The sequence below is a fragment of the Streptomyces sp. SDr-06 genome (assembly GCF_003324565.1).
In the GTDB taxonomy this organism is placed as follows: domain Bacteria; phylum Actinomycetota; class Actinomycetes; order Streptomycetales; family Streptomycetaceae; genus Streptomyces.
In genome coordinates, this window is record NZ_QOLA01000010.1 from 1 (window position 1) to 57112 (window position 57112).

Annotated in this window: 52 protein-coding genes and 4 pseudogenes; 22 read left to right on the forward strand and 34 right to left on the reverse strand. The window is 69.1% G+C overall.

Annotated features, from left to right (window positions below; all coding sequences use genetic code 11):
- Positions 1 to 187 precede the first annotated feature (187 nt).
- Positions 188 to 1111, forward strand: a complete 924-nt coding sequence (locus tag DT019_RS20720; RefSeq protein ID WP_114038374.1) for an ArsR/SmtB family transcription factor — start codon at positions 188 to 190, stop codon at positions 1109 to 1111.
- 215 nt (positions 1112 to 1326) lie between these two features.
- Here the strand turns inward: DT019_RS20720 and DT019_RS20725 are convergent, their stop codons facing one another.
- The gene (locus DT019_RS20725) at positions 1327 to 1587 is read right to left on the reverse strand and encodes a hypothetical protein (RefSeq protein ID WP_147267332.1); all 261 of its coding nucleotides are present in this window, start codon (positions 1585 to 1587) and stop codon (positions 1327 to 1329) included.
- 294 nt (positions 1588 to 1881) lie between these two features.
- Here DT019_RS20725 and DT019_RS40290 point away from each other — a divergent pair, with 294 nt between their 5' ends.
- Positions 1882 to 2145 (forward strand): hypothetical protein, encoded by a 264-nt coding sequence (locus DT019_RS40290; RefSeq protein ID WP_411292720.1) that lies wholly within the window; start codon positions 1882 to 1884, stop codon positions 2143 to 2145.
- Positions 2146 to 2342: 197 nt separating this feature from the next.
- Here the strand turns inward: DT019_RS40290 and DT019_RS20735 are convergent, their stop codons facing one another.
- From DT019_RS20735 to DT019_RS20750, 4 genes are all read right to left on the reverse strand, one after another.
- Entirely contained in the window at positions 2343 to 2627 is a 285-nt protein-coding gene (locus DT019_RS20735) for a hypothetical protein (RefSeq protein WP_114038376.1), read from the reverse strand.
- Between the two features lie 449 nt (positions 2628 to 3076).
- On the reverse strand, positions 3077 to 3604 hold the full coding sequence (locus tag DT019_RS20740) for a GNAT family N-acetyltransferase (RefSeq protein WP_114038377.1): 528 nt from the start codon (positions 3602 to 3604) through the stop codon (positions 3077 to 3079).
- A gap of 260 nt (positions 3605 to 3864) precedes the next feature.
- The gene (locus tag DT019_RS20745) at positions 3865 to 4137 is read right to left on the reverse strand and encodes a hypothetical protein (protein WP_114038378.1); all 273 of its coding nucleotides are present in this window, start codon (positions 4135 to 4137) and stop codon (positions 3865 to 3867) included.
- Positions 4138 to 4234: 97 nt separating this feature from the next.
- Entirely contained in the window at positions 4235 to 5437 is a 1203-nt protein-coding gene (locus tag DT019_RS20750) for an IS110 family transposase (RefSeq protein WP_114038574.1), read from the reverse strand.
- Between the two features lie 269 nt (positions 5438 to 5706).
- On the opposite strand from DT019_RS20750, the gene DT019_RS20755 reads away from it, so the two are divergent.
- Together DT019_RS20755 and DT019_RS20765 are read left to right on the forward strand one after the other, a co-directional pair.
- Positions 5707 to 6117, forward strand: a complete 411-nt coding sequence (locus DT019_RS20755) for a terpene synthase family protein (RefSeq protein ID WP_223279702.1) — start codon at positions 5707 to 5709, stop codon at positions 6115 to 6117.
- A 461-nt stretch (positions 6118 to 6578) separates the two neighbouring features.
- On the forward strand, positions 6579 to 6788 hold the full coding sequence (locus tag DT019_RS20765; RefSeq protein ID WP_114038381.1) for a hypothetical protein: 210 nt from the start codon (positions 6579 to 6581) through the stop codon (positions 6786 to 6788).
- 134 nt (positions 6789 to 6922) lie between these two features.
- Here the strand turns inward: DT019_RS20765 and DT019_RS20770 are convergent, their stop codons facing one another.
- From DT019_RS20770 to DT019_RS20780, 3 genes are all read right to left on the reverse strand, one after another.
- A complete protein-coding gene (locus DT019_RS20770; RefSeq protein WP_114038382.1) occupies positions 6923 to 7477 on the reverse strand; it encodes a hypothetical protein in 555 nt (184 codons plus the stop codon).
- A gap of 602 nt (positions 7478 to 8079) precedes the next feature.
- Entirely contained in the window at positions 8080 to 8496 is a 417-nt protein-coding gene (locus DT019_RS20775) for a nuclear transport factor 2 family protein (protein ID WP_114038383.1), read from the reverse strand.
- 413 nt (positions 8497 to 8909) lie between these two features.
- Positions 8910 to 9341, reverse strand: a complete 432-nt coding sequence (locus tag DT019_RS20780; protein WP_189389774.1) for an ANTAR domain-containing protein — start codon at positions 9339 to 9341, stop codon at positions 8910 to 8912.
- Positions 9342 to 9576: 235 nt separating this feature from the next.
- Between DT019_RS20780 and DT019_RS20785 the strand changes: the two genes are divergently transcribed.
- From DT019_RS20785 to DT019_RS20800, 4 genes and pseudogenes are all read left to right on the forward strand, one after another.
- Positions 9577 to 10530, forward strand: a complete 954-nt coding sequence (locus DT019_RS20785; RefSeq protein ID WP_114038385.1) for a helix-turn-helix transcriptional regulator — start codon at positions 9577 to 9579, stop codon at positions 10528 to 10530.
- Between the two features lie 48 nt (positions 10531 to 10578).
- Positions 10579 to 10815: pseudogene (locus tag DT019_RS40295) on the forward strand (hypothetical protein); the annotation flags it as partial.
- A 189-nt stretch (positions 10816 to 11004) separates the two neighbouring features.
- The gene (locus tag DT019_RS20795; RefSeq protein WP_223279675.1) at positions 11005 to 12234 is read left to right on the forward strand and encodes an FAD-dependent oxidoreductase; all 1230 of its coding nucleotides are present in this window, start codon (positions 11005 to 11007) and stop codon (positions 12232 to 12234) included.
- Between the two features lie 267 nt (positions 12235 to 12501).
- The gene (locus DT019_RS20800; RefSeq protein ID WP_223279676.1) at positions 12502 to 13236 is read left to right on the forward strand and encodes an IS5 family transposase; all 735 of its coding nucleotides are present in this window, start codon (positions 12502 to 12504) and stop codon (positions 13234 to 13236) included.
- Here the strand turns inward: DT019_RS20800 and DT019_RS41095 are convergent.
- From DT019_RS41095 to DT019_RS20820, 4 genes are all read right to left on the reverse strand, one after another.
- On the reverse strand, positions 13233 to 14111 hold the full coding sequence (locus DT019_RS41095) for a GNAT family N-acetyltransferase (protein ID WP_114038387.1): 879 nt from the start codon (positions 14109 to 14111) through the stop codon (positions 13233 to 13235). The genes DT019_RS20800 and DT019_RS41095 overlap by 4 nt on opposite strands.
- Positions 14112 to 14879: 768 nt before the next feature.
- Positions 14880 to 15458: a sugar O-acetyltransferase gene (locus DT019_RS20810; RefSeq protein ID WP_114038388.1), complete on the reverse strand. Its 579-nt coding sequence runs from the start codon at positions 15456 to 15458 to the stop codon at positions 14880 to 14882.
- 207 nt (positions 15459 to 15665) lie between these two features.
- Positions 15666 to 16412 (reverse strand): SDR family NAD(P)-dependent oxidoreductase, encoded by a 747-nt coding sequence (locus DT019_RS20815; protein ID WP_114038389.1) that lies wholly within the window; start codon positions 16410 to 16412, stop codon positions 15666 to 15668.
- 80 nt (positions 16413 to 16492) lie between these two features.
- A complete protein-coding gene (locus tag DT019_RS20820) occupies positions 16493 to 16924 on the reverse strand; it encodes an Rrf2 family transcriptional regulator (protein ID WP_114038390.1) in 432 nt (143 codons plus the stop codon).
- An 844-nt stretch (positions 16925 to 17768) separates the two neighbouring features.
- On the opposite strand from DT019_RS20820, the gene DT019_RS20825 reads away from it, so the two are divergent.
- Complete coding sequence (locus DT019_RS20825; RefSeq protein WP_114038391.1) at positions 17769 to 18248, forward strand: molybdopterin-dependent oxidoreductase; 480 nt, start codon at positions 17769 to 17771, stop codon at positions 18246 to 18248.
- 364 nt (positions 18249 to 18612) lie between these two features.
- Here the strand turns inward: DT019_RS20825 and DT019_RS20830 are convergent, their stop codons facing one another.
- A complete protein-coding gene (locus DT019_RS20830) occupies positions 18613 to 19752 on the reverse strand; it encodes a PucR family transcriptional regulator (RefSeq protein ID WP_114038392.1) in 1140 nt (379 codons plus the stop codon).
- 87 nt (positions 19753 to 19839) lie between these two features.
- Between DT019_RS20830 and DT019_RS20835 the strand changes: the two genes are divergently transcribed.
- Both DT019_RS20835 and DT019_RS20840 read left to right on the forward strand, forming a co-directional pair.
- Positions 19840 to 20895, forward strand: a complete 1056-nt coding sequence (locus DT019_RS20835; RefSeq protein WP_114038393.1) for a ferredoxin reductase — start codon at positions 19840 to 19842, stop codon at positions 20893 to 20895.
- Positions 20896 to 20902: 7 nt separating this feature from the next.
- The gene (locus DT019_RS20840) at positions 20903 to 22021 is read left to right on the forward strand and encodes a fatty acid desaturase family protein (RefSeq protein WP_114038394.1); all 1119 of its coding nucleotides are present in this window, start codon (positions 20903 to 20905) and stop codon (positions 22019 to 22021) included.
- A 150-nt stretch (positions 22022 to 22171) separates the two neighbouring features.
- Here the strand turns inward: DT019_RS20840 and DT019_RS20845 are convergent, their stop codons facing one another.
- From DT019_RS20845 to DT019_RS20875, 7 genes are all read right to left on the reverse strand, one after another.
- On the reverse strand, positions 22172 to 22768 hold the full coding sequence (locus DT019_RS20845; protein ID WP_223279677.1) for a hypothetical protein: 597 nt from the start codon (positions 22766 to 22768) through the stop codon (positions 22172 to 22174).
- Between the two features lie 44 nt (positions 22769 to 22812).
- The gene (locus DT019_RS20850) at positions 22813 to 24276 is read right to left on the reverse strand and encodes a sensor histidine kinase (RefSeq protein WP_114038395.1); all 1464 of its coding nucleotides are present in this window, start codon (positions 24274 to 24276) and stop codon (positions 22813 to 22815) included.
- Complete coding sequence (locus DT019_RS20855; RefSeq protein WP_114038396.1) at positions 24273 to 24968, reverse strand: response regulator transcription factor; 696 nt, start codon at positions 24966 to 24968, stop codon at positions 24273 to 24275. The genes DT019_RS20850 and DT019_RS20855 overlap by 4 nt, the downstream gene beginning before the upstream one ends.
- Before the next feature lie 573 nt (positions 24969 to 25541).
- The gene (locus DT019_RS40300) at positions 25542 to 25898 is read right to left on the reverse strand and encodes a hypothetical protein (protein ID WP_223279678.1); all 357 of its coding nucleotides are present in this window, start codon (positions 25896 to 25898) and stop codon (positions 25542 to 25544) included.
- A 767-nt stretch (positions 25899 to 26665) separates the two neighbouring features.
- Positions 26666 to 28006: a Dyp-type peroxidase gene (locus DT019_RS20865; protein ID WP_114038397.1), complete on the reverse strand. Its 1341-nt coding sequence runs from the start codon at positions 28004 to 28006 to the stop codon at positions 26666 to 26668.
- A 267-nt stretch (positions 28007 to 28273) separates the two neighbouring features.
- Positions 28274 to 28627: a hypothetical protein gene (locus DT019_RS40305; RefSeq protein WP_223279679.1), complete on the reverse strand. Its 354-nt coding sequence runs from the start codon at positions 28625 to 28627 to the stop codon at positions 28274 to 28276.
- 365 nt (positions 28628 to 28992) lie between these two features.
- Positions 28993 to 29628, reverse strand: coding sequence for a TetR/AcrR family transcriptional regulator (locus DT019_RS20875; RefSeq protein ID WP_189389777.1), 636 nt, complete (start codon positions 29626 to 29628; stop codon positions 28993 to 28995).
- Positions 29629 to 29763: 135 nt separating this feature from the next.
- Here DT019_RS20875 and DT019_RS20880 point away from each other — a divergent pair, with 135 nt between their 5' ends.
- From DT019_RS20880 to DT019_RS20905, 6 genes and pseudogenes are all read left to right on the forward strand, one after another.
- Positions 29764 to 30912, forward strand: coding sequence for a VOC family protein (locus DT019_RS20880; RefSeq protein WP_114038399.1), 1149 nt, complete (start codon positions 29764 to 29766; stop codon positions 30910 to 30912).
- Positions 30913 to 30957: 45 nt separating this feature from the next.
- On the forward strand, positions 30958 to 31896 hold the full coding sequence (locus DT019_RS20885) for a fumarylacetoacetate hydrolase family protein (protein ID WP_114038400.1): 939 nt from the start codon (positions 30958 to 30960) through the stop codon (positions 31894 to 31896).
- 31 nt (positions 31897 to 31927) lie between these two features.
- A complete protein-coding gene (locus DT019_RS20890) occupies positions 31928 to 33535 on the forward strand; it encodes a bifunctional 3-(3-hydroxy-phenyl)propionate/3-hydroxycinnamic acid hydroxylase (RefSeq protein ID WP_114038401.1) in 1608 nt (535 codons plus the stop codon).
- Positions 33532 to 35428, forward strand: a pseudogene (locus DT019_RS20895) (acetoacetate--CoA ligase). Before DT019_RS20890 ends, DT019_RS20895 begins: the two are co-directional and overlap by 4 nt.
- Positions 35429 to 35755: 327 nt before the next feature.
- Positions 35756 to 36775 carry a YdcF family protein gene (locus tag DT019_RS20900; RefSeq protein ID WP_114038402.1) on the forward strand — a complete coding sequence of 340 codons (1020 nt, stop codon included), beginning with the start codon at positions 35756 to 35758 and terminating at the stop codon, positions 36773 to 36775.
- Between the two features lie 86 nt (positions 36776 to 36861).
- Positions 36862 to 37054 (forward strand): annotated as a pseudogene (locus DT019_RS20905) (enoyl-CoA hydratase); the annotation flags it as partial.
- Positions 37055 to 37154: 100 nt separating this feature from the next.
- On the opposite strand, the gene DT019_RS20910 reads toward DT019_RS20905, so the two are convergent.
- From DT019_RS20910 to aceA, 3 genes are all read right to left on the reverse strand, one after another.
- Positions 37155 to 38024, reverse strand: a complete 870-nt coding sequence (locus DT019_RS20910; protein ID WP_114038403.1) for a 3-hydroxybutyryl-CoA dehydrogenase — start codon at positions 38022 to 38024, stop codon at positions 37155 to 37157.
- Positions 38021 to 39616, reverse strand: coding sequence for a malate synthase A (gene aceB / locus DT019_RS20915; RefSeq protein ID WP_114038404.1), 1596 nt, complete (start codon positions 39614 to 39616; stop codon positions 38021 to 38023). The genes DT019_RS20910 and aceB overlap by 4 nt, the downstream gene beginning before the upstream one ends.
- Before the next feature lie 105 nt (positions 39617 to 39721).
- Positions 39722 to 41005 carry an isocitrate lyase gene (gene aceA, locus DT019_RS20920; protein WP_114038405.1) on the reverse strand — a complete coding sequence of 428 codons (1284 nt, stop codon included), beginning with the start codon at positions 41003 to 41005 and terminating at the stop codon, positions 39722 to 39724.
- 399 nt (positions 41006 to 41404) lie between these two features.
- On the opposite strand from aceA, the gene DT019_RS20925 reads away from it, so the two are divergent.
- Positions 41405 to 42814, forward strand: coding sequence for a short-chain fatty acyl-CoA regulator family protein (locus DT019_RS20925; RefSeq protein ID WP_114038406.1), 1410 nt, complete (start codon positions 41405 to 41407; stop codon positions 42812 to 42814).
- A gap of 152 nt (positions 42815 to 42966) precedes the next feature.
- Here the strand turns inward: DT019_RS20925 and DT019_RS41100 are convergent, their stop codons facing one another.
- Positions 42967 to 43122: a PxKF domain-containing protein gene (locus DT019_RS41100; protein WP_223279703.1), complete on the reverse strand. Its 156-nt coding sequence runs from the start codon at positions 43120 to 43122 to the stop codon at positions 42967 to 42969.
- A gap of 78 nt (positions 43123 to 43200) precedes the next feature.
- Between DT019_RS41100 and DT019_RS20935 the strand changes: the two genes are divergently transcribed.
- Both DT019_RS20935 and DT019_RS39660 read left to right on the forward strand, forming a co-directional pair.
- Positions 43201 to 44412: a cation:proton antiporter gene (locus DT019_RS20935; protein ID WP_114038408.1), complete on the forward strand. Its 1212-nt coding sequence runs from the start codon at positions 43201 to 43203 to the stop codon at positions 44410 to 44412.
- 265 nt (positions 44413 to 44677) lie between these two features.
- A complete protein-coding gene (locus DT019_RS39660; RefSeq protein ID WP_189389782.1) occupies positions 44678 to 44857 on the forward strand; it encodes a hypothetical protein in 180 nt (59 codons plus the stop codon).
- Between the two features lie 456 nt (positions 44858 to 45313).
- On the opposite strand, the gene DT019_RS20950 is transcribed toward DT019_RS39660, so the two are convergent.
- Positions 45314 to 45832: a MarR family winged helix-turn-helix transcriptional regulator gene (locus DT019_RS20950; protein ID WP_114038410.1), complete on the reverse strand. Its 519-nt coding sequence runs from the start codon at positions 45830 to 45832 to the stop codon at positions 45314 to 45316.
- A gap of 113 nt (positions 45833 to 45945) precedes the next feature.
- Here DT019_RS20950 and DT019_RS20955 point away from each other — a divergent pair, with 113 nt between their 5' ends.
- Together DT019_RS20955 and DT019_RS40755 are read left to right on the forward strand one after the other, a co-directional pair.
- A complete protein-coding gene (locus DT019_RS20955; protein ID WP_114038411.1) occupies positions 45946 to 46467 on the forward strand; it encodes a phenolic acid decarboxylase in 522 nt (173 codons plus the stop codon).
- Positions 46468 to 46805: 338 nt separating this feature from the next.
- A pseudogene (locus tag DT019_RS40755) lies at positions 46806 to 47678 on the forward strand (IS5 family transposase).
- An 87-nt stretch (positions 47679 to 47765) separates the two neighbouring features.
- Here DT019_RS40755 and DT019_RS20965 read toward each other — a convergent pair.
- From DT019_RS20965 to lanL, 9 genes are all read right to left on the reverse strand, one after another.
- On the reverse strand, positions 47766 to 48212 hold the full coding sequence (locus tag DT019_RS20965) for a MarR family winged helix-turn-helix transcriptional regulator (RefSeq protein WP_189389784.1): 447 nt from the start codon (positions 48210 to 48212) through the stop codon (positions 47766 to 47768).
- Positions 48213 to 48840: 628 nt separating this feature from the next.
- A complete protein-coding gene (locus DT019_RS20975; protein ID WP_114038414.1) occupies positions 48841 to 49230 on the reverse strand; it encodes a hypothetical protein in 390 nt (129 codons plus the stop codon).
- 14 nt (positions 49231 to 49244) lie between these two features.
- Entirely contained in the window at positions 49245 to 49517 is a 273-nt protein-coding gene (locus DT019_RS20980) for a hypothetical protein (protein WP_114038415.1), read from the reverse strand.
- A 92-nt stretch (positions 49518 to 49609) separates the two neighbouring features.
- Positions 49610 to 50053, reverse strand: coding sequence for a hypothetical protein (locus tag DT019_RS20985; RefSeq protein WP_147267334.1), 444 nt, complete (start codon positions 50051 to 50053; stop codon positions 49610 to 49612).
- Positions 50054 to 50493: 440 nt separating this feature from the next.
- A complete protein-coding gene (gene lspA, locus DT019_RS20990) occupies positions 50494 to 51081 on the reverse strand; it encodes a signal peptidase II (RefSeq protein WP_114038417.1) in 588 nt (195 codons plus the stop codon).
- Between the two features lie 60 nt (positions 51082 to 51141).
- Positions 51142 to 52029 (reverse strand): ABC transporter permease, encoded by an 888-nt coding sequence (locus DT019_RS20995; protein ID WP_114038418.1) that lies wholly within the window; start codon positions 52027 to 52029, stop codon positions 51142 to 51144.
- Positions 52026 to 53054, reverse strand: coding sequence for an ATP-binding cassette domain-containing protein (locus DT019_RS21000; RefSeq protein WP_114038575.1), 1029 nt, complete (start codon positions 53052 to 53054; stop codon positions 52026 to 52028). Before DT019_RS21000 ends, DT019_RS20995 begins: the two co-directional genes overlap by 4 nt.
- Positions 53055 to 53182: 128 nt before the next feature.
- A complete protein-coding gene (locus DT019_RS39665) occupies positions 53183 to 53338 on the reverse strand; it encodes a VenA family class IV lanthipeptide (RefSeq protein WP_189389786.1) in 156 nt (51 codons plus the stop codon).
- A gap of 58 nt (positions 53339 to 53396) precedes the next feature.
- Positions 53397 to 56120, reverse strand: a complete 2724-nt coding sequence (gene lanL, locus DT019_RS21005) for a class IV lanthionine synthetase LanL (protein WP_114038419.1) — start codon at positions 56118 to 56120, stop codon at positions 53397 to 53399.
- Positions 56121 to 57112 lie beyond the last annotated feature (992 nt).

Sequence of the window (57112 nt, forward strand, 5' to 3'; positions counted from 1 at the left end):
CGACGAGCGCGATCGCGTCCCGCTTGAACTCCTCGGTGTACCGCTTCGTGTACTTGCTTCCCACCTGGCGCTACTTCCTCTGGAACCTCAGGTCCCAGTCTCCAGGTGTCCACGATCAAGGGGAAGGTTCACATCGGCGGGGACTGACGTGTTGCGAGTCCACTGCACAACTGAGGATCTGCTCAGGGTGACCGTCGCCGACCGGCCGACGCCGCTGGTCGAACTCGGCCTGGCCTTCGAGATGTTGCAGCGCCGCGATGCGCACCCGGTCTTCAGCGCGTGGCGACGGCGCGTGGCCCGAACCCTGCCGCGCCCGGCGCGGCCCCTCTTACAACTGGTCTTTCCGCTGGGCGCCGGGCCGCTGTTCCTGGACCCGCCCAGCCACGACCTTGAAGAAGGCGTGGACCAGATCCTGTCAACACCCAAGTCCCAGGCCCGCACAGAGCTGCGCCGGATGTGCTCCATCGATCGCCCGCTGACACCCTGGGTGCGTGATCTCGCCGACCGTGACCGGGAAGCCTGGCAGATCCTCGGGCAGGCTGTCCGCGCCGCCCACGCCGATCTCATCGCCGAGGCTTGGCCGCGTATCCGGGCGGGCTTCCGCGCCGAAACGGCCTGGCGGTCCCGCGTCCTCGCCCAGCAGGGCTTGCATGTTGCCCTGACCGGTCTGGCTCCGAACATCCGCTGGCGCGGCACGATCCTGGAGGCGCCCTTCCCCCGCGACCTCGACCTCACCCTGCGCGGACAGGGCATCGTCCTGCATCCTTCCCTGTTCTGGTCCGACCACCTTCTGGCAGCGCCCCATCCCGACGGACGGCTGCTGCTGATCTACCCGGCCGTCACTCCCCTGCCACTCGACGACACCTCCACATCCGACGACCCGCTCACCGCGATCGTCGGCACCACCCGAGCACAGGCCCTGCGCCTCCTCGTCCATCAGCACACCACCACCGGCCTCGCCCGCGAACTCGCCGTCAGCCCGGCTGCCGCCTCCATGCAGGCCAAGACCCTGCGCGAGGCGGGACTGATCGTCTCCCAGCGGGACGGCAAAGTCGTGTGGCACTGGTGCACACCCTTGGGCCTGGACCTCCTCGTCCACGGCAGCACATGAACGGGACCCGGGTGCGGCTGGAGGGAGGCGTGCTCCAAGCCTGCCTCGCGTGCCAGGCTCTCGGCCTATGACCCGGTAGGTTCCGCGTGGCCACCCAGCCCCAGCCCGACGGCGCGGGCACGGAGGGCTGTTGGAATGACCGGGAGGTGGCCGAGGTCGGTCAGGGAAATGGTTCGGCCGCGATTTCGTGAAAGCACAGATCTGGTCGGCCCCGGTCACGGTGTCCAACGAGCCACCGCCTGGTCTGCCACCGAGAAGTCGGTCCGGCAGTCCGGGCAGGCGGCACGGCCGAAGAGGTACGGAATGCCGTGCGCCAGGCTCTCCTGCCCGTCCACCATGGCCCGCGTGAACAACCTCCGCACCGGCTGCAGGGGCGACCTCTCCACCTCGCTCACGTCGAGTCGGCCGTGGTCCAGCGCGCCGTACGGGCTGCTGTGTCCGACACGGGAATGGGCGGATGCCGACCTGCCTGCCATGGTGGGGCTGTTCGACGAGCCCGAGATCGCCCGACGCTCGCCGCCGGCCTCCCCGTTCGGCCTGAACGCGGCCACCGCTTACCTGACAATGATCCGCCGCACCCGCGCTGCGGGAGAACGCCTGCACCTGGCCATCTCCATCGACGGCGGCACGCCGCTCGGCGAGGTCCGGCGGGAAGGTGGGATGTCCAGCTCCTCGTGGTCCCGTGTCCGCCACCGGGGAAATCCCTGGGTCCACCCACGCCGGCCCCACGGGTGGGTTCCTGGCGTGTCGGGCCGCGGAGTCGCAGGAGGGTGGATACTCCCGGCACGGCCCTCATCGGGACCGCCGCGAACAGCACGGTCGTGGAGATCGCGGTGGACGGCGAGGCGGAGTCGGTACCGCTGAAGCTGGGCGTGTGGCTCTCGAACACCAAGGCCAGGCGCGACAAGCTCACCGTAGAACAGCCAGACGCGCTGCGGACGCTGGGCATGGCGTGGGCGTGGCACAGTCCGCGGCCGGTCGTTGCACCTGACGGTCAAGCGAGGTGCACCAAGACCCCGGGAGGTCATGGCTGATTCCCGAGGTCCCATGCGTGGGGACAACATCCTGGTGCAACAGCGATCCTCAGTAGTCACCCCGGGTCAGGCGCGCAACACGGCTCGGTGTTGCCGGGTGCCCGCAGGGGCCGGCTACCAGCGGTACGGGATGGTGACCCGGGCCCCCGGCCTCGACCAGGCGCTGCGCCGGTGCCTGTGGCCGGGACGTGGGGCGTTCAGCTGAGGTAGTGCACCCGCCCTGGTACGGACGGGTCGTAGCTGGCGATCGACTCAAGAACCAGGGCGGCGAACGCCACCCACTCCTCCTGCGGGGACCACGCCTCCCCGTCATCGGCCTGAACGTAGAACGGACTGGGTGCCCAGGCCAACAGAAGGTGATCCTCCGTCACCTCATGGATCCAGCCGAGGAACTCCCTGCCGTCAACGAGGGCGAAGCCCACCTTGTCAGCCCGTTCAGAGCAGCCGCACAAGTAGTCGTAGAGCGACTGATCTTCGAGCATTTGACGAGCGTAGCGGTGCTGATCCGGGAGCCCCTGCGCGCAGTCCGTCCGTGCGGCCCTGCAACCAGTCCGGCACACAAGTCACGGCGGACAAGTAGGGCGCGAAGCCGTCCTGCTACCGGGGATGTGAGGGACTCCCGCCGCTGTTGGAGGCGGCCCCCGCCGCGCAAGACCCCGCCCCCCCATGGTCTGTCCACGGCTGTGCCCCGACCTGCCCCCCTAGGCTGTTATGTCGGCGCACCGGTCCACCAAGCGGGCCTCAATGCCCGCAAGACCGTGCCTTCCCTTCACGATTGCGGCCGGTGCCACGAGACCGGAGGCGCACAACTCGAATGCACGGCACGGCACGCCCACCGATCAACAGACAGGTCGAGAGATCTGCTGACCGCCGAGGTGGTGGGCTCAAGCCGAGAGCGTGCACAGCGTCGTACGGATCGACGAAGGGGGCGTCAGAGCTGCCGCATGGCAAACAGTGTGGTCCCGTACACCGGGTCCACTTCCTCCCGCTCGGTCTCGGTGAACCCGACCTTGGCCAGCACACGGCGAGAGGCGGTGTTCCAGTCCCAGACGGTGGCCCACACACGTGTGTACCCACACGATCTCGCCCAGTCCAGAACCGCCAACGAGGCCTCGGTCGCATACCCCTGACACCAGACACGACGGAGCAGCTCGAAGGCCAGTTCCGGTTCCCCTGCCGCCCCTCGCTCGCTGTCGACCAGCCCGCAGTAGCCAATGACATCGCCAAAGGCCTTCCGCTCGACCGCCAGCAACCCGCGCGACCGGTGGGTGCGAATCGAATCCTCGAGCTCGGCCACCGTGGGATGTCCGTCCGCGTCGATCCGGCGGTGCAGCGGCACCCGCGGATCACGCTCGGTCCACAGCTCACGCTGGACAGCAGCCTCGGCCACCCGCCATGGCCTTAGCACCAGACGACTCGTCTCCAGTACGACCTCACTGCCCCGCGCGCCATCTGCCATGCAAGCAACCGTCTCACGGACCGAGTACCGTCCACGCGGCAGGTCAACACGGTGGTGACGCACGCTCAACGAGAGCGCACGGTCCCAGCCGGTCCCGGCCACAGCAGCCACAAGGCCCCTCAGCCGTCGGCCACACCACCTGACCTGCGTGCTTAACCATCGCTGAGACGAAATGCGGCCCATCAGGAGCGGGTGAAAGTCACTCACCTTCGGCGCGACGGAACAGAACGATAGGTGGCCTGGACGGACAACTCCGATGCTCAGCTTTCCCTCTCGATACCGAGGGCTGGCTCCGGAGGGCCAGGATGCGACATGTGGACGGCGCGGTCCGGCTGGTGCGCTTTCTGCCACTTGCAGGTGATTACCCCGAAGTTGATAAGAGCCTCCGAGGAGACGGGGCGAACCGCCGCATTCACGTCTCCGCGTTGCCCGCGCGGGCTCGGGGGTTCGCCCTCGACGACGAGTTCGACGAGGGCGGTCACGATGTCCGCGCTGCCAGGACCGCTGTCGGCGGCCTCGACGCGGTCCTGCACGGCGGACCAACGCGTACGGCTCTGGAAAAGGCCTTCGCAGAGCTTCTGGCACGGTCTTGCCCCGGCCGCTCGGCGGGGGGTGCCTCTATGTCTTTCGTCAAGCGAGGCGGGATGTTCGGTGTTCGTAGAAGGTGCCGTCGCGGAGCATCGCGAAGAGCACGCTGATGCGGTGCCGGGCGAGGCGGAGAAGGGCCTGTGTGTGGGTCTTTCCTCTGGCTCGGCACTTGTCGTAGTAGGTGCGGGAGGCGGGATCGTGCAGGGCCGCGAACGCGGACAGGAACATGGCTCTCTTGAGCTGCCGGTTGCCTCCTCGTGGTGCGTGTTCGCCGTGGATCGAGGTTCCCGAGGACTTCGTCGTCGGGGCGAGGCCGGCGTAGGAGGCGAGGTGGGCTGCGCTGGGGAAGCTGGTGCCGTCGCCGACGGTGACCAGCAGGATTGCCGCGGTCCTGACCGCGACCCCAGGAATCGAGGTCAGGACCGGCGAAAGAGGGTGCTCCTCCAGCAGCTCGTTGATCTGGGCTTCCAGGGCCCGCCATTGGTCGTGGACGGCTCCCAGCGAGCGGGCCAGCGAGGGGACGACGATGTCCAGCGTGCCGGTGCCCGGGACGACGACGGTCTGCTCGTCGAGTGCGTCGAAGACCTCGTCGATGAGCCGCTTCGCCATCCGGGGTGCCCTGGGCCGGATCACTTCCACGAGTCTGTGGCGGCCCGCTTTCCGCAGGGCGGCCGGGGATCCGTAACGTTCCAGCAGCCAGGTGACGGCCGGGTGGTCGAGGCGGGGGCCCAGAACGCGCTCCAGGCTGGGGTGGAACTGCGTGAGCAGGCCGCGTATGCGGTTGCTGGTGCGGGTGGCCTCGGCGGCGAGGTCCTGGTCGAAGCCGACCAGGACGGTCAGCTCGGCGGTGATCTCGTCCGAGAGTTCCAGCGAGCGCAGGGTGTGGGGCATGGTGCGGGCGGCGTCCGCGATGACCGCGGCGTCTTTTGCGTCGGTCTTCGCCTCGCCGGGATAGAGATCGGCGATGCGTCGCATGGCGAGTCCGGGCAGGTAGGCGACTTTGCAGCCCGCGTCGCGGGCGACGGTCAGCGGGAGGGCGCCGATCGAGGCGGGCTGGTCCACGATCAGCAGGACGGTGCCGAACTTCGCGGTGAGCTTGTCGAATACCGCTCTGAGCTTCGGTTCGCTGTTGGGCAGCGGCTTGTCGAAGACCTTCTTGCCGGCCGGGGTCAGTCCGTGGCCGTGGTGAGCGGTCTTGCCGACGTCCAGGGCCAAGAAGACGTCCACGTCGCTGGTGTCGAACATCGTGCTGTCAACTCCCTTGGTGCGGCTGGCCTGGGCGTCGGTGTCGTACTCGCGCATCCACGTTATGCAGACCTGCCGCCCGTGAAACTGCCCGGCCTTGCGCCGGGACCAGGCGGTGGCCGGACCTCTGATCAGCGTCTCCGACAACACCTCTCGGGCCCGGTGAACACCACCCCCCAGGTCATCGGCTTCGACAGGGGGCAACAGCCATGCCGGGCCCGGAGGCCAGCAGTCCTCTTGCAGGACCGCGAAGAAGATAACGGGGATCCATCAGTTCCGGTACGGGCTGCGCCGGTACGCGTGGACCCTGTACTCACAGACCGCGTGCGGACCGTGACGCCGGCCGGGTGCCGACCGTCGCGGAGTTCGTCGACCTGCGCCGCGACGCGATCGCGATGAACCTCTACTTCGACCTGTACGAGATCGACGCCGGCATCGACATCCCCCAGCCGGACCGACACCTGTCGGCCTACCGGGAACTGCGCAATGCGGCGAGTGACTGCATCTGGTTCCACAACGACATCGGTTCACTGGAGAAGGAGGTGGCCGTCGGGGACCTCCACAACGCCGTCTACATCCTGCACATCCGCGAGGACAAACCACTGCAGGAAGCAGTCGACGCCTCCAACGTCCTGCTGGGCGAACACGTGAACCGGATCCTGGTCGCGAGGACGAACTGACCCGCCTGAGCGACAACCCGCCGCACGCCGGACAGGCCCGCATCGCGTTGCAGCGGTGCGCACGCGACTACCGTCGCATCGTCCGCGGTGACTTCGACTACCACGGCCAGGTCCGCCGCTACACCGGCGCCGGGTCCTGACCCGCCCTGCCTCAGACGGCCGACGAAGCGTCACCCGCCGCTACCGGGTGCTCGCGGACCTCAAGACCGTGACGCCCCTGGCCACGCTCCTCGGACTCAACCAGTCCCAGATCGACGAATACAACCGGAACGCCCCCGACCAAGCCCACCGGCCCTTCCGGTCCTCGCAGCATGCCATGGGATGGGGCCTGCTGGTGATCGTGGGCTGCTTCGCCGCCAGCCTGTACGTCGCCAACGGCCAGACCAAGGGCTTCGTCGCCGCCATCGCGGGCGTCGCTGCGGCGCTCTCCGCCTTCCTCAACCGCACCCACCCGCACATGTATGGGCAGACCGAGCCGGCTCAACCGCTACTTCGAGCAGCCGGTCCTGACTGGCTACTACCCGACCGCGGAGCGCCTGGCCCAAGACCCGGGCGAGGATCCCGAGAGCGAGAGGCGCCGTCGCATCATCGACCAGGTCCTGGAAGCCAGTGCGCGGATGAACAACGGTGCCTCCGGAGAAGAGCAGCCGTCACCGTCCAAGCCGAAGTAGAAGAAGAAGCGCACCGGGCGGAGTGAACGTGACTGTGAGGGTGCCGTCCGTTAGGTCATGGGTTCGCAGTACGGCCCACTGGCCTTCGTGGACCGCACCAGCGATATTCACCCGGATTCGCTCAACCGGGCTGCTCAGCTTCTGCGGTCGCGCAGGCTGTACCCGCCGTTGACGATCTTGGCGTCGGCTGCGGGTGCCATGCACTGGGTGAGCAGTGGCTCGCCTTTTTTGGTAGCCCCGGAGAGCCCGATACGGGCCTCTCCCTTCTTCGGGACGTAGAAACTCACGCCCATGCGGGTGTGGGGTTCCAGCATGGTGAGCCAGGGGTGGCCGGGGCTGGTGCGCACCAGGCGGCCGGTGACGGTGGCGGTGGGGCCGCCGGTGGTGAGGCAGTCGACCGTGAACTCGCCCCAGTACAGCTTGCCGTCCTGGGCGTGTGAGATGCGGAAGGTGCCCCAGGAGCGCTGGGGCATGCCGCCCGCGGTGTACGCGGAGTGCGCGTCGACGGAGACCCGTACCTCCTGGTCCGGGACCGGGTAGTCCATGCGCCCGTCACCCTTGAGCGAGGAGACCATGACGGTCCCCTGCGCAGGCGGCGGGGCCGGGGCGGGCGCCGCGACTGCAGCGGGCGCCGCGACGGCAACCACCACGGCCAAAAGGGCGGTGGCGCGCAGGGTCCTGTTGAACATGCCGAACTCCGATCGGAAAGCACTGGGACACCCCCGATCATCATCAACACCGCCACCCGCGGGCATCGTTCGCCGGTAGCGTCCGTCTCCACCCCACGGCGGAGCCAGAGCCGCGCGTCGTCAAGCTCAGGCCCCTCCGCACCGCGGCGCAAGGACGCCTGCCCTGGGGCTTCCCCGACACAGCCGCCGCCGCGACCGGGCCATCCCCGTGCCGTCGGCGGAGGGCGCACGGCGGGCCCCGGCGCACCCTCGTCTCGGCGGAAGGACGCCCCGGCCGCAGGCGTGGGCCCCCAACCCCTGCGCCCCCGGCCCGGAACCCGACAGATGGCCCAGCCCCAGGACGGGACTCTTTTCCACTGGTGCCGCTGGTAATGCTCAGCCGTCCGGCAGATGGATCCGGCGCGGCCGCTCCATGACCCTTCACATGACCGCCGACGCGACGCCTGATCGCCCTTTCACGTGCTGCTCAGTTCACGCTCTACACGCCCGAGATCCTGCGCGGCTGCCGCATCCAAGGCGACGGTGTCCACCACTCCATGCTCGGCCTCGCCCAGCTGCACCATGTCGTCCGCGCCGGTGAGGACCAGGAGGGAGGTGCCTGGTCAGCCAGGCTTTGTCAGCCCACCCAGGGGAGTTCGGCGTGGCGAGAGTCTGCGACAGCTGATCCGCCAGCCGTCAGGGGTGCGCACGACGGTGTCGTCGTAGGAGACGGAACCGCAGGAGCCGTCCGCTTTGATACCCAGCCCCTTGGAACGGACCTGCACCCGGCCGTCCGCCCATGCGGTTACGACGACGTTGGTGACGTGGTGCGCGACCGGGTTGGCCGCTCCCAGCGCCCATGCCGCTTCCCGGATGGCTGCCACCCCGGACAGTGGCTCCTGGCCGAAGTCGGTGAGGTCGTAGACCACATCAGCGGTGAACAACTCCTCCAACCGATCAAGGCTTCCGTCGTCAACAAGATGACCATGCAACGAGACCAGTTCGATGATGACCAAGCGATCTTCAAGAGCGAGCGACACACGTGTCCTCTCCGGCCCGGCGTGGAAAACGCCAAGCCGAGCATCGATGCAATGTCGGCACGACGCCACACCGCTCAACGCGCTCGGGCGCGTCCGGCAACAGCAGGGCCGTGAACGTCGTGATCGTCCCTTACCGGCGCTCAGCCTGCCACAGACTTCTCCCCTTGCGCCCTGCCACCGTCAGCTGAAGCACGGCTTACCGGACAGCCCTGGAGCTACCGAGCCCACACGCACTCAGAACGTCGGGGCGCCTCATTCTTCCGGTGCTCCACTTCGGGCGCTGGGCTGGGATGCCGGGACGGTCCCGTGATGGGTCCGTGGACGTATCAGGGTGCTGGTCACAGCGTTGGGACGTCCCGGGGCACGGGGAGGGGCGCGGGACGGTTGAGCAGTCTGGCCGCGGCGGGTCAGTCTCAATGAGCGCTTAGGGTGCGGCTAGAGCCGGGCTGCGTGGCGGTACCTACGCCAGCCGGATCGAGTGCCCTTCGCCGCGTCCCCGGGCCACCTACGTGCGGGGGGAGTTTGGAGCGGTGGAGGAGAGGGCCGGGCCGGGCAGGAACGGTGGCGGACACTGCCTTGTGCAGCGCGGAAGCGATGGTGTCTGGTAGCTGCCCGGACTCGGCCCATCGCACAATGGCCGTCGCCACCTTGCGCAGCTTGATGTTGGTGTGCTGGGAGACCTGTTGAAGCACGACCCAGCTCTCCTGACCGCCCAGGCCATGCACCGCGCGGAGCACGCCGATGGCCTGATCCACGACCGCGTGCGAGACCAGGGCACGGCGCAGTTGCTCGACTTCCCGCTGGAGGGCGGTGATCTTGTCCAGCATGTCCTTCTGGTCCGTCATGGACAGCTGCTTCGCCTTCCCGTGCCCGCCCGGTGGGGTCAGCGTTCGGCGGGCACTCATGCCTTCCATCCTCCGCGGCCGGGGCGGCCCTCACCAGCCACGGAACGAACCACTGGATGGGCGGCCGGCCGGAAAACGAAAGGACCCGATGGCGCCCGTACCCGGATGTGGGCTACCGGAACCGGAGCGGCGTAACCTGCCGACTAAGGATCGGCCGTGACGAGCGGGTGGGGGCGTGGAGACACTCAGCTTCGACAGCGACGACTTGGGGCGCACCGAGGAGTTCCTCAGTCGCGCCTACGCGAGGATGCGCATCGGCAACGGCAGTCCCGCGACCAGCCGGGCCCGTATTGAGCGCAGTGCCATCGACTCGGTCAGTGTCGACGAGCTCGATCTGGACTTCGACATGAGCTATACGGTCACGCCCCTGGGCCGGATCTGCCTGTGCGTGGTGCACGAGGGCACCATCGAGGACCATGCGTTCCACGGCGTGCGGGATTCCTTCGGACCTGGCGACGTGGTGTCCTTCGTGCCTCCAGAACTGCCGTACACGGGACGGGTCTGCGGTGCCCGCTACAACATCACCATGCTTGACCCCGCGTTGTTGACACAGGTCGCCGGAGGGGCGAGCGGATCCGGCGCCGTCCGCCTGACCGGGCACCGACCGCACTCGCGCCAGGCCGCGGACCGGCTCCGGCAGAGCATCATCTACCTGCGCGACCATGTCCTGTCCGTGCCCGTCGTCGCCGACCAGCCGCTGGTCGCCTCCACAGCCGCACAGCACCTCGCCGCGAGCGTCCTGGCCACCTTTCCGAACACCGCGCTGATCGAGCCGATCAGTACCGACCGCCGGGACGCCCACCCGGCCGCCCTGCGCCGGGCGCTGGCCCACATCGACGACCACGCCGACCAGCCTGTCACCGTCGCCGAAATCGCAGCCGCAGCCCATGTGACCGTCCGCGCGCTGCAATATGCCTTCCGCCGGCACCTCGACACAACGCCACTCGCCCATCTGCGCCGGGTGCGACTGTCCCACGCCCATCAGGCCCTGCTCGACGCCGACCCGGGCAAGGGCCACACGGTCACCGAGATCGCCGCCCGCTGGGGCTTCTACCACCCGGGCCGCTTCGCCACCATCTACCGCGACTGCTACGGCCGCTCCCCCCACCACACCCTGCACCGCTCCTGACACCCCGAACCCTCTTCACACGAAAGGCCGTTAGCAGCCGTCAGATGAGGTGGCACTCGCCTGACGACCACCTGGCACCCGGGTGGAAACGGTCCAGAAGGCTTCTGTCTGGGGCTCGGGTTCGGGCCGACCGGAGAGACAAGCGGGGATCAGCGAGTCGGCGAACTACCTGACTCAGGCCGGATCACGAGAGCGGCCGGACAGGCACCCTCACACTCCGCCACGGCAGGACCGTGCCGCCCATCTTTCCGCGCAACCATCCGAACCCCCGGAGGCCGTTTTTGAGATGTGGTCAGGTTGCTTGGCACGCTGCGGGCCTGGAAATTCGGGCGCCGGGTTTGTTAACCTCAGGATCGAGGACACGCGAAGACACGGCCCGGTACGGGTTAGTCCGGGCAGCGCTGCAAAGCGCCGAACACCTCACTTCGCCGGCAGCCTCCGTGTACGGGACTGCCACGGCCAGGTGTGACCTGCGTGTCCCTTTCTCTGTCGTTGCGTGAGGAAGGGACGTCTGGCATGCCGTATCCACATGTGATCGTAATTGGCGCGGGGCTTGGCGGCTTATGCCTGGCACAAGGCCTGCGTCAAAGAAACATCAGCTTCTCGGTGTACGAACGTGATGTTGCCCTCGTGTCCCGTCAACAGGGATATCGCATCCACATCGACACCCGCGGGGATTGCTCCCTGACAGACACGTTGCCGACGGAGCTGTATCGGCTGTTCCGGGCCACGGCCGGGGTGCCACTGCCGTGCACCCCCGTATTCGACAGCCAGCTGAGGCAGTTGGCCGTTCTGAACAGAGACGGAGGTACTCATCTCGCGGTCGACCGGCTGACGCTGCGCCGGATACTGCTGACCGGATTGGAGGATGCCGTCTCGTTCGGCAAGAGGTTCACCCACTACCGCGCCGGGTCGGACGGCCGGGTCATAGCCCACTTCGGCGACGGGACCGAGGCGAGCGGTGACGTGCTCGTGGCCGCGGACGGAGTGAACTCCCCGGTACGCCGTCAGCATCTGCCGCACGCACGGGTGGTGGACACGGGGCTGCGCCAGCTGTACGGGAAGGTACCCCTCACAAAGGCGACCAGGTCCCTCTTCCGGGATGAGATGTTTGCCGTGTTCACGCCGGTCATCGGACCGGGAAAGCAGTTCGTCGGCGTCGCCCCGGTCGAATTTCCTGAACCGCCGGGCCGGGCAGCCGGCCGACTCGCGCCGACGGCGGCCCTGGAGGACAGCGCGGACTACATGACGGTCTCCTTCGGCTCCCGCCGCGAGCATCTCCCCTACGACGACGCCCAGTTGAAGACCATGAACGGAGCCGAACTGCAGGGGGCGACCCTCCAGCTGATCGAGGAGTGGCACCCCCAAGTCCGCCGGATCATTGAACACTGGCTTCCCGAAAGCATCTTCCCACTCACCCTGCGCACCAGCGTGCCCATTCCCGCATGGCACCCAAGCCGCATCACGCTGCTCGGGGATGCCATCCACGCGATGAGCCCAGCAGGCGGGATCGGCGCGAACACCGCCCTGCGCGACGCCAGCCTGCTCGCCGCAGCTCTGGGTAAGGCAGCCCACGGCCAGCCGATCACCGACGCGCTCACCGATTACGAATCCGCGATGACCGGATATGGATTCGACGCGGTACGCGCCTCAGCCGACAACGGGCAGCGCATGCTCGGCCAGGACCCATTGCCGACGTTCTGACAGCATCCGAGCCCACGAAAGCCGCCAGGTGCAGGAAACCGGGCTGATAGCCCTGAGCAACGCCCCTGCCTGCCCAGGGCCACTGAACCGGCCAACGCCACTACCGCATCCTGGCCGACCTCGTCGACGGCGACGCCACCGGACGATGGTTCCGACAACAGAAACAACGGAGCACCAGGGCGCAGTTGTCGGTCGAGCAGCAGGAACGAATGACCGCGCCAGGCCGTGCATAGAAAGTGGATCTTAACCTGTGAATGATCACGGTGCATGGGCCGGGGAGATCTCACGGACGAGCAGCGGGCGGCGCTGGAACCGCTGTTGCCGAAGGGTGCCAAGGCGGGGCGGCCACCCGTCTGGCCTCGGCGGCAGCTGATCGACGGCATACGGTTCCGGGTCCGGACCGGGGTTCCGTGGCGGGACATCCCCGCCGAGTACGGGCCGTGGAGCTGCCGGGCCTACGACCTGTTCGGCCGATGGCAGCGGAACGTCACCCGGCAGCGGATCCTCACCCGACTCCAGTCCCTGGCCGACGCGAAGGGGGCGATCGTGTGGGACCTGAACGTCGACTCCATGGTCCGCCGTGCCCACCAGCACACGGCCAGCACCCGAAGCCATGGTGACCTGCAGAAGGAACCGCCGGGCGGTGTCCATGAAGAGCCTGGAGATCACGGACTGGGACGTTCGCGCGGCGGGTTCACCACCAATCCGCACCTGGCCGTCGAGCAGGGCCAGAAGCCCATGGCGATCGTGGTGACCGCCGGGCAGCGCGGGGACTCTCCGCAGTTCGAGCCGGTGCTGAAGAAGGTCCGCGTGCCCCGTATCGGGCCGGGCCAGCCACGCCTCCGCCCCAACCGGGTCCGCTCTGCTAGGCATACGGATCCGACCTGGCCGAAGCCGTCCGCAACCTCCGAAAAACGCCCCGCACCGTGGAGGGCGTGTATCGAAAGGGCGGACAGGCCGGTCGGGGTGGTGCCCCGGTCCGGCCCGTCCGCTCTCTGCTAAAGGTCGAGCTGATGCTGGTGTGTGGTGTGCGTGGGTATGTAGCCGAGGCTGTCGTTGATCTGGCTCATGTGCGTGTTGCTGTCGGCGGTGTCGGTCAGGAGGCCACCGAGGTCCGGATAGTCCCTGTGGGCCTGTCGGATCGACTCGGCCTTCATCCATCGGCCGAGGCCGTTTCCACGGTGCTCGGGCAGCACGCCGGTGCCGTAGTGCTGGCCGTCACCTGCGCCGTTGCCGGGGATGACGAGTTCGGTGAACCCGGCGATCGAGCCGTTGGAGGCATCGACGGCGACGACGGTGTGCAGGTGGTCGCCGCGCTGTTCGACGGCCTTCGCCGCGGCCCGCACCCGGTCCACGTCCCAGGTCACGGTGCCGCAGTCGCTGTTGTCCATGGGCATGTCGTCCATGGCACGGCGTGAGGCGGTGAACGTCTCGGCGAGGTCGTCGGGGACGGTTCCCTGCCATGACCTCAGCCGGTAGCCGGGATGCGGACTCTCGATGATCTCGGCGAGGACGGCGGTATCCACGTCAGCCAGTGGCAAGCGGGTGAACCTCAAGGTGAGGACCTTCCGGAAGCCACGCGCTGCCAGGAAGTGATCACCGGGCGATCCGGCTTCCGCCTGCGCGACAACGCAGCGTCGGGCGCTGTCCCGGGCGGTGGCCACGGCGGTACTGAGGAGCCGGGAGCCGACGCCCTTGCGGCGCTCAGCGGGATGAACACGGAGGTCGAGCTCGGCCAGGTGCTCTTGTCCGCCGTCGAACAGGCGCAGAAAGGCCGTCCCGGCAGGGTTGGAATCTCCGTCCGACGCCAACCAGGCGAGACGCCGGCCGTGCGGCCCGTGAGCGGGGTCGGTCAGTGGGGTGATGCGAAGGGACAAGGTGTCTCCGTCGTGAGGAGGTGGCAAAGGTCAGTACACGAGCTCAACTCCTGGGCACTCCTGCGCATGTGCTCCACACCCCCTCGTCGACAGCGCCGGCCTGCACCAATGCAGACGGCTGGGTGAACCTAGCTGGCCGATCGGCTCCTGGGCAACGGGTTATCGAAGGCGGGCGCATGTGTGGTCACAGCCAGCCCATGCGATAAGGGGCGGAGCACCGTCCTCGTAGGCGTGCCGCATCGCTCGGCGGGCAGTCGGCATCGGCTACGGCGGCCAAGCGTGGTGTCTGGCGTTTTTCGGGTCGCCACAGGTCGTTGTCGGCCATCTCTGGCAGTCGCCCGGCCGTGCGAGGAGTGCGGGGAATCCTGAACTGGCCCCGGGGGCTGACGGACGGTCCCATGCCTATGTGACGGAACGCCGGGCCTCGGGGCCCCACACCACCAAGCCCAAGCGGGCCTCGATGCCCGCAAGACCGTGCCCACCCTTCACGATTGCCGCCTGCGCCACGGGACCAGAGGCAGTTGCAGGCGAAGCGACCGCGGGCGCCGTCCGTCAAGGCCATGGACGGCGACAGCGGGCGCCGTCCGTCAAGGCCATGGACGCGCCGCGCGGCCCGCCTTCTCCATCCAGAAGCCACCGACGGGTGATCCGCTGCGAGCGGAAACCGCGCTTGCAGCCGCAGCTGCCGTGCTGGTAGCGGGGCCGCAGCCGCCTGCGCTGGACGGTCACCACACGCAACTCGAAGTCGATGTCGGTCCAGACGTACAGTCAGCGTTCAGAACCGCGGACGGCTCCGGACGATGTCTTCAGCCGTCGGCGTTCGACCACGCTCGTGCCCGTCACCACGCTCATCGCTGGTACGTCTTTCGCCACCACGGAGCCGGCTCCGACCACGGAGCCCCGTCCGATCGTCACTCCAGGCGTGATCGTGGCGGCAGCCCCGATCCAGACCTCGTCCTCGATCACGATGGGGGCGTGGGTGATGCCGTCGTAGCGCTCATCGAGCTCGACCGGGTGACCGGCGGTAGTCAGGGTCACCCCGGGGCCGATCAGGACCCGATCACCGATCGTGATGCCACCAAGGTCCAGGAAGTAGCAACCCTGGTTGATGAACACCTTCTCGCCGAAGGTGGCTCCGAGGCCGTAGTCGCAGTAGAAGGGCGGCAGGATCGACAGAGAGTCGGGGACGGGTTTGCCGAAGATCTCTCCGAGCAGCGTTCTCCGCGCGTCGAGGTCGTCGAAGGGGAGGGTGTTGAGACGCGCCGTCAGTGTCATGACGAGCTGCACACGTTCCACGAAGGCCCGGGACTCGGGCGTTCGACTGCGGATGCGTTGTTCGTTGACCATGGGATCGGTGCTCCAGTCGCTGAGGCGTCGGGACGGGATCTTCCGTGAGTGATACGGGTCGCCCCCTCCGGTAATCCCTTGGAAACCAGTGGGTGTGCAGGTAGGCATTACAGCTTCGCTGTCTCCGCCACGCAAACAACCCTCTGCGCGGCGGAAACAACCATCTGTTGTGCTGGTGAAGTTCCGTGTGGGGACTCCAGACAGGACCTAGAGCTGGGTGGCACCGCCGTCGACGAGGAGTTCCGCGCCGGTGGTGAAGGAGCTCTGGTCCCCGGCCAAGTAGAGAGCAGTGGACGCGACTTCATCGGGATGACCGGCCCGGCCGAGTGGGGTCGGTGCGGCAGACTCGTCGGCCTGGTCGTCTCGCGGAAGTGCGGCCCGCAGTTCGTCAGCGCCGGGGGTTGTGACGGGGCCGGGGGTGAGGGCGTTGACTCGGATGCCACGGCCGGCGAGTTCGGCGGCCCAGGTGCGGGCGAGGCTGCGGATCGCGGCCTTGGTGGCGGCGTAGATGCCCAGGCCGGGGACAGCGCGCAGGGCCGCGCTTGAGGAGAGCAGGATCACCGAGGCGCCGGCCGGTAGCAGGGGGAGCGCCTTTTGGACGGTGAAGACCGTGCCCTTGAGGTTGATGGAAGTGGTGCGGTCGTAATCCTCCTCGGTGATCGTGCCGAGTGGGCCGAAGTCGCCGACGCCGGCGTTGGCCACGACGATGTCGAGACGACCGCTTCGCTCGGTGATCTCGGCGAAGAGCCGGTCGAGGTCGTCGAGCTTCGATACGTCGCTCCGGATGCCGATGGCGCGGCCGCCGACTTCTCCGACGGCGCTCTGCAGCTCGGCCTCGCGACGGCCGGTGAGGTAGACGATGGCTCCCTCGGCGGCGAACCGGCGGGCGACGGCCAGGCCGATGCCGGTGGAGGCCCCGGTCACGAGGGCGGTCTTGTTGTCCAGCTGTCCCATGACTTTCTCCGATGCTCGATGTAACTGTCATTGTTACGATTAGGGGCGAAAGGACCGCTCGCCGCGACCCGCGGTCGGAGCTAGGCGGCTTTCAGCACGTCGCGCAGCACGTCCTCCAGCGTGGTCCTCGCCAGTTCCGCGCGAAGGGCGGACTCAACGCTGTCGTAGGCGGCGCCCAGCACCGGCGCGATGCCGCGGCCCACGACGCACTCGGGGTCGGGCGCGGCGGGGTGCAAGGCGAAGATCGGCCCCGGCTCCACTGCTTCGTAGACGTCGAGGAGGGTGATCCTCGGCAGATCCCGCGACAGCGTCCAGCCGGCGCCGACCCCTCTTCGCGAGTCGACCAGGCCGGCCCTGCGGAGCTGGGAGAGCAGTCGACGGATCACCACGGGGTTGGTGTTGACGCTCGTCGCGATCTGCTCGGAGGTCGCGACCTCGTGGCCTCGGCGCTGATACAGCCCGATCCAGGTCAAGGCGTGCGCGGCGACGGTCAGTCTGCTGTTGGCCCCCATACCTTCCATCCCCTCTCGTCGTGGTGTAACAGTAACAGTTACGACTGCTCCGGGCGAGCACCCGAAGCGTTCCTGGGTGGAGGCCCCGCTCGGGGTACGACCGCAACCGGCCAGGGCGGCCCATGGGCGTGGGCCGGTGACCCGGACCCCGCACGGTCGTTGAGGCGGATGGTAAGGGAGTAGTGCACGAAGGGCGTCCCGGGATCGCGGTCAGGTCCCGGGACTTCGTGCTGTCCGACCTCGGACGCGCCCCACCCGCGCCGCGGGCAACGATTGCTCCCTACCGATCGTTGATCACGGTGCGGACCGCCCCAGACGGCGCGCTGCGGCTCTCCCGGGGCTCACGCACAGTAGGGCCCCGGGAGAGCCGCCACCCCAGGCGTTTCCAGCCCGTCTCGCGGACCACCGCGCCCGGCGATGGCGATGGCCCCGTGCGCAAAGCGATGTGGGCGCCCGTCGGCGGGGCGCGGGGCCCGAGGGGTCGTCCAGGGCAGGCAGTGACCAGCGCAAGCGCACTCTGGCTCAACTGCCAATGGCTGTGAGACTCGAGGTGGCCGGTCTGGGATCGGCTGCCAGGGTGGTGCCGGTCGTCCCGTCGTGTGGTGACGCATGTCAATGGTGGCCCTGCGAAGGTGCCCTCGAATGGACTTGTCCGACGTGGTGGGATCTGGCGCGCCATCGACGAGAAAGCCCAGACGATCGACCAGAACATGCCACGCAATTCTTCGTGGCAACCTCATAAATGCCAGCAGATCTCGACTCATTGGCTCGCATACGAGGTTCTCTGAACTGGCGATCGGGTATCACTTGACGCGGCACCGATCGCCGACCTGAAGGGGAATCGATGGACCAGCCGAGCACCACACCCCGCAGCACCGCGCTCGCCTCCTTCACCGTCTGCGGCGACGTCGCACGGCCCCTTACGCTCACCGTCGCCGACCTCCGCGACCGCTGGCCGCAGCACGGCACCGACGTCACCTTCGACTGCGCCACGAACGGACCCCAACACCACAGCTTCGAAGGCCCTTTGCTGTACGACGTCGTCGGCGCGGCTCGGCCGGCCTTCGACCCGAAGCGCCGCAAAGACCGCTCCCGCTTCCTGCTCGCGATCAGCGGCGGCGACGGCCATCACACCGTTCTGTCCTGGGGAGAGATCGACCCCGACTTCGCCAGCGCACCCGTACTTCTGGCGACTCGCCTCGACGGCAAGGACCTTGACGACGCCGGAACCCAGCTCGTCGTGCCTTGGGACCGCTGCGGCGCCCGCTACATCAGCACGATCACCCGCCTCTGGACCGGAACCTACAGGCCATTTGCGGCCTGAACCCAAAGGCTGATGTGCCCGCGGGCGCCGGCTGCCGCCGCGCTGACGGCAACGATTGCTCCCTACCGATCGGATCCGCGACGACTGGCACCAGGTCTTCCCCTCCGCCGTCAACCCTCACCACCAAGGGTTGCTGACACCCCACCCGCGACCACAGCCGGCCTACGACGCGCTCGCCCGCACCCCGTTCCGCACCGTGCTGCGGCGCCGCATGCAGCTGCTGTCCTGCCGCATCACCAGCCACGCTTTCTGGAACGCCGGCCCCGGTCGATCCGGCACGGCCCGTACCGAGCTGCGCCAGACGCACCGCTCAGCTCCTTCTGAGCGGCCTCCGCAGAGGCTCCCTCTGTGCTCCCTGGGGGTGTCAGTTGGTCCGGAGACCGACCGCCAGCGTCAGTTCAAGGACCTGGTGTGGCGATGCGAGATCCGGAAACAGCTCCCGCAGCTGCGACATCCGGTACCGGACCGTCTGAGGATGGACGAACAACGCCGCCGCCACCTCGTCCCGCCTGCCCTGATGCAGCAGCCACGCCCGCAACGTCTCCTCCAGCCGCCGCGCCGTCGCGACGGGCAGGGTCCGCAACGGTGCGAGAGCTCGGGCACGCAGGTCTGCGAACGCGTCCACGTCGGCGTTCAGCACCAGTTCCGGCAGGTGATCCTCGGTGTCGCGAATATCGGAGGAGAGGGAGCGCGCGCGTAGGGCGCGCTCGTACGAGGCGGACGCACGAGTCCATGGCCGGGCGGGGCCGACCACGGCGGTGCGATCGGTCAGCTGCCGCAAGAGACGTGATCGGTCGGCATCGGGGACAAGCAGCACACCGGTGGCGTCCGGCAGGTCGTCCAGGACGAGGGTGCTCGGGTCGAGCGCGCGGTAGGCAGGGCGGGCCTGGGCGGCAGGTAGAAGGACCGCGGTCAGTGAAACCGGAGGCTGCCACCCGGCCCGTTGAACAGAGGCCAGCAGCACCTCCGGGCTCGCGCCGCCGAGGAGGTCGCGGGCCAGGTGTTCCAGATGGCGCTCGTGGGCCCTGCCCCGGGCGGCCAGTTCGTCGGCGTGGCCCGCGGCGCTCGCGGCAGAGAGCTCGTCGATGTAGGCGAAGGTCAGCTCGGCGAACTTGGCGACCTCGGCGGCGGGCAGACCTACGGGTACGGCACCGGCTGCCAGGCATCGCCAGGCCACGCGGGCGCCGACGCGGTAGGCGCTGAGCAGAGCGTCCATCGAACGGCCGTCGCGCACCTCGCCGCGGCCCAGCTCGTAGGCTGCGTCACCGGCGTCGCCGCCTGTGGCGTTCCCGCTCGCGAGGTCCAGGTAGTGCCCCAGGGCGGTACGGACGGCTCGGCGGATGGTGGCGCCCATGCGGCCCGAAAGGGCGTTGGCGTAGGGAGGGACCTCGTCGATGATCGCCTGGACGACCTCGTCGGCGGTGGACTTCAGCACGGCCCGAAGTGCGGTGATCGTCGTCTCATCCAGGGCCAGTTCGCTGGCCCTCCGGATTGCATGACTCACGGTTTTGTTCCCTGCGAACAATTCAGCCGGTCAGATTTACGTCCTGCGGTCAGGACTTTACGCCTTGAGGCGCAGCAAGCTGGAGTCATGACGCGTACAGCCCTCCGCAGCAGGGCGTGGAAAATGCTGGAGATGGTCACGACACCGCTCCTGCCGTCGGACTACCTCGACCTGGTCAGCCCGCTGCGTGGGGGTGCTGACCTGCGTGGGCGCATCGAAGCCGTGCACCCCGAGACGGCTGACGCCGCGACCGTCGTGATCAGGCCAGGACGGGGCTGGCGCGGCCACACAGCCGGGCAGTACGTGCGGATCGGCGTCGATGTCGACGGGGTGCGCCTGTGGCGTGCCTACTCCATCACCTCGCCGACGAACCGCCAGGACGGCCGCCTCACGATCACCGTGAAGGCGATCCCGGACGGCAAGGTCAGCAACCACCTGGTCCGCAGGGCGAAACCAGGCACGCTGGTCCAGCTCGACCAGCCGACCGGTGACTTCGTGCTGCCGCAGGCCAAGCCCGCCAAGGTGCTCTACCTGACGGCCGGCAGCGGCATCACGCCCGTGATGGGCATGCTGCGCGACACCGAGTTCGACGATGTCGTCATGGTCCACTGCGCGCCAAAGCCGCAAGACATGATCTTCCGCAACGAACTGCACGACCTGGTCGCGGACAAGAAGCTGCGGCTCACCGAGGTGCACACCGAGTCGGACGGCATGCTCGACATCGCCCGTCTCGACGAACTCGTGCCGGACTGGGCCGAGCGCGAGACGTGGGCTTGCGGGCCCGCGGGCCTGCTGGACGCCGCCGAAGAACACTGGACCGAGCACGGAGTACAGGAGCGCCTGCACACCGAACGCTTCCGCCCCCGCATCTTCGTCGTCGGCGACGGCGGCGAGGTCACGTTCGGCGCCACCGGAAAGACCGTCGACGCGGACGGCGCCACGCCGTTGCTGGACATCGGTGAGGAGGCCGGCGTGCTCATGCCCTCCGGATGCCGCATGGGCATCTGCTTCGGCTGCGTCACCCCGCTCACGGCGGGCGCCGTACGCGATCTGCGCACCGGCGAGATCACCGAGGCCGAGCCGGGCGTCCTCATCCAGACCTGCGTGTCCGCTGCGGCGGGCCCCTGCGCCATCGAACGGTAGGAGCACCGTGACCGCCATCGACCCCACCGCCCATCTGACCGCGGAGCAGATCGAGGAGCTTGGCCGCGAGCTGGACGCGATCCGCGACGAGGTGATCGCCGCCCGCGGCGCGGAGGACGCCGCCTACATCCGTAAGGTCATCTCGGCGCAGCGCAAGCTCGAGCTGGTCAGCAGGGGTGTGCTGCTGTTCTCGATCTTCCCGCCCGCGTGGCTGGTCGGCACCGCCGGCCTGTCCGTGGCGAAGATCATGGACAACATGGAGATCGGCCACAACATCCTGCACGGCCAGTGGGACTGGATGCGCGACCCCAAGATCCACTCCACCACCTGGGAGTGGGACCACGTCTCCCCGGCCGACCAGTGGAAGCACTCCCACAACGAGCTGCACCACACGTACACCAACGTGATCGGCAAGGACAACGACCTCGGCTACGGCATCATGCGCGTCGACGAGGACCAGAAGTGGCACCCGTTCCACCTGGGCCAGCCGCTGTGGAACTTCCTCAACGCCTGCTTCTTCGAGTACGGCATCGCAGCCTACGACCTGGAGCTCGGCAAGAACCTGCACAAGCGCCGCCGCAAGAACCCGGAGTTCCGCGAGCGGGCCAAGGCCGTGGGCCGCAAGATCCGCAAGCAGGTGCTCAAGGACTACGTGATCCACCCGCTGCTGTCGGGCCCGTCGTTCCTCACCACGCTCGCCGCCACGTTCACCGCGAACCTGGTCCGCAACATCTGGTCCCACTCGGTGATCATGTGCGGGCACTTCCCCGAGGGCGTACAGGTCTTCGAACGCCGGTCCATCAAGGGCGAGACGCGCGGCCAGTGGTACCTGCGCCAGATGATGGGCTCGGCGAACATCAGCGGCAGCAAGACCATGCACTTCATGACCGGCAACCTGTCGCACCAGATCGAGCACCACCTGTTCCCGGACCTGCCGAGCAACCGGTACGCCGAGGTCGCGGTGAAGGTGCGCGCGCTGTTCGAGAAGTACGAGCTGGAGTACGTCACCGGGCCGCTCCCCCAGCAGGTCTTCTCCGCATGGCGCAAAGTCTTCCGGCTCTCACTGCCGAACAAGAAGCCCACGGTCAAAACGCCGGACCGTGAGCAGGAGCTCGTCGCGGCCTGATTCGCGGCAGTGGTTCAGCCTTTCGGCCGGACCGTCCGACAGTCACCCACCACCCACACGCACGTCGGCGAAACTTCTCTGTGCTGCAACGTTCCTGTGCCCACAAGCAGCCCGACGATACGGACTCCGGGGCGGAGCCCAGGGCGCCGGCTAGTGGTCCGCCTGCGTGTCCGCGTCCGCCGCCGCGGCGGCCGACTCCGCGTCGCTCACTTTCTTTTCCATCTGCTGCTCGGTGCCCGAGGACGCCCCGGACTGGGGGTGGGTGTGGCCGCAGCCCGTGGCGAGCGCGGCGGTCAGGGCTGCGGCCGCCACGGCGAGCGACACACCCCGGGCCCGCATCACTTGGCCCCGTTGTTGTTGGCCGCGCACCAGGAGGCCACGTCCTTGAGGTCCTTCTGGCGCTACCGCAAGGGTCGTCACCAGACCCTTGCGGTAGGTGAGTTTGTGGTCCAGGTAGGTGGCGATCGCGGTGTGGCCCTCCTTCTTGGCGTTGTCCACCCGCTGCTGCATGCGGGCCACCGAGCCCAGCGTCTCCGCTCCCCCGCCGAGCCGGTTCAGGGCACGCTCGATGCGCTTCTCGCTCTTGGGCTCGCGCTTGCAGATGCTCTTGGCTCCGTCGCCGGTGGGGGCCTTCGCGGTGGCGGGCGCCGAGTCCGCGAAGGCGCTGGGCGCGGTGACGGTCAGTACGGCCGTGGCGGCGAGGGCTGCCGCCGCGACCCGGCGGCGGTTGAAGATGGCGTTGTACATGGCTGCTGCCTCCCTGATGGACGGGTTTGCGGTAGGTCCCGAGGCTAGGAAGGCTCTTTGTGGGAACTCTGTGATCGCTGGGCGGTGACCGTCAACCAGTCTCGGCGGGCGGGGAGTTCGCCCTCCTGGGCCGCGTCCCGGGCAGGCAGCCGCACCGTGCACCTGGTGCCTGCCCCGCCCGGCCCCTCGCCGATTTCGACGGTGCCGCCGTGCAGCGCCGCCTGCTGGGCGACCAGCGTGAGACCGAGCCCGGAGCCGGTGCTTGCGGGCCCCCGGTGGAAGCGGCGGAACACCTCCTGGCGGTCGGCGGGGGCGATGCCCGGACCCCGGTCGTCGACGGTGATCAGCACGTGGCCGGCCTCGGCCCCGACGGCGACCGCGACCTCGGCCCGGCCTCGCGCGTCCCTTCCGTGGGCCAGCGCGTTGCCGACGAGGTTGTCGAGCAGGATCCGGATGCCGGGCTCCCAGCCGTGCAGCGGCGCGGGCCCGGCGCTCAGCGTGATCACCGCGTCCGGGGCGCGCCGGCGGGCCTCGGCGACGGCGGCGTCGGCGACCTCCGCCGCGTCGAGCACCCGGAACGCGTCGGCCTCCACCAGATCGCCGCGTCCGAGCTCGCGCAGCGCCACCAGCATGCCGAGCAGCCGCGCGTGCTCGCGGCGCAGGTCCTCGACCACCTCGGCGCGGTCGGCGTCGGGGAGTTCGGGGTGGGCCAGGACATCGAGGTTGGTGCCCATGCTCATCAGCGGGTTGCGCAGTTCGTGCGAGGCGGCCGCGGAGAAGGACCTCGCCGTGTCGAGGGCCTGCGCCGTGCGGGTGGCCTGCTCGTCGTAGCGGGCGAGGACCGTCTGGAGGGTGGCGGCCAGGTCGTCGACCTCGGCGACGCGGGTCGGCCGGTGCTCCAGACGTACCGAGGTCGCACGGGGGTCGAGCCCGGCCGCCGCCTTGCGCAGCCTGCGCAGCGGGCGGGTAGCGCCGCTCGCGATGGCCCAGGCCAGCAGCGCGGACAGCGGGGCGGCGAGCAGCGCGGTGGTGACCACACGGTTGCGGACCAGGGCGAGCTGGGCACGGCTCGCGGTGTCGGGCGCGAACACCCACAGGGTGCCGGAGACCTGCGTCCCGTTGACGGGCATCGCGTATGCCCGCCATCTGCGGCCCGAGCCGCGAAGCGTCACCGGATTCCTTGCCACCGCGGGCAGTGGCACCGAGGCATCGGGCTGGGGGCCGCCGCTGAACGTCCCGTCGGGCCCGATGAGCCGTACACCGACATCCAGCGCGGCGTTGAACAGGCGGCGCTGGCGGTTCTCCTCTGCGGTCGGCTGATGGTTGGCGGCGGCCCGCAGCAGGGTGCGGGCGTCCTGCGCGATCGCGGTGGCCCGGGTCCGCAGGTGGCTGTCTTCCTCGCGGTGCAGATCGCGGGCGACGAGGGCGAAGAGCAGCCAGCCGCAGGCCAGAACCAGGAGCGGCACGGTGACGCCGACGGCGAGCGCGATCCGGGTGGAGAGCTTCACCGCTGCTCCCGCAGGACGAAGCCGACGCCGCGCACGGTGTGGACCAGCCGGGGCGCCCCGCCCGCCTCCAGCTTGCGGCGCAGATAGCTGACGAAGGTGTCGACCGCGTCGGTACGTACGTCGAAGTCGTACCCCCAGACCCGCTCCAGCAGCTGGTCGCGGCTGAGGACGAGGCCGGCGTTGCGGGCCAGGACTTCGAGGAGTTCGTACTCGCGCCGGGTGAGGTCGAGGGGGCGGCCGTCGCGCTCGGCGGTGCGTGCCGCCGGGTCGATGACGAGGCCGCAGGCGCGGACCACGTCGTGCGGTGCGGGCGGGCGTCGACGCAGCAGGGCGTGCAGGCGCAGCACCAGCTCCTGCAGCGCGAAGGGCTTGACCAGGTAGTCGTCGCCGCCCGCCTGGAGCCCGGCGATCCGGTCGGAGGTCTCGTCCAGCGCCGACAGCATCAGAACGGGCAGGTCGTGCCCGTCCTGCCGCAGCGTCCGGCACACCTCGATGCCGCTCATCCCAGGCATGGACACATCGAGCACCAGCACATCGGGCGGGCTCTGCCCGATCGCGGCGAGCGCGGACCGGCCGCCGTCGGCGGTGCGGACCCGGAAGCCGTTCAGCCTGAGCCCCCGGTCAAGCGAGCGGCGCACCGCATCGTCGTCGTCCACGACCAGAACGTCCCCGGGACGGCTCGGCCCGCTCATCCGCGCTCCCTCACTTCATCCGGCTACCGGCGGATCAGCGTACGGGCCTGTCCTGTGTGCGCCCCGGACCTGTCCGGCGCCGGTTTCCAGGGCTGCGCACAGCGAGCGGCGGCCCCGGTGTGGGCGGACGACGCGGGCGCGGCCGGCACCTTGGCCGAGACGGTCTTCGATCCGGTCCGCCGGTCCTGGTGCAGGTGTCCCACCAGCGGGGCGACCGCCCGCTGCTCAACCGTAACGGCGCTGCCGAGCAGGGCCCCTGAAGCGGCACCGAGGAGCGCACCCACCGGGCCGCCCAACAACCCGACCAGACCGCCTGCCGCTCATGTCCCAACGGTTGTCACCCCGCCATCGGCCAGATGACTCCGCGGAAGGTCCCAGGGTCCCGTCCTCGGTGCGCTACAAGACCGCAGCCTGGCGCAGACCCGGCAGATCGACGGATTCCCCATACGCAGAACGGCATCGCTGTGGGTCGTCGAAGGCGAGGGTGATGACTCGGTGGACAACGATGCGGTGTATTCCTCTACGAGCGAGGGGCGGCGCCCCAACTGAGGCGCCGCGTGAGCAGACTGCAGCTCAGGCGGGTAGCTCCTTGATGTCGGTCGGCTCCTGCGGTGCGACGCCGTTGTCGCGGTGGCGGAAGTCGCTGGAGGCGGGATAGGCGGCGCGGCACGAGCGCATGATGGAGCCGAGCGGCCGGTGGGCTTCCAGGGCGTGCCAGGGGCTGAAGGAGAGGACATCGTCGGCGTAGCGGCGGCGGGCGTCGCTGTAGGCGTCCTGCGCGGGCAGGTACAGGACCGCGACGAGCTCGTGGGCGGACAGTTCCTCGGGCCACAGGACCGGGGCGTCCTCGATGGGCATGCGGACGATGTCCGTGCACAGTTGGGCACGGATGTCGTACTCGGCGCTTTCGTGTGCGAAGAAGTCGACCACAGGTCGCCCAGCGCCGACTCTCCGTCCTTCTTGGCGACGTGGCGGCCGGTCAGGGCTTTCACGTTCGCCGAACGCGGCGCGGCGGAGATCTTCGCGACGTGGTCGCCGTAGCGCAACGCGGCCATGGAGTGGAAGGTCTCCCCGAGGATGTGGTCGTTGGCGGCGGCCAGGGGCTCAACAGCAGGTGGAAGCGGGCGCCCGACGCGGGTGAGTGCTGCGGCGGCCACGCGGGCGGCCGCTCCGCTGAGTTGGAGCTGCTGGTCGCTCTGGCGGGGCTGCTTTTCCAGGAGGTCCTGGAGTTTGGCGTACTCGGCGATGTTGCCGAAGGGAAGTGTGGGGTGGTTGACCAGGAGGAAGTCCTGGGTGGTGAAACCGTCGTCCAGCGCCCGCGGTCCGGGGGCGCCGATCACCTTGATCGCGAGGCCGCGCTGGAACGGTACCTGGTCGGAGGGCAGGTCGCCGGGGGCGGAGGAGAAGCGGACGATCACCGGGTAGGTGGCCGGTTCGGCGAAGAGGCCTTGGGCGAGGTGGGCGGGGAGGCTGGACTCGATCCGCAGTTCGCCGGCGAGGACGCCGTGGCTCTTTGCGTGTGCGTCGCGGAGGCCGTGCCGGTGTTTGTCGGCAACTTGCTGGTTGGCCTTGCCCATGGCCGCGATGACTTGGCGGATCAGTTCCTCCTCGTCAGGGAAGGGCTGTTCGAGGTCGGGGCGGTATGCAACGTACGAGCGGGGTGTGGTCACGGGTGGCCTCTGCACGAAAGTGGGGGGTCAGATGCCGGCCAGCCAGCGGATGGCGGACAGGCTGGGCATGAAGAAGTACTCGCCGCCGAGCAGGGTGTTGAAGGACTGGATGTTCTGCACGCGGCAGGGCGGCGTGCCGGGCACGGTGAAGTAGGCGCCCTTGTCCTGAAGGGAGATCATCGGGTCCTTCTCCTTGCCCAGGCCCATGAAGTTGCCGGAGCCGACCCATTCGCTCTGCAGGAACTCGACGTTGTCGATCGCGCGTGCGCCCAGGGCGATGAAGTCCAGGCCGCGCGGCCGGCCGTCGTCCTTGAGCCGGTCCGGGGGCAGCGGGGTGCCGTAGGAGGTGCCGCGGCGGAGGATCCGGCGGATGTTGACGTCGGTGAGGACCGTCAGCTGGGTGTCGCGTGGGTTCATCCGGCGGATGTGGCAGCCCAGCGGGGTGCGCAGTCCGCGTGGGTCGGCGGAGTAGTCGAAGTCGTTGATCCGGTTCGGGTCCTCGCCGATCGAGGGATCGTCGCGCTTTGGCGCCAGGGCCAATGGTGCGCCGCTGCGCCAGCGGCCGACGAGCTTGGCGGCAAGGAGTTCGCGTTCGGCTTCCGTACGGGCGTTGTCGTGCAGCCACTGGTTGAAGGCGCCGACGTGGGAGTGGTACTTGCGAAAGACCACGTAGGTACCGTTGCGGCCGAGGACGTCGGGGGCCGGCATGGGCAGCGGGGCGCCCGTCTCGCTCGGGTACCCGAGCACGAACTCGCCCGCCTTGATCGGGCGCCCGTCGCCGGGAAGTGGTTCGGCGCCGCTGCCCTCGACCACCGGCTGGCTGAAGCCGTCCCGGTAGCCGAAGACGTTGAACCCGTCGGCCGCGAAGTCCTGGTGGGACAGCAGCCGCACACCGGGAGCCTCGGCCAACTCCTTCTCGTAGGCCGCGACTTCAGAACGCCAGGCGTCCTCGCTCGCTGCGTACACCGTGACAGCGACGTGCACCTGCGGCGTACCGAAGGGGAACTCCCAGTTCTCGGGCGCGTTCACGCCGGTGTCGCGCAGCCGCCCGGCGCGGGCGGCCATGCCGGCACGGAAGTTGGCGGGAAAGGAACTGAGTGATGCCTCCGGCACGCCCAGCGCCACCAGCCCCTGGTAGCTGAGGGCGAGGGCCAGCCAGGACGGCCGCGATTCGTCCCAGCGGGCCGCGGGCGTCACCCGCAGAGCCAGCCTGCGCAGCAGTTCCCGGCCCGCGCCCGGCTCGGCGATCTCCAGGATCGCGTGCGTGCCGAAGTAGGGCTCGGGCCGCGTCCGCAGCAGCGTCGCCGGGATGTCGTCGAGGTCCAGCGCCGGTGGCCGCTTCAGCCGCCTGAACAGTGGATTGGGCATGGTGCGGTGCCTCAGTTGAGTTCGGTGACGAACTTCTGCACGGCCGCGTCCTGCCGCTTGAGCCGCTTGGCCTGGGCGACGGTGAGGGTGGGGTGCGCCACGAACCACGCCTCCACCGGGATCTGGTACTGGACGATGAAGTCCTTGACGTCGGGCGAGGCGATGCCCGGCCAGCCTCGACGTTGCTGAACACGTAGTCCATCATGTCGGGGATCTTGGTGGCGGAGTCGTCGCTGTAGGGGGCCCACTCGCCGTCGAAGGCGGTGGCTAACAGCAGCTTGGTGTCGTTGTCCAGGAACACGAACCGCGTGTTGTGCAGCGTGCCGGCCTGCCCGGCGCCCACCAGGTTCCGTCGATCAGCTGGAAGAACTTGTGGAGCCGATCGGCGCCGCCCGGCTTGAGCGGCAGGATGGTCGTCAGCTCCGACACCTCACCGCTCTTCGCGCCCACCCGGCCCGCAGTCGTCACCGCGTGCTCCTCGAGCTCCTCCTTGTCGGCCAGCATGTTGCCGACGCGGATCTTGAACGCGACGGACGCGTCCGTCAACGCGGTCTGCACCTTGTCCCGGATCTCCGGCGGGAACTGCGCGAGCTTCGCGTTGAGATCTTGCTGGGCCAGCATGCATCTCCAGTTCCCAGAACACCCCTACGCGCGCATGTAGTGATGTGTATGGCACTCTCTGTACGCAAACGCGGCACCCGTGTAATCGGATGCCTCGGGGCGGTGGATCGCACTCCGAGGAACCAGGTTCCGACCGACCTCCCCTACGCCCCGCGCCGGTTCCCCGGCGTCCCCGCCCAGGATCAGGTCCCGCCCGTTCGCGGGATGTGTGCGGACCAGGCCCCGAGGAGCGACGGGGCCCACTCGCGCACGGCACCCGCTGTGACCGGTGCAGTGAAGGTCAGAGGGAGTGGTGATGCGCGTCTGCACGTGCGCCGGGACGCGAGGTGACCGACGTCGCTGGGGCGGGTCGGGGATGACCGGGATCAGTCGAGTTCGGGAAGGGGGCGCCGGGCGACCTCCTGGGCGTCGTCGGCCGACAGGCCGAGCATGCGCAGGACCATCTCGGCGAGGTTCACGGCGGCCTCGTCGCCGTCCACCTCTGGGCGGGCGAAACGCAGTTCCACCAGGGACAGCAGGGTTCCGCCCAGTGCGGACAGGGCGACGGTCGGGTCGAGGTCGGTGAAGCGGCCGGAGGCGATGCCGGCCTGGAGATCGCGCAGGGCGCGGCGGGCCAGTCCGTTGTCCGAGTGGACGTGCCCGAGACCGCGGCGGCGCAGGACCTGCATCAGCTCCGGGTGCGAGTCGGCCATGCGGGCGCTGAGCCGGAAGCCGGCCGCGAGGAGTTCCGCCGGGTCGTCGATCCCGGCGAGGTGCTCGTCGAAGTTCTGGCCGAACTCCTCCAGGGCGTCCACGACCGCCGTCTCAAACAGCTCGGCCTTGGAGTCGAAGTGGTTGTAGAAGGAGCCGAAGCCCACGTCGGCGCGCTCGGCGATGGCCTGGATGCTCGAGCTGGTGTCGCCGTTGTCGGCAAGTATCTGGCGGGCCGCTCGCACGAGAGCCCTGCGGGTCTCCGCGCGACGCCGCTCGAACCGGTTGCTGGGTGGGGCTTGCGTGGGCATGTGCAGAGTCTAGCCGCCGGGGCGATGGCGGCCACAGTCCTGATGTTTTCATCATTCCTCTCCGCGAACACCTTGACGACGCATCTGTCAAAGCTGATGATTTCATCACTACGGCAATGTCGCTCGGAGGGCACCATGTCTGAAACCCGCGTCAACGGGGCCGACGTCATTACGGCCCACCAGGACCTCCACAGCGCGCAGGGCGCCCTGCGCGGCGAACATCCCGGCCGCTCCCGCAATCCCGTGATCAAGGTGGCCGACCTGGGCTGGCTGGAGTTCGAGAAGCCGGACCTGGAGCGCGCCGAGGTCTTCGCCCGGGACTTCGGGTTCGGCATCGCCGCGCGCACCGAGCGTGAGCTGTGGCTGCGCGGCACCTTCGCGGGTCCGCCGTGCATGGTGATCCGCAAGGGGCGCACCTCCCGTTTCCTCGGCCCGGCGTTCCGGGCGGCCGAGCGCGGTGATCTGGAGCGGCTGGCCCGAGCCACCGGGGCATCGGTACGGGATTCCGACGTGCCCGGTGGCGGAGGAAAGGTGGTCGATCTGCTCGATCCGTCGGGCTTCCCCGTGCGGGTCGTGCACTGCGGTCAGCAGCTCCCGGCGCTGCCGGAACAGCGGCCGCTGCTCCTCAACTTCGGTACGGATCACCGCCGTACCAACTCCGCCCAGCGCCCGCCGCGCGAACCGTCGCGCATTCAGCGTCTGGGGCATGTGGTGCTGGAGACGCGGGTGTTCGGCCGGGCCCTGGACTGGTACTTGGACACCCTCGGGATGATCGTCTCCGATTTCCTGTTCCTGGACGGCCAGCGCGACCGCGGTCCGACGATGGCGTTCATCCGCTGCGATCTGGGTGGCGTACCGGCCGATCACCACACGCTGGCCATGCATCTGGGGCCGGGCACGGGGTATGTCCACTCCGCGTACCAGGTCACCGACCTGGACTCCATCGCCGCCGGCGGCGAGTACCTCAAGGAGCGTGGCTACCAGCGCAGTTGGGGCATCGGTCGGCATGTCCAGGGCAGCCAGCTCTTCGACTACTGGCGCGATCCCGACCGCTTCATGCTGGAGCACTTCGCCGACGGCGACCTGTTCTCCTGCGATGTGGAGCCCGGCTGGGCGCCGATGTCGAGCAGCGGTCTGGCCCAGTGGGGCCCGCCCGCCACGCGTGACTTCCTCGGTTCCAACCCCTCCCCGCAGCGGGTCCGCGACGTCATCGAGGCGCTACGCGGTGACAACGAGCTGGACCGGGCGCGCCTGCTCGGCCTGCTCAAAGCCGCCAACTCCTGAACCACCTCAACCCTCACACGCCAATCCCCTGACAAAGGCACTGACATGAGCACCAATGTCCTGCGCACCGCCGACGGCTGGTGGGTCGTCCGAGGCGACCGCGCCGTCCCCGTCGAGACCAAGGCCGCCACTACCGCTGAGCTGCTGGCCGACCGCGCCGCCGTCCGTGAGGCCGCCGCCTCCGGCGAGGAGGGCACACCCCTCGCCGACCTGGTGGTCCTCTCGCCGGTCACCACGCCCTGCCGGGTCGTCGCCCAGATGGTCAACTACCGCAGCCACGCACGCGATTCGGGTTTCACCGGCGACATCCCGCCCGCGTTCTTCCGCAAGGCGTCCGGTTCGGTCAACGGGCCCGGGGATGCCGTCGTCCGCCCGGCGCACGTGAAATTCCTCGACTACGAGATCGAGCTCGGCCTCGTCATGGGCGCGCCGCTACCCGTTGGCACGGTCGTCGAGGAGCGGGACCTGCCGTCGTACGTCGCCGGGCTCGTCGTCACCAACGACATCAGCGCCCGTGACGTCCAGCTGACCAAGACACAGTTCTACGAGAGCAAGTCGTACCCCACCTTCACCCCGACCGGGCCGTACCTGGCCCTCCTTGAGCCGGAGGACTTCGCCCATCTCCTCAACCTGCGGCTGAGGCTGAGCGTCAACGGGGAGCTGCGGCAGGACCGCACCCTCGCCGACATGATCGTCCGTCCGGCGCAGGCGCTGACGCTGCTGGCCCGCTTCCAGACCTTGGACGCCGGCGACCTGCTGCTCACCGGCACCCCCGGCGGCACCGCCCTGAAGGCACCACCGAAGGCAGTCGAGAAGATCGGCGCGCTGCTGCCGCCCGCCGTGAAGTGGAAGGCGTTCTTCAAGAGCCAGGCGAAGAACCCGCACTACTTGAGCGCGGGTGACGTGATCACGGCGTCGATCGCGACCCCGGACGGACGGATCGACCTCGGCGAGCAGCGCACGCCCGTCGCGGACACGAACTGACACCCGAACAGGCACCCGAGGTGAGCCGCACATGACCGTCGATGAAGCCGCACGTCCGCCCGGCGCGGAAGCCGCACGTGTGCCCGTCGTGATCGTCGGCGCCGGGCCGGTGGGTGTGACCGCCGCCCTGCTTCTGGCCCGGCGCGGAATCCGCAGCGTCGTCCTGGAGCGCCACCGGGACGTCTACCCGCTCCCACGCGCCGTCGCCACCGACGACGAGGTGCGCCGGATCCTCCAGGCCGCGGGCGCCGGTGAGGAGTTCGCCGCGATCGCCCGCCCGGCGAACGGGCTGCGGCTGCTCGATGCCCGGCACCGGGTGATGGCAGAGTTCCGCCGCTCCGCGCACGGCCTGCACGGCTACCCGCAGACCAGCATGTTCGACCAGCCCGAACTGGAACGCGTACTGCGCGACGCCCTCGCCCGGCACCCGGAGTGCGAGCTCAGAGGTGGCGCGGAGGTGACCGGCATCGGCCCGGACACCACCGGGCCCGTACGGGTCACCTACCGCGACGACGGTGGCGAGCACGAGCTGTGGGCCGACGCGGTGCTGGGCTGCGACGGCGCGAACAGCCTCACCCGCCAAGCCGTCGGCGCCGTCTGGGAGGACCTGCGCTTCGAGGAGGACTGGACCGTCATCGACGTCCGGACCACAGCCGCCGTCCGCTGCTGGGATGGCGTCGACCAGGTCTGCGACCCGGACCGGCCGGCGACCTTCATGCGGGTGGGCGAGGACCGCTACCGCTGGGAGTTCCGGCAGCGCGAGGGGGCAGAGCAACCGGTGCGCGACCTGATCGCCCCGTGGCTGCCGCCCTCGTACGCGGGAGATTTCGAGATCGTCCGCGAGACGCAGTACACCTTCCGCGCCCGCGTCGCCGACCGCTGGCGCAGCGGCCGGGTCTTCCTGCTCGGCGACGCCGCCCACCTCACCCCGCCGTTCATCGGCCAGGGCCTGTGCGCGGGCCTGCGCGACGCCTACAACCTCACCTGGAAGCTCGCCCGCGTCCTCCAACACGGCTCTCCGGACAAGTTGTTGGATACGTACGAGAGGGAACGCAAACCCCACGCACGCCATGTGATCCGGCTCGCGGTCGGCATGGGCTGGGCCATGACGGGCGGCCAGGACAACGCCGCCACCCTTCGCCGCAGGCTCCTGGCCGCCGCCTGCCGCATACCCGGCCTGACCCGGTTGGCCGGCCGCGACATCGCCCCGCCCCTGACCGCCGGACCGCTCGTGCGGCGCACCACCCGCCGGGGCCTGGTCGGCACGCACTGCCCACAACCCTGGGTGAGCGTCGACGCACGGCGGACCCGCCTCGACGAAGCGCTCGGCGACTCCTTCGCCGTGCTGACCGCCACCGAACCCACCCCCTGGCTGACCGCGCTCGCCCACGGTCTCGGCGTACCCACGGTCCCGGTCGCCGGCCTCGGTGACGACGGCACGCTCGCCGCCTGGCTGCACGCCGGACACGCGGCCGCGGTCCTGCTGCGCCCCGACCGGATCGTCCTCGACGTCGTCCCGGCCGGCGCACACGACTTCACCGGAACCGCCGCCTGGGCAGCACTGCTGCACACCACACGACGCCCTGGACCTTCCGAACAACCGGTCCCGAACAGCCTGTTGAGGAGTACGACGCGATGAGCACGCCCTTCTACACACCTGATCCGGAGACGGCGGCCGCCAGTCGCATCGCGGAGTTCGCCCGGCGTCAGGGCATCGCCCCGGACGACTACACCGCCCTGCACCAGTGGTCGGTCACCGACCTGGAGGGCTTCTGGGGCGCGGTGTGGGAGTACTTCGACATCGACGCGGACACCCCCTACGAGCAGGTCCTCGCCGAGGAGATCATGCCCGGCGCCCGCTGGTTCCCCGGCGCCACCCTCAACTACGCCCACCACGCCCTGCGCAACGCAACCGACGAGGCGGCGATCCTCGCCCTCGACGAGACCGACTCCGCATACGAGGTGACCGGCGGGCAACTCCGCACCCAGGTAGCCTCCGTGGCCGCCACCCTGCGCGACCTGGCCGTCGGCAAGGGCGACCGGGTCGTCGGCTACCTGCCCAGCACCCCGCACACGATCGTCGCGTTCCTGGCCGCCGCGAGCCTGGGCGCCGTGTGGTCGGTGTGCGGGCAGGATTACGCGCCTCAGGCCGCCGCCGACCGGTTCGCCCAGCTCGAACCCACCGTCCTGATCGCAGCCGACGGCTACCTCTTCAACGGCACCACCCACGACCGGCGCGACGCCACCCTCGAACTGGCCCGCGCCCTGCCGACGTTGAAGGCGACCCTCCTCGTGGACCACGTGGGCCTGCCACGATCAGAGCAGGCATACCCGTCGCCGCTGGTGGCGTGGCAGGACGCCACCACCCGTACCGAAGAACTCGCCTGTACGCCGGCGCCGTTCGACCATCCCCTGTGGGTCGTCTTCTCCTCCGGCACCACCGGCCTGCCCAAGCGCATCGTCCACGGCCACGGCGGCGTCCTCCTGGAGCACCTCAAGACCCTCGGCCTGCACTCGGACCTCGGCCCGGGCGACCGCCTGCTGTGGTACACCACCACCCACTGGATGATGTGGAACCTGGTCGCCTCCACCCTGCTGACCGGCGCCACCACCTGCACCTACGACGGCAGCCCGGCACCCTCCACCCGACCCGGCATCCTCTGGGAACTGGCCGCCCGCCACCGCGCACGACCTGTCCGCGGTCCGCGCGCTCGGCTGCACCGGCTCCGCCCTCCCGGCCTCCGCCTACCCCTGGGTCCGCGACCACGTCGGCGGCCATGTGCTGCTCTCGTCCACCAGCGGCGGCACCGACGTCGTCTCCGGCTTCGCGGGCAGCGCGCCCACCACACCCATCTGGTCCGGAGAGTTGTCCGCACCCCACCTCGGCGTGGCCCTGTCCGGCGTACGACAGCGGGGGCGCCCGGTCACCGACCAGGTCGGCGAGCTGGTCGTCACCCGCCCCATGCCGTCGATGCCGCTGCACTTCTGGAACGATCCCGACGGCACCCGCTACCGCGACGCCTGCTTCACCACCTACCCCGGCGTCTGGCGGCACGGCGACTGGATCACCGTCACGGGTCACGGCTCGGTCATCGTCCACGGCCGCTCCGACAGCACGCTCAACCGCAACGGCGTCCGCCTGGGCAGCGCCGACATCCACGACGTCGTCGAACGCCTCCCCGAGATCGCCGAGGCCCTGGTCATCGGCGTGGAGGAGCCGGACGGTGGTTACTGGATGCCACTGTTCGTCGTCCCGGCGACCGGCGTGACCCTGGACGACACCCTCCGCGAGAAGGTCCGTGACACCGTCCGCACCGGCGCCTCACCGCGCCACGTCCCTGACGAAGTCATCGCAGTGCCGGGCATCCCGCACACCCGCACCGGCAAGAAGCTGGAGGTCCCCGTCAAGCGGCTGCTCCAGGGTGCCCCGGCCGAGCAGGTCGTCAGCCCTGCTGCCGTGGACGACCCCGACCTCATCACGTACTACGCGCAGCTGGGGACGCAGCGCCGCGAGGGCAGAACCACCACATGATCACAGGGCATGCCGCCGTACTGGACCCACACCCAACTGACCTTAATGAGGTGGGGCTTGGAAGCCGGGAGGGCAGGCAGCTGTGGTGCCGGATCAGCCCTACCCGTTCCCCTTCGGCAAGGCCACCCGCTGGTAAGCCTCCGGCTGGGCCCAGAAAACCGCGAGGCCGGCTGGGCCAGCTTGGCCCCGCCCCCGGGCTCCGGCCGGACCGAAGACCGCGCCGGGCAGCCAGTAGGCGGCAGAATCCCGTGATGTGGGCCGCCTGCACCGAACGTTCGCAGCGCCGGCGGCCGCCGACGATCCTGTAACGGTTTGCGAGGACCCGCGATGGCCTTTCCCTTTCTTTCCTATTTCCTGGCGGCCGCTCTGGTCCTGCTGGTCTTCCTGCGGCGCTTCAGCGATGACCAGCGCCGTTTCGGCAACGGCGTCCTTCTGGGCCTGTGCACACTCTTCCTGCTGGCCGGCTCGTTCATCGGGCTCGATCACTTCCTCCGACCACTTACCCGGGCGGTGTCAACCGGCCTCATCGTCGGGGCCACAGTCGGTACGGTGGTTGTCGCCGGGTTCCTGGTGACCAACGGGATCCGGATGATCCGTACGGAAGGCGGCGGCCTGGCCAACCTTCTCCCGCTACTGGCGGGCGTCGCGGTCCTGGTGGCACTCGGCCTTCTGGGTGCCGCCGCCCGGTTCGAGAACGGCCTCCTGCGCGCGGCGGCCACCGCCACGCTCTTCCTCGCCGGCTACCTTTCGTTCCTCTTCGCCTGCTTCATCGGCTATGCCGTCCTGTACCAGCGGGTCGCGGGGCGCCGCCCGGTGGACTTCGTCGTCGTCCTCGGCGCCGGGCTGACGGACGGCTCCGTTGTGCCGCCGTTGCTGGCCTCGCGGCTGGAGCGGGCACTGGCCCTGTACCGGCGGCAGAAGGCACGAGGACGCTCCCCGATCCTGCTGGTCTCCGGCGGCAAGGGCGCCGACGAACAGGTACCGGAAGCCGACGCGATGGCCGACTACCTCACGGAGCGGGGGGTCCCGGACGAGCATGTCGTACGGGAGAACTCCTCGACGAGCACCGAGGAGAACCTGAAGTTCAGCCGGGAACTGATGGAGCGGCTGCGGCCGGGCTACCGCTGCGTCATCGTGACCAATGACTTCCACGCGTTTCGCGCGGCCGTCCTCGCACGCAGGGCCGGCGTGCCGGGTGAAGCCGCGGGCTCGCCGACGGCGGCGTACTACTGGCCGAGCGCCACCCTGCGGGAGTTCGTGGCCGTCCTGGTTGCCTACCGTGTGACGAGTCTGGGGATGGGCGCGCTTCTGCTTGTCGCCGGGGTCCGGGCGGGTTGGCATGGCTGATCCGGTGGACGCCTGAGCCGGAAACCGACAGGGACAGCGCTCGGAGCGCATGCTGTCGTGCCGGGCGCCAGGCGTGTCTCACGGATATTGTGCCCGCCGACGCGCTGGCCGCGAAGGCGCTGGCGGAGACCGTGGCGGGCATGTCGCTGCCGCTGGCCATGATGGCGAGGGAAGCGGTCGGCCGCGCCTTCGAGACCACGCTCACCGAGGGCGTCCTCATCTGAACGCCGCGTCTTCCACGCGGTGTTCGCCAGCGCCGACCAGAAGGAGGGCATGGCCCGATCCAACACCGCTGAACCGTACGCACCGGCGAGGGGCTCGGAACAGTTCCGGGCCACTCGCGGCGCAAGGCGGTTGGTTCCGCCGCCACATTATGTCCTCAGTCCTGGTCGTACCTGTGGAACCCCCGGCCGGTCTTGCGGCCCAGCAGCCGTGCTTCCACCATCCGCTGGAGCAGCGGCGGCGGCGCGTACAGGGGCTCACGGAACTCGTCGTAGAGCGCCTCCGCAATGGAGGCGACGGTGTCCAGGCCGATCAGATCCGCGAGCTTCAGCGGCCCCATGGGGTGGGCGCAGCCAAACTCCATGCCCGCGTCGATGTCGATGGCCGTGGCGAAGCCGGACTCAGCCATCCTGACGGCGGACAGCACGTACGGGATGAGCAGGGCGTTGACGACGAAGCCTGCGCGGTCCCGGGACCGGATGACGGTCTTGCCGAGCGTGCGGGTCGCGAAGTCCTCGACCAGAGCGGTCGTTGCGGCCGAGGTGTGCAGCGAGGTCACCACCTCGACCAGCGGCAGGACGGGTACGGGATTGAAGAAGTGCAGGCCCACGACTCGGTCCGCGTGCCTGGTCGCCATGCCGAGCCGCATGATCGGCAGGGAGGAGGTGTTGGTGGCGAGGACGGCCGCCGGGTCTTCCACGATCTTGTCGAGGGCGGCGAACACCTCGGTCTTGGCGTCAGGGTTCTCGATGACGGCCTCGACCACGAGCTGCCGGTCGGCAAGATCTTCCAGGCTGCCGGTGAACACCGTCCGGGCGAGCACGTCCTGTGCCGCCGCCCGCTCCAGCTTGCCGCGACGCACCGCCCGGTCGAGCGACGCTGAGAAGCGGTCCCGTGCCGTGCGGGCGGCAATCGCGTCCACCTCGCAGACCACGGTGTCAAGACCGGCCCGCGCACACACCTCGGCGATGCCGGCGCCCATCTGCCCACCGCCGACCACCCCGACCCGTGCGATGCCCGCGCTCATGCCCGCACCTTTGGCCGGCGCACGAGGTGACGGGTGTAGGCGTCCGGCGTGAAGAACAGCGGCAACTCGCCCGCCAGCGCGGTCCGTTCGAAGAGAGCGCGGATGCCCTCGACGAGTGCCCTCGGGTATGCGGCGCCGAGCGAGGCGACCTCGTCGTCGAGCAGTTGCCCCACCGTCTCCCGGTCGATCACGCGGTGCCGGAGCCACTGCCAGATCTGCACGCGGGCGATCTCGGCCGTGGCGGCGTCCTCCATCAGCCCATTGATGGCGACCGCGCCCTGCCCAGCCAGCCAGGCGGCAAAGTACCGCAACGCCACGCAGACGTTGGTGCGCACCCCCTCCGCCGTGGGCGGGCTGCTGATCCGGCGCACCGAGAGCAGTTCGGCCGGGGTCACCTCCACGTCGTCGCGGATCCGGTCGAGCTGGTGGGGCCGGTCGCCGAGGACTCCGTCGAACACCTCATGACAGACGGGGACGAGCGCGGGGTGGGCGACCCAGGAACCGTCGTAGCCGTCCTCGGCCTCCCGCTCCTTGTCGAGGCGGACCGTGGCCAGCGCCGCCTCGTTCGTGGCGGGATCCTTGCTGGGCACCTGTGCGGCCATACCGCCGATGGCATGCGCGCCACGCCGGTGGCAGGTACGGACGAGGAGTTCGGTGTACGCCCGCATGAAGGGCGCGGTCATCGTGACCTTCGCCCGGTCGGGGAGAAGGAAATCGCTGCGGTGGCCGAACGTCTTGACCAGACTGAACAGGTAGTCCCAGCGGCCCGCGTTCAAACCCGCGCTGTGCTCGCGCAGTTCGTAGAGAATCTCCTCCATCTCGAACGCGGCGGTGATCGTCTCGATCAGGACCGTGGCGCGGATGGTGCCGCGCGGGATGCCGAGCAGTTCCTGGGAGAGGAGGAAGATGTCGTTCCACAGGCGCGCCTCGTAGCGGTTCTCCAGCTTGGGGAGGTAGAAGTACGGGCCGGATCCGGCGTCGATCTGCCGCCTGGCGCAGTGGAAGAGGTAGAGCCCGAAGTCGACGAGTGCGGCGGACACCGGGCGGCCGTCGAGCTCCAGGTGCTCCTCGTCCAGGTGCCAGCCTCGGGGCCGGACCATGATGGTGGCGACCTGCTCGCCGAGCCGGTATTCCTTGCCCTGCGCCGTGGTGAAGTCGAGACGTCCCTCGACGGCGTCGAGAAGGGTGAGCTGCCCGTCGATCACGTTGGTCCACAACGGTGCGGTGGCGTCCTCGAAGTCCGCCATCCACACCTGCGCACCGGAGTTGAGCGCGTTGATCGCCATCCGGCGGTCCGGCGGGCCGGTGATCTCCACGCGGCGGTCGGTCAGCCCGGGCGCGGGCGGTGCCACCCGCCATGTGGGGTCCTTGCGGACGGCCGTGGTGACCAAGGGGAAGTCGAGCGGAGAGCCCGAGGCCAGCCGTAGGGCCTGCCTGCGGCGTTCCTTCATCAGGTCCCGCCGACGTGGCTCGAATGCCTCGGCCAGTCGGCCGACGAAGTCCAATGCGGCTGGGGTGAGGACCTCGTCGTGCCGGCGGCCGGGAGCGGCGAGGACACGAACCTGCTGGGTGAGTGCGGTGACGGTGGACATCTGGCTCTCCTGAGGGATGGGAGCGGAGGGGGCGGGGACGGTTGCCCCCCTCCGCTCGGCCGATCGCCCGGCCGGACGGGGGGGCGGCGTGTCCGGTCCGGCGGCCTAGTGGAACTGCTCTTCCTCCGTGGAGCCGGCCAGGGCGGTGGTGGAGGAGGCGGGGTTGATGGCGGTGGAGACCTGGTCGAAGTAGCCGGTGCCGACTTCGCGCTGGTGCTTGACGGCGGTGAAGCCGTGCTGCTGCGCGGCGAATTCGCGCTCCTGGAGGTCGACGTAGGCGGTCATGCCGTGGTCGGCGTAGCCGCGGGCGAGGTCGAACATGCCGTGGTTGAGGGAGTGGAAGCCGGCCAGGGTGATGAACTGGAAGCGGTAGCCCATCGAGGCCAGTTCGCGCTGGAACTTGGCGATCTGGTCGTCGTCGAGGGATGCCTTCCAGTTGAAGGAGGGCGAGCAGTTGTAGGCGAGCATCTGGTCGGGGTGCTCGGCGTGGATGGCTTCGGCGAACTCGCGGGCCTGCGCGAGGTCGGGGGTGCCGGTCTCGACCCAGATGAGGTCGGCGTACGGCGCGTAGGCGAGGCCGCGGGCGATGACCGGGGCCATGCCGTTCTGCACGTGATAGAAGCCCTCGGCGGTGCGTTCGCCGGTCACGTACGGGGCGTCGCGTTCATCGACGTCGCTGGTCAGCAGGGTCGCGGCGAGAGCGTCGGTGCGGGCGATGATCAGGGTGGGGACGTCGGCGATGTCGGCGGCGAGGCGGGCCGCGTTGAGGGTCCGGATGTGCTGGGCGGTGGGGACGAGCACCTTGCCACCGAGGTGACCGCACTTCTTCTCGGAGGCGAGCTGGTCCTCGTAGTGGATACCCGCGGCGCCGGCCGCGATCATGGCCTTGGTGAGCTCGAAGGCGTTGAGCGGGCCGCCGAAACCGGCTTCCGCGTCGGCGATGATCGGGGCCAGCCAGTCGGTGGTGTCGGTGCCGCCCTCGGCGGTGGCGATCTGGTCCGCGCGCAGCAGCGCGTTGTTGATCCGACGCACCACCTGGGGAACGGAGTTGGCCGGATACAGGCTCTGATCGGGGTAGGTGTGCCCGGCCTGGTTGGCGTCGGCGGCGACCTGCCAGCCGGACAGGTAGATGGCCTGGAGCCCGGCCTTCACCTGCTGGACGGCCTGCCCGCCGGTCAGCGCGCCCAGCGCGTGGATGTAGTCGCGCTCGTGGAGCTGGCGCCACAACCGCTCGGCGCCGCGCCGGGCGAGCGTGGCTTCCTCGCGGACGCTGCCGGAGAGCCGCACCACGTCCTCGGCGCTGTAGGTGCGCTCGATGCCCTTCCAGCGCGGGCTCGTTGCCCAGCGGCGCGCCAGCTCCTCGGCCGCCTGAGTCCTCGCTTCTGCCATGACTGTCTCCGTCTCCTCGGTCTGTGCTGCTGGTCGGTTTGTGCGGCTTGCCAACCCCGCTACCCGGATGACAGGGGCGGCACTGCGTGTCGCGTAAGGGCTGGGATGCGGCCCGCCGTCACCCGCACCGTGGAGCTGAGCAATGCTGCTGGTGCAGGTGTCCGCCGCTGCCGGGGTCTCCGACGTCAGGGCAAGAAATCGCGCCCCGGATTCGCGCTGTGCCTGCCGGTCTGGCGGGCCGCGCTACGACTCTGGCATTGGCACTGAGTGCCAACAAGGAGGGATCAGTGCCAATCTTTGCGAATCTTCCCGCGGGTTTTGCCAATCTTGCGAAAGTCTGGGGGTGGCCTGTCCGCTTACGCTGACCGGACCAAGTTGCCGGTGTGGAGGAGCGGTTCGGTGAGTAAGACATACGCGGGTGCCCGGCTGCGGAGGCTGCGCGAGGAGCGCGGGATGAACCAGACGGACCTCGCCCGTGTCCTGGGCATCTCCCCGAGCTACCTCAACCAGATGGAGCACGACTCCCGCCCCCTCACCGTGCCCGTCCTGCTCCGGCTGACTGAGGCGTTCGGCGTGGACCCGGGGTTCTTCTCCGAGCGCGACACCACCCGCTTGATCGCCGACCTGCGCGAGGCGCTCGCCGGGGAGATCGCCGAGTCCCACGTTTCCGCCGCCGACCTCAGTGACCTGGCCACCCGGCTGCCCGGCATCGCCAAGGTCCTTCTCGACCTGGGCCGCCGCAACCAGCAGCTGTCCGAGCGCCTGGCCGGGGCGGCGGATGTCCGGGACCGCGATCGAGGAACCACCTCCACACCCCACGAGGAGATCCGCGACTTCTTCTACCGCCGCCAGAACTACCTTCACGACATCGACCTCGCCGCCGAGCGGCTGGCCGGTGAGATCGGCATCCGGCCGGGGGAGGTGGTCGGGGCCCTCACCGTGAGACTCGCCGATGCGCACGGCGTTCATCTGGCCGCGGAGCCCGGCGCGCGGCTGCACCGCTATGACAACACAACCCGCACCCTCCACCTGTCCTCGCGGCTGCGCCCAGGTCAGCGCGCGTTCCGCCTGGCCACGCAGTTGGCCCTGCTGGAACACGGCGAGGACATCGATCGACTGGCCACCGAGGACTTCCCGCCCGGCTCGTCCACCGAGGCACTGGCCCGTATCGGCATCGCCAACTACTTCGCTGCCGCGCTGATCCTGCCGTACGGCCGCTTCCACGCGTACGCCGAGCAATCCCGCTACGACATCGAGCGGTTGACCGATCACTTCGGCCTGGGCTACGAGACCATCTGCCACCGGCTGAGCACCCTCCAGCGGCCCAGGCTGCGCGGCGTGCCGTTCTCCTTCGTACGCGTCGACCGCGCCGGCAACCTGTCCAAACGCCAGTCCGCGACGGCCTTCCACTTCTCCCGCGCCGGCGGCACCTGCCCCCTGTGGAACGTCTACGAGGCGTTCGCCGCCCCCGGACGCATCCACGTCCAGATCGCCGAAATGCCCGACACGCAGCGCTACTTGTGGACGGCAAGAGCCGTCACCCGCCACCGCGGCGGCTGGGGCGCCCCGGGCAAGACCTACGCCATCGGCCTCGGCTGCGAGATCCGCCACGCCCACCGGCTCGTCTACTCCGACGGCCTCGACCTCACCAACGCCTCAGCCGCCACCCCCATCGGCATGGGCTGCCGCGTCTGCGAACACCTCGACTGCTCCCAGCGGGCCGCACCACCCCTGGGCCGCCCCCTGCTCATCGACCAGAACAGCAGCACGTTCGTGCCCTACCCGGTCGAGGGCGACCAGCCCTTGTGAAAAGCCCCCTCAGACCTTTCTCGGCGGTCAGGCAGGGGGTGTTGGCCGTGTCCAGTCAGTGGTGTGCGCCGGGAGGCAGCCGATGCCCGAGTTGAGGTGGGTCGTGCGTTGGTGCCCCGCCGGTATCCGGCGGGGCACCAACGAGGGGAAAGTCAGTTGAAGGAGCAGTTGGCAGTGTGGTCGCTGCTGTCGCTTAGGCCGAGGTGGAACACGCGGCAGGTGCCCTTCCAGGCCCTGTCGGTCTTCCAGACGTAGGTGCACTGGCCGGTGCATACGGATGGCCACTTGCCGGTGCTGTCCGGGGTCATCGTCGCGGACCATGCCACCGTGTCCACCTCGTTCGCGATGAAAGATCCTTTTGCCCGAATTTATGCTACTCAGTAGATATGCCGCACCCTGGAACGCTCATCCTGATCATGGCCATCGCGGTGCTCGCCCCGCTTCTCGCCTTCGCCACGAGCCGCCGACTGAGCGTGCCGGTGGCCATCTTCGAAATCGGGCTGGGCATCCTGATCGGCCCCGATGTGCTGGACTGGGCGCACCCCAGCCAACTCATCAACACCCTGTCCAACCTGGGCCTGTCGATGCTGATCTTCCTGGCCGGGTACGAGATCGAGTTCGATGCCGTTCGCGGCGACACGCTTCGGCGCGCGGTGACAGCGTGGGTCGTGTCGCTCGCGACAGGACTGGGTATCGCGTTCGCCCTGACCGGCGCGCAGGTAACGAAAAGCTTCGTCATCGGAACCGCGCTGACCAGTACCGCCCTGGGCGCCGTGCTGCCGATGCTGCGTGACTCAGGTGTGCTGCGCACTCGGTTCGGCACGGTGGTGATGGCGTTCGGAGCGGTCGGCGAATTCGGCCCGGTCATCGCGATGGCCGTCCTGCTCAGTGGCCGCGCCCCCGGCGCCGCGACCGCCGTCCTCGCCGCCTTCGCCGCGGTGACGGCGGGGGCCGTCTACATGGCGCTGCGCCCGCCCCCAGCCTGGTTCGCCCACGTCATCACCGCCACGCTGCACACCAGCGGGCAGTTCGCCGTCCGGCTGGTGATGTTGCTCCTGGCCGCCATGCTCGGCCTGTCCGTGGCCTTCGGCCTGGACACCCTCCTGGGCGCCTTCGCCGCCGGCCTGCTCACCCGCCTGGTCCTGCGCGGCGCCGGCCCCGAGAACAGCGAGGAAGTCCTGGGCAAGATCGAAGCGATGGGGTTCGGCTTTCTGGTGCCGGTGTTCTTCATCGTCACCGGCATCAACTTCGACCTGCACGCCCTGCTCGACGGTGGCCGTCCCCTGCTCCTCCTGCCCGTCTTCCTGCTCCTGTTCCTTCTGGTACGTGGCGGCCCCGCCTGGCTTCTGGCCCCGCGTAGCCTGTCCCGCCGCGAGCGGACCTCGCTGACCTTCTACTGCGCCACCTGTCTGCCGCTGGTCGTCGCGATCACCACCATCGGGGTAAGTGACGGCGCGGTGGAGCCCAGCGAGGCGGCGGCCCTGGTCGGGGCCGCCATGCTGTCGATCCTGTTTCTCCCTCTCCTCGCTCTCAAAGCACTCCCGACCGGCCGTGCTCGCCCTTCCATCGGCACGACGGAGACCTCGGAATCCTGGTAGCACCAGCCGCGAGGTCCCCCAGCGGGCCGGGCCGACGCGCCCACCAGCACCTTCAGCAAGTCGGCATCAGGGACGGCGAAAACGGTCACCGCGGGGGCTCCCTACTGCCCGTCAGCAACCCGCCTTCTGCCAGCACCAGCCTTGACCGGGTCAGTCCAATCAACGGCCGTTCGCTACCGCCGGCCGGGCCCGGCCGGCAGGTCGGGGCCAGCGCCCGCGCCCTGAGCCGACTGCTACGCGACGAGCTCGGCATGACGCTCTACGCGTGGCGCACCCAGATGCGTGTGCACCACGCGCTTGTACTCCGGGCCAGGCCCGCCGCCTGCTGGAGTCCACCGGTCTTCCGGTCACCTTCACCCCGCTCGATGCCCCGTACACCATGCACGAGCCGATGGCTCAGCTGTACGTCGACATCGTCACCGAGTGGATCAAGGCCCTGCCCTGACCGAGGCGGCACTCCATTGCGTTGAGCCCGCACGGCTCGGCGCAGGCAAGCCAGCACCGAGCACCCATGAAAATCCGGCACCACCATCGAACGGCAGTGGCCAGAGGTGCTGTCGAAACCACTCGTGATAAACCGGCCGGTCCTCTCCGGCGTTCCGGCCAAGGGCGCGAACTTCCTCCGCACGTCTCGAGCCGAAGGGCTCAGCTTGCCTCTCTCGGGGATCGGCCGGCGGGGTGTGGGTGCTTCTTCGGACGGCAGTCCGCTGAGGCGCTCGATGTTGACGGCGATGGCCGTCAGGACGCGCTGGACGTGGGCCCTCCCTGCCCGGCCAGGCAAGCCTTCCCGGCAGAGCCGGGCCGGGAGGGCGAAACGTACCTTCTGACACGGCGGTCGGCATGTCCGGCCGCCGTGCTTTCGGTGCCCCGTTGTTCCGACGCGCGCGGGCGCCCCGGTCCGTCAGCCGGCGGATGCGCCGCGACCGCCCTGCCCCGCTGAACGGCGGGCCACCGTGGAGGTCTGTCGCTCCACGGTCAGCAGCAGCCGGTCCAGGGCGGGCATGGCTGCGGCCAGTGTCGCCCGGTCCTCCGCCGGCAGTTCGGCGCTCGCTTCGGCCAGCGCCGCCGTACTAGCACTGTCGTAGCGCGCCAGCAGTTCCCGCGCCTTGTCCGAGGCCGTGAGCGTCACCGTTCGGAGGTCGTGCGGATGGGACATCCGCTCCACCAGGCCCGCCGCCGTCATCGTGCGCACCAGGTTGCTCACCGTGGACGGCGCGATGCGCAGCCGTGCCGCCGCCTCGCGCGGTGCCAGCCCGTCGGGGGCGGCGGACAGCGTCCGCAGCAGTTCGATCTGCGCCTCGGGCAGATCCGGCAGCCCCTCCGCATTCCGTGTGGCGCGGAGCACGGCGCGCCGCAGCGGCCCTAGGAGTCTGCCGAGTTCGAGAGCGACGTGGCCGGTGTCCGCTGAGCTGCTGTCCATCCCTCCATTCTGTCAGCCGTACGGCACAGTTTTGATGCAAAACTATTTTGTGGCAAAATCAAATAGCGGGAGCCGAACCGGGCGACCGCCACGCACCACCGAGGAGAAGCGCCATGACCACCACCGTGCAGAACCCCGTGCCGCCGCAGGACCTGGCAGGCATAGTGGGCCACCGCTTCATCTACACGTACGCCAACGGCTGGCAGTACGAGATGTACGTGAAGAACGCGACCACGATCGACTACCGCATCCACAGCGGCATGGTCGGCGGCCGTTGGGTCAAGGACCAGAAGGTCGACCTGGCTCAGCTGGCCGACGACGTCTACAAGGTCTCGTGGAACGAGCCGACGGGCACGTCGGTCGTCGTGAACGTGCTGCCCGGCCGGCGCGTCCTGCACGGCACGATCTTCTTCCCTCACTGGATCGAGGAGGACGGCAGCAAGACCGTTCTGTACCAGAACGAGCACCTGGACGAGATGCGTGCGTTCCGCGACGCGGGGCCGACCTACCCGATCTACGTCGTACCGGAGTTCGCGAAGATCACCCTGTTCGAGCACGTCGGGGAGGACGACGAGCAGGTCATCGCCGTGGGCCCGGCCGATCTGCCGGCCGGCTTTGCCGACCGCACCAACTGAGGCCCTGACGGCCTCCCCCAGTCCTGCGCTGTCCTTCGTCACTCACCTGTCGATCGCGGTCGCCCACCGATCGACCTCTGCACGGCTCATTGACGACCATCGAGTGGGAGGCGCCGCTGGAGCCCGCACCGCCCGCGGTGGAGCCCATCCCTCCGTCACCGGGCGCCGCAGCTCGTAGGAGGCGGCCTCCAGGCCCTTGACGGTGAGGTTCCGCAGGGACTCCCCGTCTCGGTGAAGCCGCCGTTCTCGGAGAGGCCGTGCTTGCGCATGTCGGAGAGTGCGCCGGTGTCCTAGGGCGTGTATCGGAAGTGGATCCTGAGGTGGGATGATCTGATTCTGTGGCACGTGGAGACCTGACGGATATGCAGTGGGCCTGTCTGGGGCCGCTGTTGCCCAGGGGTAAGAAGCCGGGCCGTCCGCCGATATGCACCCGGCGGCAGCTGATCGACGGCATACGGTTTCGCACCCGCACCGGCGTCCCGTGGCGGGACGTGCCGGAGCGGTACGGGCCCTGGGCCCGGGTCTACGACCTGTTCCGCCGCTGGCAGCGGGACGGCACATGGCGGCGGATCTTCGCTGCACTGCTGGCCCAGGCCGACGCCAAGGGGCTCATCACCTGGGACATCAACATCGACTCCACCGTGTGCCGGGCCCACCAGCACGCCGCCGGGGCGAGGAAAAGGGGGACCTGCAGGCCGAGCCGCCCGGTGGCGTCGCCGTCGAGCCGGACGACCATGGGCTCGGACGCTCGCGTGGCGGCCTGACCACAAAGCTCCATCTGGCCGTCGAGCAGGGGCAGAAGCCCATGTCCATCGTGATCACGGCCGGGCAGCGAGGCGACTCCCCGCAGTTCGAGCCCGTTCCGAAGAGGGTCCGCATTGCCCGCCAGGGGGCTGGCCGTCCACGCACCGGGCCCCGTCGGGTCCGCGCCGACAAAGCGTACGCCTCCCGCAAGAACCGCGCCTACCTGCGCCGACGCGGTATCCGCTGCACCATCCCGGACAAGGCTGACCAGGCCCGTAACCGCAAGAAGCTCGGCTCTCGGGGCGGTCGGCCGCCGAAGTTCGACGCGGAGGATTACAAGGCCCGGCACGCGGTCGAGTGCGGCATCAATCGCCTCAAAGGCATCGTGCCGTGGCCACGCGGTACGACAAACTCGCGGTCCCTACGAAGCAACCGTGCTCATCGCAGCGATCAACGAGTGGCTCTGACCACGGTAAACCCTTCGTCAACATCACCTGGCGGGCCTTACAGTAACGAGCCCCGGCTCGGGTACGTCGACCTTTACGACGGCACCTTCAGGCGAGGTTGTCGATGACGTGCTGGAGTACGGAGACCGCCGTCGCGTAGTCCTCCTCCCTGATGTCGCCGAGGAGCTCCGCGCGCACCCGGTCCATGTGTTCCTTCGCCGTCGCCAGGCCCTCGTGGCCCTGTTCCGTGAGGGGCAGCCGGCCGTCCGCGCCGACGCCGAGCCAGCCTCGGTGCACGAGGGCATCGGCGGCGTGGACCATCACCTGGGTGTCCATACCGTAGGGCACGTCCAGGGCACGGATCTCTTCTTTGGTGAGGCCGTGCTTGGCCCGGACGATGTTGTTGAGCGCCCACCACTGGGGCTGGGTCACGTCGATGCGCGCCAGGGCAGCCTGCGAGTGCCGCAGGATCGCCTCGGTGGCGCCCCAGGCAACCAGGGCGATCGGCCACTGATCGAGCATGGCGGTGTTCCGCAAAGTGCTTATGGTCGTCATGCTCGCGAGGCTAGGACCTCAAGTGCGGTTGAGGTCAAAGCCGGTTCAGACCAGCGCCACCGCGCAGCCGCCGCGAGATGCGACGAACTCGCCGTGCGTCAAGAGGTAACCGCACTGGTCACAGTCCTCAACAAGTGGCTGTGACCAGCACTTTCGCAACACGCCCTAGGAGGAGCGGGCCTGCTTCTGCTTCGACGGGGTCGGCTTGTCGGCGTGCCGGAAGGTCTGGTGCGGCGCGCCGATCCGCCGGATCTGATCACCCGTCGCGACCTTCAGCACCCCCGAGCACCCGCAGCACGTCACCGCGGTAGCTGTTCGTCGCCCCCGCCGGTTGGTCTTCCGCTTCCCCGCCATCCGCTTAATACGAGGCGCCCGCGGCCCTGTTGAGAAGCTCGCGAGCACCGGGCCCCACCTGCACCGCCGCCGCGGCAGCCAGGGCCGCCAGGTCCCGGACTTGGAGATCCGGACGCTGGTGCCGGCGTCGCACCAGGCGCCCGGGACCTCGACGAGTGTGGGCTCGGAGAGAATTCATGTGCCTGCGAGCATCGCGCTGACCAGCAACGTCCAGTCTCGTAATCCCCACGTCAATTCTCTGCGAGCCCTCAGCTCGAAGTGATGCAGGCAGACTTCAGCAGACGGACGGGTTGTCGCAGTCGAACCTCACCGCGTGCGCGGTTGGATTGAATCCGGGTGTGCTCCACGGAGTGCCGCGCCCCGGGTTGCCCTTGCCCGCGACTGCCAACTCCCCCCGGCAGTCGGTGGCGGAGACGAAGGTCGCGAAGATGTGCGCCGTCTTGTCAGTCTGGTTGGTGCCGTCAGTGCTGCCCTCCGCAGGCATCTTGATGCACTTGCCTGCGGGTGGATTGCGCATGTCAAGGCTGTGACCGGACTTGGTGTTGAAGAGGAAGTCGCCGTGGGCGATCTCTGCGGGGGCCGCGGAAGCCGGGGCCATTGCCGCTGTAGCGGCGAGCAGGGCCGTGATGGGCAGAGCCCACAGGATATGTGTCCGACGGGTCATGGGGGCCTCCCCTGTCAGGTGTGGGTGATCTCGATCTGCGTGTGGCAGTTCGGATTTGGGCTGATGTCACTGGTGTGCAGCACCTCGCGGTTGCCGACAAAGGCACTGGCCGCGAATTTGCGTACGTCCGCACAGGCTCCCAGGTCGAAGGTGGCCGTGGCACCTGACCTGATGTGACGCTGGGTGATCAGGCGGATCACCGGGTCGCTGTGTCGGCCGACCGCCACGTCCACTTCGTCGAGGCCGAACCCCGAGTGGTTGACGACGTCCACACGGTAGTTGGGCACGGCCGGGGGCGGTGAAGCCGAAGCGACGGGTGCGGTGGCCAAGCCTGAAGCGACGGCGAGCAAAGCTGCGCAAGCCGCCCTCGCTGGCGCCTTCACCGCCTTGCCTCCGCCCTGTTCACCTGCACAGCGGCGCGGTCCCTGATGGTGATGATGTCGTCGCAGCCGACGGGATCGGCGTCGACATCGCCCGTAGTGAAGACACGCACGCCGCCAACGAGGCCGCTGACCGCGTACTGCTTCACGTCGGAGCACGGCCCGAGGTCGAAGGAGACCACGCTGGACGCCGGGACGTTGAACTGGTGGAGGATCTGAGTGACGGGCGTGCTGTGCCGGGTGAAGGCCAGCGCGACCTCGTCGAATGCCTGACTGGAGAAGTTGTCGACCTCGACTTGGTAGTTCGCTGCCTGCCGCACCACGGCGCTCGGTGCCGTCGACGGACTCGTGCCGACCGCGTGTCCGGATACGGGAACCGCGGTCGAGGCCAGAAGGCACGCGGCTGCCGTGACAGAAATACGGCCGAAGGATGAGAGACGCATGGTGATACCCCCCTGTAGTCGCCCAGATCTGCATCTGCGCTACCTGGTCAGGTAGAACCAGAAGAGCACGCATCAGACCCAATTAGGTATTTTATCCAGGCAATTAACCCGAATGGTGGAGCGCACAGGCACGTCGCACATCATGAACCCGACGCGGCGTGGAACGGCTTCATCCGGCAGGCCGGGGCAGGAGCAAGACCTCCTGAGGAACAAGTGCCGAGAGACCGTCAACGGGTGCCCGGGCATGCCGCAGAGCGTTGCGGTGTCCGCCAGGGCATGCTCCAGTGCCAGGACATCCGTCTCGCGTCCACCTAGTGATCACCAACGGACGGTGTGTGCCCAGTCGATGCCGAGGGCGATGAACTGCTCCCGGCTCGACCCGTCGCGGCGTTTGTTCTGGTTCGAGAGCCATACGGTCGAGCTCTCGGTTCTGGAGCGACTCACCGCGGGGAGACCATGCTCCGGCCCTGCCGATCCTGCGGGGCTGAGCCGTCCAGGGAAGTGCCCCGGATCGACATGAGGACCATCAGGGCACCGCCGCAGACAATGCCCGAATCGGCGAGGTTGAACACCGCGAAGTGCTCGACGGAGATGAAGTCGACGACGTGCCCGCGAAAGACCGCGGGCGACCGGAAGATCCGGTCCGTCAGATTGCCGAGCGCGCCCCCAAGCATCAGGCCCAGGGCGAGGGCCCAGGGAAGGTTCTGAAGCCTACGGGCGGCACGCGTGATGACCACGACAACCGCGACCGCAATCGCCGTGAACACCGCAGTGAAGGCCTGGCCGCTGCTGAAAGCCGCACCCGAGTTACGGAACACGTGCAGCGTCAGCACGTGGCCCGCTATGGCGACGGGCTCTTGGCCTTCCAATCGCGAGACAACCACAAGCTTGCTGCCGAGATCGAAGGCATAGGTGAGAACGGCCGCCGTCAGCAGAGTGGTCAGAGCCAGTGTGCGCTTGCCAACAGCACGAGTCGCGGTCTCGGGCTGGGAATGCGAGGCATTGTGGGTAGTAATGATCCGCTCCATGGATGCCGAGCCGCCCTGGACGACATCACATTACAAGGGACTGCGAGGGAAGGCCCTCTCTCATTCGGGGCGGCTGAAAACGTGGGCGGCCCAGAGGAGGGCCATGATCCCGAGCGTGAGCAGAAGGGCGCCTTCCAGAAGCAGAGGGGGCTGGTAGCTCGACCACTGGACTCCGGCTCCGGCTGCCTGGCCTGGTACGCGGAGTGCGATGCAGCGGCGCAGCAGGTCCACTCCGTACGCCAGTGGGTTGGCGGCGGCCACCGTGTGTGCCCAGCCCGGGAGGTTCGCGATGGGGAAGAAGCCGCCCGAGAAGAGGACCAGCGGCATCATCACCAGGCCGAGCAGCATGTTGAAGATCTCGGGCCGGCTCAGGCACACGGCCAGGGTCAGGGACAGCGCGGTGAGCGTGAAGGAGCACAGGATCATCGCGGCGAGGAGCAGCGCCAGGAGTAGCGGGTCGTAGGGCAGGCCGATGGCGCCGACCAGTGCGAGCAGGAGGGCGCCCTGTGCGGTGGAGACGAGCGTGCCGCCGGCGCAGGTGCCGAGGAGCAGGGCGGGGCGGCGGACCGGGGCCATCAGGAGTTCGCGCAGGTAGCCGCTCTGCCGGTCGGTGATCAGGCGGATCCCGACCATGATGGTGGGGGTTTGCACCGTCATCATGAGTACGCCGGGGAAGAGGTAGGCCTGGTAGCCGACGCCCAGGGTGGCGGTGGGGATCAGCGCGGCCAGGCCGCCGCCCAGGATGAAGAGATAAATGACGGGCTGGACCAGCATGAGCGCGGTGTGGACGGGCTGGGATGCCAGGCGCAGCAGGTCGCGGTGGACGAGCGCGTGAATCGCGCGCACTTCGTGCCGCAGGCTTGACGTTCCGTCATGGTCGGTGTCGGGGGCGCCTGGGCGTCCGGGGCCGGAGCGGGCGTCCGGGGCCTGGAGGGCGGGCGCGGTCATGAGTGCTCCTCGGTGACTGCGGCGCCGGGGTGCGGCGGCGCGGCGGGCGTCCAGGGGTGGGTGCCGGGGGTGTGGATGCTGCGGCCGGTGTGGTGGAAGAAGACGTCGTCGAGCGTTGGCGGGGTCGCGGACGCGGCGTGCACGGCGATGTCATGGGCCGCAAGTGCCGCGCACAGGCGTGGAATCCAGGTGCTTCCACCCGGGATCCGCAGGGACACGCCTTCGCCGCCCCCAGTGACGGCGACGCCTGGGGGCATGGCCCGTCCCACGACATGGCGCGCCGCAGCGTCGTCGCTGGTGCGCAGCGTCACCTGGTCGTCCCCGATCCCCGCCTTCAGCTCGGTGGCCGTGCCCTGGGCCACGAGCCGGCCATGGTCGATGATCCCGAGCCGGTCGCAGTTCTCGGCCTCCTCCAAGTAGTGCGTGGTGATGAAGAGGGTGCTTCCGTGCTGGTCCCGCACCACCCGCAGGTAGTCCCACACTTGGGCGCGGGCGTGCGGATCGAGGCCGGTGGTCGGCTCGTCGAGGAAAAGAATCTCGGGTGCGTGCAGCAGGCCGCGGGCGAGTTCGAGGCGGCGCCGCATGCCTCCGGACAGGGTCCGTACCAAGGCGCGCCGCCGGTCGGAGAGGCCCACCTTCTCCAGCGTTTCGCCGGTGCGCAGGCGGGCGTGGCGGCGGCTCAGGCCGTAGAGGCGGGCGTGGATGTACAGGTTCTGTTGCGCCGTCAGGTCCGGGTCGAGTGCGCTGTGCTGGAAGAGCAGTCCGACCTTGCCGCGTACGCGGTTCGGCTGGGCGACCACGTCGATGCCCGCGACCGTGGCCTGTCCGGCCGTGGGGCGGGCCAGCGCGCACAGCAGGGCGATGGTGGTGGACTTGCCCGCGCCGTTGGGGCCGAGGAAGGCATAGGTTTCGCCCCTGCGTACGTCCAGGTCCAGGCCGTGAACGGCGTACGTCGTGGTGCCACCCGGGCCCGGGTAGCTCTTGAGGAGTCCGCGTGTGCTGATCGCATGGACAGGTGGCTGCATGGTCGAGTCCTCGTCCAACCGGAGTTTCTTCCGCGGGCCTTGCCGGGTCTCGTCCCCGGGTCGGTCGGTCACGGGCCTGGCTCCGGCCGGTGACCGCGAAGGCGCCCACCGGCCGGAGGTCGTGGGGACTAGCTACAACTGACGCCGACGCAGACGGTGTTGAGGAGTGTCAGCAGACCGGTGCACGCACACGTCCCGCCGAACTGGGCCTCGTCGACGCCGACCGGGTCGGTCTCCGGAAGGGCGTGCAGGTGGGCCAGAACTTCAAGGTCTTGGTTCTCCACGACATTTCTCCTTCTCTGAGCGGTGAGATGGCGACAGCGGCCGTTGAGCCGCCATCGTTCAGCCCGGCTGCTGGACCATCCAGAGCCGGGGGCTTGGGTGGCGCGTCCGGAGCAGGAACGCCAGGATTCCGGCCGATCCGTCGCTCCAGCTCGTCGAGACGTTTCCGTGTTCGTTGGGGAAGACGATGTGGCCGCCACGGTGCGCGCGTTCGGCGACCGTGAGCGTGGCGAGGTCGTCGGCCATCGCGCGGTAGGCGGGATCCCTGGTGGCTTGAGCCATGTCGAGGAGGAAATCGCCATTGCCCGCGAGCCCGTGGCACTGAGTCAGAGCCGCACGGGACGCACGCTCCACCACTGCTCGCGCGGCCCCGCGGGCGAGCTCGTGGAACCTCTCGTCCCCGGTCGCCTGCCACAGGCGTACCAGGAACGAGGCGATGCCGGCCGAACCATGGCACCAGTAGGGCGCCGTCGGTACGTCCGTCGCCTGCGCCGGCCACTGGGCCGCGCGGCCGACCGTCACCGCGTGGGTGACCAGCTGCTCACCCGCCGCCAGAGCCAGCTCCATGTGTTCCGGGCGGCCTGAGATCGCGGCGGCAGCAAGGAGGAAGCAGCCTATGCCGGACGTCCCATGAGCAAAGCCCAGGTAGCGTTTGCCGGCCTCCTCCGAAACGGCTTCGGCGGGCACGGGCCAGCTCACACCGGACGGCTCGGGCCGCGCCGCGCTGACCAGCCGGTCGGCCTCCGCCACGACCCGCTCGGCCAGACGCGCATCACCGGTCCGGTGCCACAGGTAGGCCGCGGCCAGCCCACTGCCCGCGCAGCCGTGCGTGATGTCGTAGCTGGGCGTCGGCTCCTGCGTGGCCAGAGCCAGGGCCAGCGCGTGATCCATGAGCGCGCGGTCGTCGATCGCCCGTCCTGCGTCATACAGCGCCCATGCCGTTCCACGGCCGCCGAAGTGCAGACCCGGACGTATGGAACGGGTGTCGGCGCGAGCGGCGATCCAGTGGCCCGCGGTGTGCAGCAGTTGGGGCAGCCGCGGGTCCGCTGTCGCCTCGAAGTACCGGGTCAGGGCCGCGAGGGGGCCGGCCGCGCCCTGCTGCACCGTGCATGGACCGGTCTCCCCGGCCAGGGTGGACACGGGCCACAGGCGCCGGTCGTCGGCCGGGGTCATCGAGTCGACGAGGTGGTTCACGATGCCCGTGATCGTCGTCTGCGTCGAGTTGTGCGCCGAGGCGTCTGCCAGTGCTTCTGCGACTGCGCGGCCGTGCGAAGCCGGGTTCGCCTCACGGGCGGCCTGCGTGCTCGTGGCGCGGCGAGCAGGTTGTGTGGTCGCCGCGTGGAGAGCCGCGCGCGCGGTGGCCGGGTCCCATCGCGCGTCGGGGTCGTCCCTGGTCAGGCCGAGGATCATCTCGGTGACGGGGTCGGGCAGGTGCAGCACTTCGGCACAGGCCGTCAGCCATGCGGCGAACCGCTGCTCTGTCGTCCTGGTGGCCGGCTCCTCGGTGAGAAGGTTCGCGACCTTTCCGGCCAGGACGAAGCACACGGTGGCACCGAGGCTGTAGTAGTCGGCCGTCGGTGAGACGGGTGCGCCCACCAGGCGCTCGGGGGCGCTGAAGCAGGGCGTCCCGACGCGGGTCGGCAGCATGGCGTCGTCCCTGTGGACCGCGAGCTCCAGGTCGATGAGACGCAGTTCGCCATCGGGACGGACCATCACGTTGCCGGGTGTGAAGTCGCGCAGTACGCAGCCGCGGGCGTGAGCCGCCTTCACCAGGTCGATGAGGCGCCCCGCCTGGACGAGCGCGTCCGCACGGTAGCGTTCGCCGCCGACGTCGCGAAAGCGCTCGGCGACCCAGGTGTGCAAGGGCACGCCCGGAACTTCCTCCTGGGCGAGGAAGAGGTGGCTGCCCGTCTCGAACAGGGCAAGAGGCTCGGGCGCAAGTCCGGTGCCCTTCAGCTTTTCCAGGGTCCGGGCTTCGGCGCGCAGCCAGTCACGGACGTCGGACCCCTTCGTGTCACCCTCGACGTGCGGACGGGCCTCCTTGAGCACCACATGCCTGCCCGTGGTGACGTCCGTGCCACGGTAGACGCCCCCCTTGTTCGTGTGCCGGATCGCTTCCCGCACCGAGAACCGGCCCGCGAGCAACACCGGACCGCTCGCGGCCTTCTCCTGCGGTGGCGGCAGCGGAACCGTGGCCGGGAAGGGACTGACCGCCCAGGCGGGCGGCGCGTACCGGCCGGTTCGCCTGTCCTCCACCGGGTTGCCGTCGGGGTCCTCGATGAACCACACGAGCAGACCATGTTCCGACAGTCTGCGCCGTCCCACGAAGGCGCCATAGCGGTAATGCACCAGACTGTCCGGGGCGTACGGCTGATCCGAAAGAACGCGGGGACCGGCCAGGCCGACGGTGACCTTGTGCAGGGCCAGGGCTATGCGGGCCGCGTCCTCGTCGGAGGGCGGGTATACGGTGATGAACTTCCCGGAACTCCCTCGGGGCGTGGCGCGGGAGTTGAGTGCGTTCACCTGCTCCAGCGAGCGGGCGAACTTGAATATCAACTCCTCCCGCAGGAGCACGTCGAGAGACCGCGCGAGAACCTCGGGCGCGGAGGCGGCCGTCGCGGAAACATGCAGCTTCCAGCCCTGCTGGCGTGGAACAGCGGAACGGCTAGTGAGGCGGCACCACGTCTCGTCCACGTCGGTCACCCAACGCGCAGCCGCAGCCGCACCCTCCAGTTTCCTGCGCAGCAGGGCTTGGAGATCGACCTCAATTGCATGAATCGCCATGCGTCTCCCTCTCACCCGTGAAAACCGCTGGCGGAATATGCCCCGGCCAAAAAATTAATGTAGAGCTTGATCTCGCCGCGTAGTGTCGGCCCCGTTGGCGCACAGCGGCACTCAGACGCCGACGGTGCAGTCCGGCGCGGAAGGCGGCGCACGGGGAGCGCCGACCACGAATGCATCGCTTGTTCGAAACTCCAGTTGCAACCCGGCTTGACTTCCGCACCAAGAACCCCCTGAAAATTTCCCAACCTTACGAGAAAGTCCAGCGAGTCAGGGATGACGCGAAGCAGTACTCCGGCCTGCGCGAGGCCCCTTTCCGACGGGGCTCACAAGGGGGGTCCGGCGGCCGCCACTTCAGGACGCAAATGCGCTGACCAACCGATAGCAACTCACCTTGTGAGGCACCCCGATGCGACGATAAGGGGTCTCGGTACAACGTTCCTCATGGACCGACACCTCATTTCGATCAATCAGTGAATTGATCAAAGACCTTGACCACGGGACGCAGTGGCGCGGACCGACGCCGCACAGCTTTCCGCCGGACCGGCCGACAGCAAAGACCGCATTCCCGCCACGCACCTCATTCGACCGCCCGGGATACGCCCCGATCACGGCAGAGTCAGGAAAGGGAGTCTAAAATGTGCCACCACCAAAGAAATTGAACTATCAACGCATGTGGGCGACCTTAACTCAGCGCGGCTTCCCAGCACTTCGGGCGCCTTCTCATACCCCGATCAAGAATTCAATGGCAGCTCACACAGAACCGGCCCCTGCCCGGTTCAAGCAACCCCGCGTGCTGAGCACGCACCCCAGCCACCCCCTCACACCCCTCGCCCACCGGGAGATCAGCGCGCGGGGCGCCCCCTGTGCAGCCCGGGCGCAAGCCAATACGCCCCAGGCGGGGTGTGTGACGCCCCGCGCCCCGAGTACGAGATCGTGGCCTGTGCCCGTGGCCAGGAACTGTCGCTCGGCCGTCCGAGTCACTCCGGGGCGGG

Bases quoted from the DNA above. Each gene is read 5' to 3' on its own strand.
- DT019_RS20725 (WP_147267332.1), bottom strand. From the start codon at position 1,587: ATGGCAGGCAGGTCGGCATCCGCCCATTCCCGTGTCGGACACAGCAGC.
- DT019_RS20735 (WP_114038376.1), bottom strand. From the start codon at position 2,627: ATGCTCGAAGATCAGTCGCTCTACGACTACTTGTGCGGCTGCTCTGAA.
- DT019_RS20740 (WP_114038377.1), bottom strand. From the start codon at position 3,604: ATGGCAGATGGCGCGCGGGGCAGTGAGGTCGTACTGGAGACGAGTCGT.
- DT019_RS20750 (WP_114038574.1), bottom strand. From the start codon at position 5,437: ATGTTCGACACCAGCGACGTGGACGTCTTCTTGGCCCTGGACGTCGGC.
- DT019_RS20765 (WP_114038381.1), top strand. From the start codon at position 6,579: ATGGGCAGACCGAGCCGGCTCAACCGCTACTTCGAGCAGCCGGTCCTG.
- DT019_RS20770 (WP_114038382.1), bottom strand. From the start codon at position 7,477: ATGTTCAACAGGACCCTGCGCGCCACCGCCCTTTTGGCCGTGGTGGTT.
- DT019_RS20780 (WP_189389774.1), bottom strand. From the start codon at position 9,341: ATGACGGACCAGAAGGACATGCTGGACAAGATCACCGCCCTCCAGCGG.
- DT019_RS20800 (WP_223279676.1), top strand. From the start codon at position 12,502: ATGGGCCGGGGAGATCTCACGGACGAGCAGCGGGCGGCGCTGGAACCG.
- DT019_RS20810 (WP_114038388.1), bottom strand. From the start codon at position 15,458: ATGGTCAACGAACAACGCATCCGCAGTCGAACGCCCGAGTCCCGGGCC.
- DT019_RS20815 (WP_114038389.1), bottom strand. From the start codon at position 16,412: ATGGGACAGCTGGACAACAAGACCGCCCTCGTGACCGGGGCCTCCACC.
- DT019_RS20820 (WP_114038390.1), bottom strand. From the start codon at position 16,924: ATGGGGGCCAACAGCAGACTGACCGTCGCCGCGCACGCCTTGACCTGG.
- DT019_RS20825 (WP_114038391.1), top strand. From the start codon at position 17,769: ATGGACCAGCCGAGCACCACACCCCGCAGCACCGCGCTCGCCTCCTTC.
- DT019_RS20835 (WP_114038393.1), top strand. From the start codon at position 19,840: ATGACGCGTACAGCCCTCCGCAGCAGGGCGTGGAAAATGCTGGAGATG.
- DT019_RS20845 (WP_223279677.1), bottom strand. From the start codon at position 22,768: ATGTACAACGCCATCTTCAACCGCCGCCGGGTCGCGGCGGCAGCCCTC.
- DT019_RS20855 (WP_114038396.1), bottom strand. From the start codon at position 24,968: ATGAGCGGGCCGAGCCGTCCCGGGGACGTTCTGGTCGTGGACGACGAC.
- DT019_RS20865 (WP_114038397.1), bottom strand. From the start codon at position 28,006: ATGCCCAATCCACTGTTCAGGCGGCTGAAGCGGCCACCGGCGCTGGAC.
- DT019_RS40305 (WP_223279679.1), bottom strand. From the start codon at position 28,627: ATGCTGGCCCAGCAAGATCTCAACGCGAAGCTCGCGCAGTTCCCGCCG.
- DT019_RS20875 (WP_189389777.1), bottom strand. From the start codon at position 29,628: ATGCCCACGCAAGCCCCACCCAGCAACCGGTTCGAGCGGCGTCGCGCG.
- DT019_RS20880 (WP_114038399.1), top strand. From the start codon at position 29,764: ATGTCTGAAACCCGCGTCAACGGGGCCGACGTCATTACGGCCCACCAG.
- DT019_RS20885 (WP_114038400.1), top strand. From the start codon at position 30,958: ATGAGCACCAATGTCCTGCGCACCGCCGACGGCTGGTGGGTCGTCCGA.
- DT019_RS20890 (WP_114038401.1), top strand. From the start codon at position 31,928: ATGACCGTCGATGAAGCCGCACGTCCGCCCGGCGCGGAAGCCGCACGT.
- DT019_RS20900 (WP_114038402.1), top strand. From the start codon at position 35,756: ATGGCCTTTCCCTTTCTTTCCTATTTCCTGGCGGCCGCTCTGGTCCTG.
- DT019_RS20910 (WP_114038403.1), bottom strand. From the start codon at position 38,024: ATGAGCGCGGGCATCGCACGGGTCGGGGTGGTCGGCGGTGGGCAGATG.
- aceB (WP_114038404.1), bottom strand. From the start codon at position 39,616: ATGTCCACCGTCACCGCACTCACCCAGCAGGTTCGTGTCCTCGCCGCT.
- aceA (WP_114038405.1), bottom strand. From the start codon at position 41,005: ATGGCAGAAGCGAGGACTCAGGCGGCCGAGGAGCTGGCGCGCCGCTGG.
- DT019_RS41100 (WP_223279703.1), bottom strand. From the start codon at position 43,122: ATGACCCCGGACAGCACCGGCAAGTGGCCATCCGTATGCACCGGCCAG.
- DT019_RS20935 (WP_114038408.1), top strand. From the start codon at position 43,201: ATGCCGCACCCTGGAACGCTCATCCTGATCATGGCCATCGCGGTGCTC.
- DT019_RS20950 (WP_114038410.1), bottom strand. From the start codon at position 45,832: ATGGACAGCAGCTCAGCGGACACCGGCCACGTCGCTCTCGAACTCGGC.
- DT019_RS20955 (WP_114038411.1), top strand. From the start codon at position 45,946: ATGACCACCACCGTGCAGAACCCCGTGCCGCCGCAGGACCTGGCAGGC.
- DT019_RS20965 (WP_189389784.1), bottom strand. From the start codon at position 48,212: ATGACGACCATAAGCACTTTGCGGAACACCGCCATGCTCGATCAGTGG.
- DT019_RS20975 (WP_114038414.1), bottom strand. From the start codon at position 49,230: ATGACCCGTCGGACACATATCCTGTGGGCTCTGCCCATCACGGCCCTG.
- DT019_RS20985 (WP_147267334.1), bottom strand. From the start codon at position 50,053: ATGCGTCTCTCATCCTTCGGCCGTATTTCTGTCACGGCAGCCGCGTGC.
- lspA (WP_114038417.1), bottom strand. From the start codon at position 51,081: ATGGAGCGGATCATTACTACCCACAATGCCTCGCATTCCCAGCCCGAG.
- DT019_RS20995 (WP_114038418.1), bottom strand. From the start codon at position 52,029: ATGACCGCGCCCGCCCTCCAGGCCCCGGACGCCCGCTCCGGCCCCGGA.
- DT019_RS21000 (WP_114038575.1), bottom strand. From the start codon at position 53,054: ATGCAGCCACCTGTCCATGCGATCAGCACACGCGGACTCCTCAAGAGC.
- lanL (WP_114038419.1), bottom strand. From the start codon at position 56,120: ATGGCGATTCATGCAATTGAGGTCGATCTCCAAGCCCTGCTGCGCAGG.